This is a genomic window from Streptomyces xingningensis (genome assembly GCF_054957865.1).
The window spans coordinates 1-55,577 of record NZ_JBDJPF010000032.1; the positions used below are offsets into that span (position 1 = coordinate 1).

Below are 55,577 nucleotides of genomic sequence, written 5' to 3' on the forward strand. Positions count from 1 at the left end.
AGCGCCGATGGTACTGCATGGGGGACCGTGTGGGAGAGTAGGACGCCGCCGAGCAATTATTGGGCCGGAGGCCCGAGTTGAAGTGAATTCAGCTCGGGCCTCCGGCTTTTTTGTTTTTGGGCCCTGCTAGGCCAGCCGACGCAGATCCTCCCGGCTCACCAAGCCCAACAGTGGCTCTCCCCGTACCAGCCGCCCGACCTCTCCCACCGCATACGCACCCAGCCGCCGGGCCTCACTGCCCTGCGCACCGGCGATATGCGGGGTGACCAGTACATTGCCCAGTGTCGGCAATCGGTGCCCCGGAGGCAGTGGTTCGGGGTCGGTCACATCGAGAAAGGCGTCCAGCCGGCCCGATGCGCATTCGAGGGTGAGGGCGTCCGTATCGATCAGCGAGCCACGCGCCGTATTGATGACCGTGCCACCGTCCGGGATCAGGGCCAGCCGCTCGGCGTTCAACAGCCACCGGGTCTCGGGGAGTTCCGGAGCATGGAGAGTGACAATCGTGCTTGCTCCGCACAGTGTGTTGAGGCCGACGAGTTCGACGCCCAGCAGCGCCGCTTCGGCAGTTGATACATGGGGGTCGTACAGCAGCACGCGAAAGCGGGCTGCCGAGGCCAGTAGCCGGGCGATGACACGGCGGCCGATCCGGGACGCGCCCACCACTCCCACGATTTGGCCGTCGGCTCCTCGGCGGTCGCCGAAGCCGGGCCAGCAGCCGGGCCGTCCGGTGGCGTACCCGGCGGCCGTGCTCAGTGCCTTCTTCGCGGCGAGCGCGACCGCGGCCACGGTGTAATCGGCGACCGGCCCCGCATTGGCATCGGCGGCCGAGGAGACCACAATTCCCCTGTCCCAGACGGCCGGTGTGACCACCCCCTTCACCGACCCCGCGGCATGTACCACCGCCGATAGCCGGGGAGCCCCGTCCAGAATGCTCTCGTCCAGTACGACCGAGCTTCCCCATCCGGTGATGAGAATGTCGGCGAGGGCCAGGCAACCCGTCGGTTCGGCCAACTCCGCGAGCTGTGCCCGTAGATCCGCGGGTAGCACCGCGGCTGCTGCCTCCGTGCCCATCTCCACCATGACGCGTACGTCTGTCACGCCCACGGGCCTGCCCTCCCTCATCCCGAATGGCACGGGAGCTACCCCCATCGCCGAGAGAGAAAACGCTTGCCGGTACCGGGGGCAACCGCGACGATCGGGAGATGGAGCATCGCATCAGGACCGTTCGGGCCGATGACTGGCCCAGGATCAGGGAATTGCGGCTGGCCGCGCTGCGTGATCCGGTGGCGCCCATTGCCTTTCTCGAGACGTATGCCACGGCGGCCGCCCACCCCGATGGCTTCTGGCAGGACCGGGCCCGGATGAATGCCGAGGGGACCTCGGCCGTCACCTTTGTCGCGGAGGGGCCCGACGGCGAGTGGGCCGGCTCGGTGACCGTACTGGTCGAACTCCCAGGTGCCGAAGCGGCCGTCGGGGAAATCGTGTCCGTGCCACAGGCGCATATCGTGGGGGTCTTCGTCCGGCCCGAACATCGGGGCACCGGTCTGGCCGGGGCGCTGTTCTGCTCCGCCATCGACTGGGCCTGGGCGTTGAGCGCCCCCCGGGTGGAGCGGGTGTGTCTCTATGTCCATGAGCGGAATGAACGCGCCGAGGCCTTCTACCGGAAGCTGGGGTTCACCCGTACCGGTGCGACCACGCCCGCACAGAACGATCCCACGGCGCTGGAGTACGAGCTCGCACTGATCGCCCGGGCGGCGTACGCCAACCGGCCCTGACCGGGCCTAACCGGCCAGCGTCCGCCGTGGCCAGCGCGTTTTCGCCTGTTCCGCCGAGCGCATCAGGGCGAGCGTGGGCAGCCCCTGCTCCGCGCCGCCCGCCAGCAGATCCGGCAGGGCGGGCAGCGGGGCGACGGCCGCGACATCCTCCAGCACCAGGGTCAGTGGTGGGTCGAGCCGACCGGAGGATGACCGTTCGGCCATGCCCCGGCCGCGCTCGACCACGCTTGCGGTGAGTGCGGTCAGCAACGGCATTGCACCCGGGCGGGTGCGAGGATCCTCAATCGCCTCACCCACCACGTAGAGCGTTCCCATCTCCGCGACAAAAGATTCCAGTGCCGGCGCATCTCCTCTATGCGGATTGCAGGCATCGCGGATGTGCACCGAGGTGAGGGCGCCCAGCGCACGGGCCGTCAACTCCTGGGCCATGTCCCGGCGTTCGGGGTGTGCGGTGAGTGCCGACTCCAGCTCGCCCGCCATGCCGCCGACCGCCTTGGGGTTGGTCCGCAGGATCCGTACCGGCTCGTGCGCCGAGGTGCCCTGTGCCCAGCGGTGCACCTGCCGGAACGGGCGGCCGTCCACGGCGGCGGCGTGCAGCCAGCAGCGCAGCAGCAGTTCCGCGGTTTCTGCGGTGAGGGAGTCGAGGGTGCTGAGCGGGCGTACGGGGGCGAGGAGCGCGCTCGCCCGGGCGGTGGCCGTATCGCGGACCTCGCAGCCGGTGGTGGGGTTCCAGCGCAGGCGGTCCGGGGTGTCCAGGAGGTGACCGGGGTCGAAGACCCGTACCGGGCCGAGCTTGGCGCGGGAGTCCTTGGTGTCCGCCCAGAGTTGGGGATCGCTGGTGGTGACCAGCACCGGCCCGGCGGCCTCCAGGATCGCGCGGGCCGCGGCATCGCGGCGGTCGGTGCCGTAGACGATGCGCGGCGTCGCGGCGGCCGATGTGCGGGAGACGGGTACGGACGGCGGGGGTTCGGGCCGTTGTGCCTCAACGGGCGGACCGGGCAGGGGAGTTGGCTCCGCTGCTGTTGGCGTGGCGGGGGCCTGCTCCGGGGCCACGGCGGGTGCGGGCGTGGGGGCCGCTGGCGTCTCCCTCGCCGCTGCTCGGCGGGCCAGCGGTCCGCGTCGCCACCGGATGAGCGAGCCGACCGCGAAGACGATGAGCACCACCAGGACCAGCGCCTCGCTGATGGCGATGCCCCAGAACAGCCCGTATCCCGACAGCGAGTCCGGCGGGGTCGCGGGCCAGGCGGCCGCCAGGTCGCGCGGATCCGACACCAGTTCCCGCAGCGCCTGGGGGGCCCGCAGCAGGGACACCCGGTCCGGCCAACTCCCGTGTGCAAAGAAGCCGGAGAGGCCGGTCGCCGACCACACCACAAAGGTGATCCCCAGCAGGAAGCCCAGGGCGCTCACCAGCAGACCGTCGGGAATGCCCCCCGTACCCTGCGTTCTCGCAGGTCCCGAACCGGACGCCACGTCAGGCAACCGTCGATTCGGAGGAACCGTAGGCCTCGTTGGGATAGCCCGCCTCCAGCGCAGCGTGGGCGCGTTCCGCCGCCTCTGCCTCCGCCGCCAGGTCGCTGTCCAGGGCGCCCTCCTCCGTCATGGCGCGGTCGGTGAAGACCAGGGGCCGCTCGGCGTCGGTGATGAGGTGCTTGACGACCTGCACATTGCCGTTGACATCCCAGACGGCGATGCCCGGTGCGAGGGTGGGGATGATCTCGACTGCCCAGCGGGGCAGTCCCAGCACCCGTCCGGTGGCCCTTGCCTCATCGGCCTTCTGGGCGTAAATGGTGCGGGTCGAGGCCATCTTGAGGATCGCCGCGGCCTCCTTCGCCGCCGCGCCGTCGACGACGTCCGACAGGTGGTGCACCACCGCCACAAAGGACAGGCCCAGCCGTCGCCCGAACTTCAGCAGCCGCTGGAAGAGCTGGGCCACAAACGGGGAGTTGATGATGTGCCAGGCCTCTTCGACCAGGAAGATGCGCTTCTTGCGGTCCGGGCGGATCCAGGTGTGCTCGAGCCAGACACCGACGATCGCCATCAGGATGGGCATGGCGATGGAGTTGCGGTCGATGTGCGAGAGGTCGAAGACGATCAGTGGGGCGTCGAGGTCGATGCCCGCCGTCGTCGGTCCGTCGAACATGCCCCGTAGGTCACCGTCCACCAGCCGGTCCAGCACCAGGGCGACATCCAGGCCCCAGGCCCTTACATCGTCTATGTCGACGTTCATGGACTCCGCCGACTCGGCCTCGGGGTGGCGCAGTTGCTCGACGATGTCGGTGAGCACGGGCTGGCGGTCGACGACGGTCTCGTTCACATAGGCGTGCGCCACCTTGAGCGCGAAACCGGAGCGCTCGTCCAGCCCGCGCCCCATCGCCACCTCGATGATGGTCCGGAGCAGGGCGAGCTGTCCGGTGGTGGTGATCGAGGGGTCGAGCGGGTTGAGGCGGATGCCGCCGTCCAGGGCGGCCATCGGATCCAGCCGGATCGGTGTTATGCCGAGCTGCTGGGCGATGAGGTTCCACTCGCCGACGCCGTCCTCGCCCTGGGCGTCCAGGACCACGATCTGCCGGTCGCGGAACCGCAGTTGGCGCAGCACATAGGTTTTCTCCAGCGCCGACTTGCCGTTGCCGGACTCGCCGAGCACCAGCCAGTGCGGGGCGGGCAGCTGCTGGCCGTAGAGCTGGAAGGGGTCGTAGATATAGCCCTTTCCGGAGTAGACCTCGCGCCCGATGATCACGCCCGAGTCACCGAGGCCGGGGGCCGCGGTGGGGAGGTAGACGGCCTGTGCCTGCCCGGTGGAGGTGCGTACGGGCAGCCGGGTGGTCTCCACCTTGCCGAAGAGGAAGCTGGTGAACGCGTTGGTGAGGGCGGTGAGCGGTTCGAGCACGGCGGTTGCCCCTAGCGTCGGATGCCGGTCGCGAACGGCAGCGTGTTGACGAAGGCCCGGTGGTGTTCGCGGTCACACCACTCCAGCTTGAGGTAGCTCTTGCCGGCCGAGGCTCTTATCGTCCGCTTGTCGCGCGCGAGTTCCTCCGGGGAGCGCGAGGACACGGTGATGTACCCGACGAGGTTGACGCCCGCCGCACCGCTGGCGAGGTCCTCGCCGCGCTGGTCGACGCGGGAGTGGGCGGCGGCATCGCGCGGGTCGACGACCCGGTTCATCTTGGCGGCGCGGGAGGCGTCCGCGTCGTCGTTGGTCTTCTCCGTCAGCATCCGCTCGATGGCCACGTCCGTCGGCTCCAGGTCCATGCAGACGGCGACGGTACGGATCACATCGGGGGTGTGGACCAGCAGCGGCGCCAGGAAGTTGACGCCCACCGGTGTCATCGGCCACTCCTTGACCCAGGCGGTGGCGTGGCACCAGGGCTCGCGGGTGGTCGACTCACGCGTCTTGGCCTGGAGGAATGTCGGCTGCAGCGCGTCCAGTTCGGCCGGCCAGGCATTGCGCTTGGTCATCGCCTGGATGTGGTCGATGGGGTGGTCCGGGTCGTACATGGAGTGCACCAGCGAGGACAGCCGGCTCTGGCCCAGCGGCTGCCGCACCCGGATGTCCGCCTCCGCCAGCCGGGCGCAGATGTCCGTCAGCTCCCGCGCCATCACGACGGCCAGCCCGGCGTCCCGGTCCAACCTGCGCTTGCCCGCCGTGTGCCGGGAGGCACGGGCGATGGCCTGGGCCTCGGCGGCCAGTTCGCGGGTGTAGTGCATGCAGGCGACGAGATAGGCGCGGTGCTGCTCGGACGAAGTCGATACCATCGACTGCAACTGGTCATAGGAGTCCTTGAGCCACTCCGGCGACCTCTCGTCGCCCCGCCGTTCGACGTCCTTGGCATGAGCGTCGGGGTCGGCGGGCAGCGTACGGGCCAGTATCTGCAGCCGGGTCACATAACCGTCGCCATTGGCCACATGCTTGAGCAAGGTGCCGAACCGCTCGACCAGGGCTTCCTGGTCCTCCGAGTCGCGCAGCCCGACACCCGGCCCCTCGATCTCGATCGCGGCCGTGACCGTACGCCGGTCGGCGTGCAACAGCACCGCGATCTCGTCCGGACCGAAGGGCGCGGCCAGCCAGTTGATGCGGCCGATGCCGGGCGGGGGACCCACCTCGATCTCGCGCCCGTCCAGCCGGGTGCCCGCCTCGGTCACGCCGGAACGGTAGGTCGTGCCGCGGCGCACGGTGCGCTTGTAGGTGCGGTTGATTTCAAACCATTTATAGAACGTGCGCTGTTTGTAAGGGATATACACGGCCGCCAGCGCCAGCGCCGGGAATCCGGTGAGGGTGAGGATCCGCAGCGGCAGGATCGGCACCAGCAGCCCGCACATCATGCCGAGGAAAGCGCCCGCGATGATCAGCCCGATCTCGCCGGTCTCGCGGTTTTTGCCCACCACCGCGTTGGGGCGTGCACGGCCGATCAGATACGTACGGCGGGCCGCGATCGGCTGGGACTGGGCCTGTATCGTCAACTCCGCTCACCTCCAGAGGTATTGCCATTGTTCTGTGCGCGGGGCGCGGGACCGGAGGGGGCGCTTCCATTGCCGCCGAGCCCGCCGCCCTGGGCGGCGGGGGACTGGCGAGCGCCATGGGCGGCGACACCGCCGGCGACGGGGTTCGCGGGGCGGGCGGGCTGGGGCGCGCCACCGCCGTCGCTGCGGGTGCTGTGGGTGTTGATGCCCTGTTTGACGAGTGTGGCGGGAGAGGAGATCACTGCGGCCGCCTGGCGGGATGCCACGTCCTTGCTGGCATTGCGGCTGCTGATGATTTCGTCACCAAAGCCAGGAACGAACCGATAGACCATCGCACTTGCGAAGATCGCGAGAATGATGATCGCCAGTCCGGAGATGACCGCGGAGAGCGAACTGGTCCCCTGGCCGGAGGAGAGCGCACCGGCCAGGGTCAGCACGATCACAATGATCGGCTTGAGCAGGATCACGGCGATCATGATGCCCGCCCAGCGGCGGACATGGCCCCACATGTTCTTGTCGACCAGACCCGCATAGACCGCGGTACCCAGGAGCGCGCCGACGTAGAGCAGCGCGGCCCGGATGACCAGCTCCAGCCAGAGCACACCCGCGGCAAGGACGGAGACCAGGGACAGCACGATCAGCATGACCGGCCCGCCGCCGATCCCGTCACCCTTCTTGAGGGCGTCGGCGAAGCCGCCGAAAAACCGGTCGTTGTTGGCGGACTGACCGGAGGCGATCACATCCGTGACGGCGTCGGTGGCCTGGACGACGGTGTAGAGGATGAGCGGGGTGAAGGCGGAGGCGAGCACGGTGAGCCAGAGGAACCCGACGGCCTCGGTGATCGCTTCCGTGAGCGGCACTCCGCGCACTGCGCGCTTGGCCACGGCCAGCAGCCAGAGGACGAGGGTGAGGATGGTGGAGGCGGCGAAGACCACGGCGTATTGGCGGAGGAAGTTCGCGTTGGTGAAGTCGACGTTGCTGGTGCCGTGGACGGCTTCGGAGAGCTTTTTGACGATCCAGGAGGCGGCTTCGGCGCAGCCTTTGGCCAGGGAGGCGGCGGGGTCCAGGCCGGATTGGGGGTCGGTGGGGGTGGTGTTGCTCTTGTTGCCGTCGTCTTTGCAGTACTCCCTCGCCACTCCCCTAATCAGGTCGCACCGATTCTTGGATGGCGAAGGAGACGGTGTGGCTTGTGGTGTAAGCGTTGACAGTGGGGTTGGGGGCGGCGTGGGAGCCGCAGTTGCACGGGCGGCCAAGCCCATCACCGCCACTTGGGCGGTCACCACAACTGCGGTTACCGAGATCGTGCGCGGACGGTTGCTACCTGGCATATGTGAACCCTCCGTACGCACCGACCGCGTTGGCGATCTCATCGGCTCCTGACGCACGATCGTCACCAGCGACCGGTGCCGGCCCTCGCTTCTGGTCGGTGGACACGATCTTCCAGTCGTTGTCCGCCCAGTGCAGCTTCGCGGTGATCGTGAACCATGTCTGGCTCACGGGTTTGGTCGAGCCCTGGCCCGCGAGTCCTCCCAGGCCTGCACACCAGACCTCGACGGTGGCATCGTCGTCGCGGTACCCCGTGACCTTGGACCCGATGGGCATGGTGCGCGAGACAAAGGTCATCCCCTTGGGGGCCGAACCATCCGGCTGGAGCCCGGCGTTCTTGAGGAAATCCGCCGAATACACCTGGTCCAGCTGCTTCTGAATGCCAGGCGCGGCATCCGGTGCGTACGTGGCATCCACGATCGCGTGACGGGTGTCCGCCTTGAACATCCCATCGCCCCCCAGCGCCACCGCGAAGTTCGCCGCTGCCGACTGTGCCCCCTGTTCCGTGTGCGCAAAGCCGGAGGGGATGCCTCCGTTCTTGCCTCCGTTCTTGCCTTCGACCGGTTTCACCCCCGTGGGGGCCGTAGCGGAACTGCTGTCACTCTGACCCGACTTCTTCCCGGCACTGTCGGACGAGGATGACGATGAGTCACCGCCCCCTCTGTTCGCGAAGGCGATCGCCGCGATGAGGAGCACGACCACGCCGACGACCATGACCAGGTTCCGGCTGGGCCGGACCGACCGGCGGGGCTGCGGGGCGTAGGGGTCGACCTCGCCCTCCGGCAGCCGGGTACGGGTGAGGTGGGCATCGCCGTGGCTCCCATAGCCACTCGGACCGCTGCCGTAGCCGTCGTCGCCGAGACTCATCGCGTGCCTGCTTCCTCATGCGTCGTCGCGGGACCGCGACTGGGCTTCCCGCCATGAGATGACGGTAGCGGTGTGCGCGGTTTCCGGGGGGAGGACGTGAGGGAGTGAGAGGGCATCAGGAAGCAGCCTCGGGTGGGGGGACTCGGGGACGAGCGGGTCTGCGCGGGGCGGATACGCCGTGAGCCGGGTGCGGGGGCGGGGTTGCGGCCGGGCCGGGCCTGCTCCGGGCCTGGGCGCGCCCGGAGGGCCCGCCCGCTCAGACGGCCATGCCGTAGACGATCGTGAAGAGCGTCCCCAGCGAGCCGATGATGAAGACGCCGGTCAGGCCGGCGACGATCAGTCCCTTGCCCTGCTCGGCGCTGAAGGTGTCACGCAATGCCGTGGTGCCGATCCGCTGTTTCGCCGCTCCCCAGATAGCGATGGCCAGACACAGCAGAATCGATGCAGCCATGATGACTTCGATCAGCACGCGGGCCTCATTGCCCAGGGTGCCGAACGGACCCCATTTCGGGGCGATTCCACCAATAATGGTGTTGATGTCGCCCTTTCGGTCGGCCAAAAACATATGTAACTCACCGCCCCCTTAAGGGTAGTTGTGCGTCCCCTGCCGCTCGGCAAAGGTCAGGACCTATCTTCTCCGAAGAAGCCGCTGTTGCATGTCGACTTGGCGGCATTTTTTGGCGGGCCCCGCATATGCCAGGGGCCATGCCACCCGGAGTCGAGGCACCCCGTTGTCAGTGGGTGGTCCTATGGTGACTGTGCGTGGCCGGGTTGGGTGCGCGGGGCCGGAAGGGTCGACATGGGGGAGTGTGCAGATGTTCAAGCGACAGCGTGTTCGATCGGTAGGCTGTGGGGACCGCCCTCGTATGTGCCGCGCCCTGCGGCCGCCGGGCTGGTTCATCGGGTTCATCGCACTCATCGTCCGGGTCGTCGGGTGCGTCGAGATCAAGGGTGGTACGGGTGCTGGTTGCCGAACGCTACCGGTTGGCGGAGCTGCTCGGTCGCGGCGGCATGGGCGAAGTCTGGCGCGGGCAGGACGAGGTGCTGGGCCGTCAGGTGGCCGTGAAGCTGCTGCTGGGCGACGACGGCGACGAATCGGCCGCACAGCGATTCCGCCTGGAGGCCCAGACGGCGGCGCGGCTGAATCACCCTCAAGTGGTCTCGGTCTACGACTTCGGCTCCTGGGACGGGCGCTTCTATCTGGTCATGGAGCTGGTGAACGGCCCCAGCCTGGCCCAGCAGCTCTCCGCGCGGGGCCCACTCTCCCCGGCCGGTGTCGCCGGCATCGCCACCCAGGCCGCCTCCGGCCTGGCGGCGGCCCATGCGCAGGGAGTGGTCCACCGGGACGTCAAGCCCGGAAACCTCATGCTCGACGCCAATGGCACGCTCAAGATCGGCGACTTTGGCATCGCCCGCTTTGTCGACGAGACCTCGGCCGGGCTCACCAGGGCCGGCCAGATCGTCGGCACCAGCACCTACCTCGCGCCGGAGCGTGCGCTGGGCCGGATCGCAGGCCCCGCCTCGGATGTCTACGCGCTGGGCTGCGTGCTCTACCACCTGCTCGTCGGCCAGCCGCCGTTCTGGGCGGACAGCCCCACCTCATTGCTCTACCTGCATGTGGACACCCCACCGGTGCCACCGCGCCAACACCGGGCCGATGTCCCCCACGCCCTCGACGCATATCTGCTGCGGATGCTCGCCAAGGAGCCGGAGGCGCGGCCCGCGGCCCAGGAGGTGGCCGACTGGTTCGCGGGCTCGTCCTGGCGCGACACCCCGCAACCACTGCCGCCCGCCATGTCTCCGGCGGCACCACCCATGGCCCCGGCCCCGGTTGCGGTCCCGGTCCCGACGGCCGTTCCGGCGGTCGCCCCGCCCATGCCGGGCACCTCCCCCGTGCCCGTGGTCCACCGGGAGAACGTGGCCACCTATGCGCTGCCGGGTTCGCCCGCGACGCGCAGCACACCCACGGTCGGCGGGCACCGGCGAAGCGGCAGTGCCCGGGGAACGGGCGGCATGCGGGCCGTACGCGCCATACGCCCGCCCAGGACGCTGGCCGGGGTCATCGCCGGAGCGGTGGCCTTCGGGGTGGCCGCCGTCATCGGAGCCGTGCTCTTCACCTCCGACGACGACCAGGGCGACCACGGAAGACCCGACGCGCAGCAGTCCGGGACGGCGCACAGTGGAGCGGTGGACCCGGGTTCCACCCAGCCGACCGGCAAGCATCCCAAGGGCGGCCGCACCCAGGGCGATCAGGACCGGCCCAAGCCGAAGAAGTCCGGGAAACCACCAGAGCACGGCAAGCACGGCCGGCCCGACGGCAATTCCGGAGCCGACGACAACGGAGGCAGTGGCGACAACGGAGACAACGGCGACAGCGGGGGCGACGAGGGCGACGACTGAGGGGAGGAGGAGAGGAGGAGGAGAGGAGGAGGGTCAGCCGTCGATGCCCTCGACGAAGTGGTCAAACTCTCCCGCCTTCACCCCCAGGACAAAGGCGTCCCACTTCCGCTGGGTCGTCACCACCACCTTGCTGGGGTTGATGTTCTCCCGGATGTAGACGTTGTCGTCGCCCTCGTTGCCGAAGGCGACCTCGAGGTACTCGGGCATGGTCAGATCGTCGGTCGCCGGAATCCAGTTCAGGCCCTCTGGCACGCGCGGTGGCACGGTGTCCCCCTCTTGGGATCTCGCTCGGCTGGCGTCGGCGCCCACGATAGAGGAACGGGCGCCGAGCGGCCCCCTGCACGATGGGGCGAACCGGATGGGGCGGGCGCGTATGCGTCACACCACGCGGGGAGAGATGCGGCCGTGATCGTCCCCAACAACAACCGTGCCGCCATGGGTTCCGGGCGCGTGGGCCGGCCGAGCCGGGCGGTGGTGCTCGGCGCGGGCATGACCGGAATGCTGGCCGCGTCCGCGCTCGCCGGTCATGCCGACGAGGTCATCGTCATCGACCGGGACCGGCTGCCCGCCGACGCCCGGCCCCGCAAGGGGCTGCCCCAGGCACGCCATGCCCATCTGCTGATGTCCGGCGGGGCGCGCGCCATCGAGTCCCTGCTGCCCGGTGCCACCGAGCGATGGCTCCGCGCGGGCGCCCGGCGCATCGCCATGCCGTCGAACCTGGTGTCCCTTTCGGCGCAGGGCTGGGTGCCCCGATGGCCCGAGATGCAGTTCATGGTCGCCTGCAGCCGCGATCTGCTGGACCTGGCGATCCGCGAACAGGCCTTGGCCGGCCCCGGGGTGAGCCTTCGCGAAGGCTGCGAAGTCCAGTCCCTGCTGGGCGATGCCACCCGCGTCACCGGCGTACGCCTCCGCGACCCGAGCTCCGGCACCGTCAAGGACCTCGCCGCCAATCTGGTCATCGACGCCACCGGCCGCGGCTCCCGGGCGCCGCGGTGGCTGGCCGACTTGGGCCTGCCCGCCGTCCGCGAGGAGACCGTCGACTCCGGACTGGCCTATGCCACCCGGATCTTCCAGGCCCCCGCCGGCGCCGAGGACATCCCCGTCATCACCATCCAGCTCCAGCCCGCGTCGGGCACCCGGCGGCCCGGGCAGGGGGCGACGCTGCTCCCCATCGAGGGCGACCGCTGGCTGGTCACCCTCTGCGGCACCCGGGGCGGTGAACCCTCGTGCAACGCCGGGGAGTTCGTGCCCTATGCACGCAGGCTGCGCCACCCGCTGATCGGCGACCTCATCGCCGCTGCCCGGCCGCTCACCGAGGTGCACCACACCCGCTCCACCCTCAACCGGCGGCGTTTTCACGAGCGGCTGTCCGCCTGGCCCGAGGGCTACCTGGTGATGGGGGACGCGGTCGCCTCGTTCAACCCGGTCTATGGCCAGGGCATGACCGTAGCGGCGCGCAGCGCCCTGGAGTTGCGGGCCGTACTGAGGGAGGAGAGCCTCGGCAGCCCGGGCCTGGCCCGGCGCGCGCAGCGGGCGATTGCCCGCCCGGTCGCAGGGGCCTGGGCGCTGGCGACGGGTGAAGACATGCGGTTCCCGGACGCCATCGGTGACCGTTCCATGGCGGTGTCCCAGCTGACTCAGGGCTATGTCCATCGGATGATCCGCACCGCCGTCACCAGGCCCACGGTCGCCCAGGCCATGTTCGACGTGATGACCCTGTCCGCCCCCTGGTCGGCGCTGGTGGCGCCCAGCATGCTGCTGAATGTGCTGCGCGGCCCCGACCGCACCCGGCGACCGTCACCCGAGCCACCGGTCACCGAGGCCGAACGAGTGCGGTGGGGGCTGTAGTCGGCCCCGTCCGGCCACCGTCGGCCAGGGCTGGGCGCCCGCGGAGGCGGCGCAGCATCCGCGCGTCCTGGAAGCCGACGCGGTGCGCCGCCGCCTCGACCGTCCAGCCCTGGCCGATGAGGTGTTCGGCGTGCTCGATGCGCAGCTCCTGCTGGTAGCGCAGCGGTGTGAGCCCGGTGGCTGCCGTGAAGCGGCGGGTGAGGGTGCGTTCGCTGAGGCCGACGGCGCAGGCGAGGTCGGTGAGGCGGAGGGTGGAGGCATAGCGGGCGTCGATCAGATCCTGGGCACGGTGCACGGCATCGCTGAGGTGGGCGCGGTGCCTGAGCATGGCGCTGTGCTGCCGCTGGTCACCATTGCGACGGGTGTACACCACCATCTCGCGGGCCACCCGTGCGGCGGCCGCCGGGCCGTGGCGCAGTGCCACCAGATGCAGGGCCAGGTCGATCCCGCTGGCGATCCCGGCCGAGGTGACGACGCGGTCGTCGGTCACATACAGGACGTCCCGCTGGACCTGCGCCCGGGGATAGCGGCGGGCGAGCTCGTCCTGCACATCGTGGTGGGTGGTGCAGCGGCGGCCGTCGAGCAGCCCGGCCCGGCCCAGCGCGTCCGCACCCGCGCAGACGCTGGCGACCGTGCCGCCCGCGGCATGGTGGGCGGCCAGCCGGTCCAGCGTCGCCGGGCTCAACTCCCCGTTCTCGCCCAGGGCCCGGGAGCGCCAGCCGGGGACGACGACCAGGTCCTCCGGCGTCAGCGACGGCCATGCGGTGGCCGCCCGGAGCGGGATGCCCTGGGCGGTCGGGATGTCCTCCCGTTCGGCCACACAGGCGATGTCGTAGTCGTGGCCATGGCCGGCCGCCGTCGAGAACACCTGGGCGGGACCGGCGAGGTCCAGCACATGCAGCTGTGGGACGAGCAGGAAGACCACCCGGGTCACGATCCGGTCAGCTCCTCCACAGTGGCGATCCGGGCAAAGCGCCCCGCCAGCGCGTACTCGGTGCGGGCGATGATGGCGTCGGTGGTCAGGGTACGCGGGTCGGCCAGGATCTCCGCCAGACTGCGGCCGGTGGGGGCGTCCCGGTGCTCGATGGGGTGGGTGGCGGTCGCATCGGTCACAAAGACGACGTCATAGCCGAGATCCGAGGCCACCCGCGCGGTGGTCTCGCAGCACTGTTCGGTGCGTATGCCGCTGATCAGCAGGGTGCGGACGCCGAGTTGGGTGAGGAGTTGCTGAAGGCCGGTGGTGGTGAACGCATTGTGCGAGGTCTTGGTCAGGACCGGTTCCCCGGGCAGGGGTTGCAGGCCCTCGATCGGGCGGTTGAAGCCGTGCTCCGGGTCGAAGACACCGCCGCTGCCCGGATCGGAGTGCAGGATCCAGACGACCGGTTCGCCCTTGGCCCGCTGGGCCGCTATCAGGCGGTTCACCCGCTCGACGATGTCGGGCCGGGAAGTGGCCGCCCAGTTGGGCCGCTGACGGAAGGACTCCTGGACATCGATCACGATGAGTGCACTGTTCATGGGCCCAGCCTGCGGTGTGCCGGGGGCCGGGGCGAAGGCCCGATCGCGTCCTGATGCGGAACGATCCGGTCAGGCCCGCCGAAGGCGGCCGGGAAAGCGCAGTAATTCCCGGCGAGGGCGAGCACGCCCCCGTACCGTCGGCACAATGAACGTGATCTCCCTCGGCTTCCGCACCGACCTGATGCTGCGCGCGATGGCGGGCTCCGTCATCGACGACCGTGGCACACACATCGTGGTCCGCACACCGGCCAACCCCGGCTACTGGTGGGGCAACTTCGTGCTGACCGGCTCGCCGCCGGAGCAGGGGGACGCGGCTCGCTGGTCGGCCGTGTTCGCCGAGGAGTTCCCGGACGCCCGGCACTTGGCGCTCGGCGTGGATGCCACCGGGGAAGGCCCCGGGGACAGCGCCGAGTTGGCCCGGCTCGGCGTCACCGCCTCGGTGGACACGGTGCTCACCGCCACCCGGCTGCGCCCGCCCGTCCGGTCCTTGGGCGCGGAAACGGCCGAGATCCGCCCGTTGCGCGACGAGGAGGACTGGGCGCAGGCCGCCGAGTTGCGGTTCGCCACCGAGGAGGCACCGATGACGGACGAACATCGGGCCTTTCTCGATGGCCAGTTGGCCGAGATCCGCGGGCTCTGTGCGGCCGGTCACGGCAGCTGGTTCGGGGCGTTCGTGGACGGCCGGATGTGCGCCGGTGCCGGGCTGTTCGCCGACGGCAGCGGCATCGCGCGCTTCCAGAACGTCGAGACCCACCCCGGCTTCCGCCGCCGGGGGTTCGCCTCGGCGCTGGTCCACCACATCGGCGAGTGGGGAGTGCGGGAACTCGGCGCCCGTACGCTGGTGATCATCGCCGATCCCGGCTACCACGCGATCGGGATCTACCGGTCGCTCGGTTTCGAGGACACCGAGTGCCGGCTCCAGCTGCTGCGCGCGCCCGACGTCGCGGCCTGAGCTACCGGCCGCGCCTCGGCACCGCGTCGGGGTTGCCGAGACGGGTGTAGGTGATGGCCGCATGCACGGCGAGCGCGATCCCCAGGGAGAGGGCAACTCCCCAGGCGGCCGCGCCGGTTGTGGCCAGGAGGAGGATGGCGGGGACCGTCAGCAGGGTGGGGAACACGGAGGCCAGGGCGATGTGGCGGCGGGCGTTCGGGGTCATCGGGGAGCTCCTTCGGTGTTACTGACGTTTCCCTTGCGATGCCGGTCTGGGGTTGCCCCCCGGGGAGGCGCAGTACGGGCAAGGTCCAGGTAGTCGGCCAGGTCGGGCCAGGTGTTCGCCGCTCCGGCCGCGCCGCCGGACATGGCCGCCGGGTCCTCGCGCCAGGCGGCCCGTACGCCCGCCGAGATGCCCGGGTCGCCGCCGGTGAACAGGGCGCTCAGCTCGTCCATGCGCGCCACCAGCCGGCGTACCCGCCGGTCGCCGGGTGCGACCCCGGCCGTACGGAGCCGGTCGGCCCGGCGGTAGAGCTCGGGCCATTCGACCTCCAGCAGATAGTGCACGGCCGGGCCCAGCGCCCCGGCACGCGTCCGCAGCACCTGGAGCTGGTCGGTGTCGAGATGCCGGCGCAGCGTACGGTCGCCCTCCGGCCCGGTGTCGCCGATCGCCCGCAGGGCGTCGAGCAGTGTGGTGGTGGTCGGGGCCTTGCCCTGCGCCAGCTCCTCGGCAAGGGCGGTGAGCCGGCGGTGCAGGGCGTCGAGCCCGGCCAGGGCCGCCGTCACGCTCGCGAGGTGGTCGCGGACCAGCCGTACCGGGTCGACCCCGGTGTCCAGGCAGACGGCGATGGTCTCCAGGGCCAGCCCCAGGTCGCGCAGCGCCAGCACCTGGTACAGCCGGGCGACATCCTGCTCGGTGTACTCCCGGTGCCCGCCCGCGGTGCGTTGGGACGGGCTGAGGAGGCCGATGGCGTCCCAGTGGTGGAGGGTCCGTACGGTCAGGCCGCTGGCCTCGGCCAGCGGGCCCACCTTCCAGGTCGCGGGTGGGGGTGCGGATGTGCTCATGGGACAAGCCTGCATCCTTACGCGGCGTGAGGATCAAGCGGCGTGAAGATCAAGCGGCGTGAAGATCAAGCGGCGTGAGGATCGAGCCCCGCCAGCTGCGCATGGATCACCCGGGCGATGGCCTGGATGGCGTCGATGCCGCCGCGCCGGGTGCGGTAGCCATGGGTGAGCACCGACATGGTGTAGGTGCGGCCGCCGCCGGTGAAGGCGCCGATGCTGTGGACGCGCCAGAGCCCGTCCTGCTCGCGCCGCAGCCAGCCGTTCTTCACCTGGATCGCGGTGCCCTCGGGGGCGCCGGCCGGGGTGCCCCAGCGCTGGGCGGGGATCACCCTGCCCAGCAGGCCGAGTGCGTAGCCGCGGGACCCGTCGGTCAGCAGCCGGTTCCGGGCGGTCAGCAGCCGGAGCAGCCGCTGCTGGTCGTTCGCGGTGGTCCGGGTGGTCCCCCAGGCAGTGGCGGGAACGGTCCGGGTCATCCCGGCGGCCCGGGCGAACGCCCGGATCCTGGCGGTGCCGAGCCGGTCCCGCAGGGCGGTGGTGGCGTCATTGTCCGACTCGGTGATCATCTCGGTGGCGCGCTCGTCCTCCCACGCGGTCAGCTCGCGCCGGCACCCGTCCGCGTCCCACAGCAGCGTGCCGAGGATGGTCACCTTGACCAGGCTTGCCGAGTCGAACTGCCGGTCCCCGTCGTGGTCGTAGGCGGTCCTGGTCGCGGGGTCGTGCAGGGCGACCGCGATCGTCCCGGTCCTGCCGCGCAGTGCCCGGGCGAGGCCTTCGGCGAGGCCGGCGGCGAGGCCCGCCCGGGCCGAGGCGCAGGTTGCGGTGGGCGCTGCCGGCATGTCGGGCTCCCTTGCGAGGCGTATGGGATGGCGGCGTATGGGAGATCCGCGCGGTGTCCCGCCGGGCATCGCCCGGCACGGCATTTGCGGCCGGGGGTCCGGGGGGCCGCGCGGCGGAGCCGCCGGTGTCACGGCCCCGGGAAAGCGCAGTACCGCAAAGTAGATTGGCACGGCGTTGTCGAAAACGGGAGTGAACGCGCCCTGTGTGGGGGAGGGTTGACCAGTGCGGAAAATCTGGGTGGCTGGTGGGATCGGGGTCGGGTTCATACTGACCTTCCTGGCGCTGCTGGTGTTCGGTACGTACCTGGTGGCCGCGAATCTGACCGGTTCCGGAGGGGCCAGAGGGCTGGCGAAGGGGGCGGCGCCGGCCGAATACCAGCCGCTCATAGAGAAGTGGGGAAGTCTCTGCCCGGCCGTCAGTCCCGCACTGCTGGCGGCCCAGTTGTATACGGAGAGCAACTGGAATCCCAAGGCCCAGAGCCCCGCCGGTGCGCTGGGCCTGGCCCAGTTCATCCCCGAGACCTGGGCGCAGTACGGCGTCTCCGCCAGCGGAAGCGGCAGGCCGGACATCTGGAACCCGGCCGATGCCATCGCCTCCGCCGCCACCTACGACTGTGCACTCGCAAAGGATGTCAAGGGTGTTCCCGGCGACTCCACCAACAACATGCTCGCCGCCTACAACGCCGGTGCCTACCGCGTCATCAACTCCGGCGGGGTGCCCTCGATCAGTGAGACCCAGGGCTATGTGAAGTCCATCCGCAGCCTGGAGAAGTCCTTCGCCCGGCCCGCCGGGCCGGTCGCGCCTTCCCAGCAGGCCGCCGCGGCCATCTACTACGCGCAGAACCAGCTGGGCAAGCCCTACTTGTGGGGCGGCAACGGAGGGAAGGAGGACGACGGGCGGTTCGACTGTTCGGGGCTGACCAAGGCGGCGTACGCATCGGTGGGGATCGAGCTGCCGCGGGTGGCCAATGACCAGTGGAACGCGGGAGCGCATCCCAAGCGGGACGAGCTGATGCCGGGGGATCTCGTGTTCTTCGCGCACGACCTGAGCGATCCCCGCAGCATCCATCACGTGGGGTTGTACGTCGGGGGCGGACACATGATCAATGCGCCCCATCCGGGCGCCGTGATCCGGTTCGACAGCATCGATACCGCGGATTACATCGGGGCGACACGCGTGACGGATTCGGGTGCCAAGGCGTTGCCCAAGCCGAACACCGTGTGAACCCCGGGCTTCCTGGAACCACCCCCGGTCACCCTTGGATAACGTCCTGGTGATCATTGGGTGGAGAGCGGAACGCCTGGTAGGAGTGACGCGTTCCATGGGGGTGGGTGAGCAGCGCCCGCCGCATGGGCGCACGGACCACGGGGGTTTGGCAGCTGCACTTGAGCAACAGGCGACAGATAAGGGGCCACGCACATGCCCGGACTTGTGATGGGCTATCCGCTGGCGGATGCCAAGGGCGGCGCGAGTGGTTCGAACCCCGACGTCAGCCTGCTCTATGACGTCAATGGGCTGGCCAAGGGAGCTCCGGGCTGGTTCGACCGGACCATGGAGTTCATCGGCGAGTACGGAATCGTCGTGGGGCTGGCGGTGCTGATGCTCTGCGCGTGGTGGAGCGTGCGCCGCAGTGCGGATGCGCCGACGGGTGTGGCCGCGCTGCTGTGGGCGCCGGTCGCGGCCGGGATCGCGCTGCTCGTCAACATCCCGATCCGGGGATTTGTGCGGCGCCCGCGTCCCTTTCTGGAGCATCAGGGGCTGGACGTCCTGGTCAAGGGCAAGACGGACTTCTCGTTTGTGAGCGACCACGCGACGCTGACGATGGCGCTGGGCGTGGGCCTGTTTGTCGCGCACCGGAAGTACGGGCTGATCGGGATCGGGCTGGCGTTCCTCGAGGCGTTCTGCCGGGTGTTCATGGGCGTGCACTATCCGACGGACGTCGTCGGCGGGCTGGCCCTCGGCACGGCCGTGGTGCTGTTGCTGGCCCCGCTGGCCATGCTGCTGCTCACGCCGCTGACGGTGCGGCTGGCGGGTTCGCGGGCGGCCCGTCTGGTGTGCTCACGGAGCGCGCCCGCCTCCCCGGCGGAGCCGGGGGAGGGCGCGGACGCGGCCGGGCCGCGCCCGCGGCACCAGAACAACGGGCTTGCGGCGTAGGGGGATTGCGGCCCCAAGGGCGTGTCCTACCGGACACCTCCTACAGCGCTTGCGGGAAGCTGAAGAGGCGGTCGGGGTCGTACTGCCGCTTGAGCCTGGCGAGCCGGTCGGCCGCGTCGCCGTAGTAGGCCTTGCGCCAGTTCTTCAGCGCCGGGTCGGCGCAGTTCTGGTAGGCGGCGCCGGAGGCGTGGCACAGCATGGCGGAGTGGATGCCGTCCAGCCAGGAGGCCTGGCTGCTGCCCGAGGCGGCGGCCGGCCAGGAGGCCAGGTACTGGGCGAGGAAGCGCGCGCGGCGGTGGACGAAGGCGGTGGCCAGCGGCGGTACGCGGTTGATCGCCCCACCGAGGGCGGTGAGCTGGACGGAGCCGCCGCCGCCCTTGGCCCGGCGGCCGAATCGTTCCATCTGGTCCAGCAGGGTGCGGATGCCCGCGGCGTTGAGCGAGCGGTCGTAGAAGTCGGAACGGGCCGCATAGGTCTCGCGCTCCAGGCGTCCGGCGCGGTCGCGGCCGGGGGTCCGGCCCGGGAGGTGGCTCTGGGCGAGGGGCTTGTCGTCGCACCCGGCGTAGGCGCGCATGCCGTCCAGGTAGGAGCGGCGGTGCAGCCGGACGTCGGCCTTGCCTCCGCCGACCTTGCTCACCAGCTTGTCCAGGGAGTTGGCGAGGTCGCCCTGGGCGCCGAGGGTGAACGCCGCCACGGCTATGCGCGGGGTGCCGCCCGCGGCCACCGACAGGTCGCAGGCGGACCATATTTCGTCCGGCTGCCCGGGCCCCCACTCCTGCCAGGCGCGGATCACCTCGGCGGCCTTGGACCAGGGCCAGCTGATGTGGCCGGACACGCTGTCGGCGACCCTGCGGGTGCGGAAGCGCAGTTCGGTGACCACGCCGAAGTTGCCGTTGCCCGCGCCGCGCAGGGCCCAGAAGAGGTCGGCGTGGTGCTGGGTGTCGCAGTCCAGGGTCCGGCCGTCGGCGGTGACCAGGGTGGCGCCGGTGAGGCTGTCGCAGGTCATGCCGTAGGCGCGGGAGAGCACCCCGTGCCCGCCGCCGAGGGTGAGACCGGAGACGCCGACGGTGGGGCAGGAGCCGGCCGGGACGGTGACGCCATGGGCGGCCAGCCCGGTGTAGACCTCGATGAGCTTGGCGCCCGCACCGATGACGGCGGTGGCGGAGGTCGGGGTGCGGATGGTCTTCAGCCGGGAGACGTCGACGACGAGCCGGCCGGTGCCGCCGGACCAACCGGCGTAGTCATGGCCGCCGTTGCGGATGGAGACGGGTATCGAGTGACGGCGGGCGAAGGCGAGGCAGGCGGCTATGTCGGGGGTGCCCTTGACATAGGCGATCCCGGCCGGGCGCAGGCTGTCGAAGCGGGTGTTGTAGAGCCGGCGGGCGGTGGCGTAGTCGGCGTCGCCGGGGCGGACGAGCCCGCCCGCCAGGCCCTTGCCGAGGGCGGTCCAGTCGGCGGTGCGCGGCTTGCGGGTCGCCGCCGGTGTGCGGGGACCCTTGGCGGCGGGGGCGGTGCCGGCCGGCCGGGCGGCACCGATGGCTCCGGCCGCGGCGAGGCCCGGCGCCGCGGTCGGCAGTGTGCGCCTGTGCACGGTCATAGGTGGTGCCCCCGCCTGTGTCGATCCCCGAGTGACCGATCATTCAGATGCCGGGGAGGCAGGGATGGTTCCCACCGCTGTTCGCGCTGTCCGCGGTTATCGCCGTGCTGGGCCCGTTATCCGCCGGGGTGCCCCAAACCGCCCCCGGCGAGGTGGGTTTCGGCGTCCGCGCGGGCCAGCGAGCGGGCCCGGCGGGCGGGGCCGTACCAGCCGCAGGTGCAGCGGGCCGTGCAGAACGAACCCCGCTCGCTGATGCTGGTGGTGTGCCCCGCGCAGTGACGGGTGGAGGTCGGCTCGGACACCTGCACCACGGTACCCGGCCGTGACGGCGGCGCCCACGCGGTCGTTGGACCCATCGGGTTCCACCAGCTTGCGGCAGGGGGCTGACGTTCATGGCGGTGCAGGGTCATAGACGCGGCGGTGCTCTCGTGGCCACGGCGGTGGCGGGCATGGCTTTCGGGGTGCTGGTCACCGGCTGCACGGACGGTGCGGAGCAGGCGGCCGGTGACGGGCGGCACGACGGGCCGGGCGGGGGCGGCGGTCCGGCCGCGCGGGCCGACGAGGTGGCGGATCCCGGCCGCGCGCTGGAGGCGGTGCGGCAGGCCTCGGCGGTGCTGGCCCGCTCGGGCGGCGCGAAGGTCCGTACGTCCATGGAGACCGTCAGCGGGGGGACCCGGGTGACGATCCAGGGCTCCGGGGTGTATGACTTCGCCCGTCCCGTGGGGCAGTTGACGGTGCGGGTGCCCAAGGACGCGATGGGGGCCGCCGAGCACCGGCCGATCACCGAGGTGTTCAGGCCCGGTGCGCTGTATATGAAGAACCGGGGCGCGGGGGTGCCCGCGGACAAGTGGGTGCGGCTCGACACGGGCCGGCTCGCCGACGGTGATCTGCTGACCAGCGGGGCGACCGATCCGCTCGCCGCCGCCGAACTGCTGGGCGGGGCGCGCGGGGTGACGTATATGCGTGACGAGGGTGTGGACGGGGTGCCGGTGCGGCACTACTGGGGGACGATCGACCTCGCCGAGTCCGCGCGGACCGCGCCCGCCCGGGACCGGGCGGCGCTGGCGGCCGCCGCGAAGGGGCTGTCCGGCGGCACGGTGGCGTTCGACGCCTTTCTGGACGGGCGGGGGCGGCCACGGCTGCTGCGTTATCGGTTCAGTGTGCGGCGGGCGGCTTCATCGCCTTCGCATGCCGGGCGGGCGCCGATGACGGTGGTGTCCACCGTCGAACTCTCCGCCTTTGGTGTCAGGCCGGCCATTGGGCTGCCGGCCGCTGCCGATATCTATGCGGGGACGGTTGCCGCACCGCAGAAATAGCGTGGGGCGGCCTAGTTGGCCATGGAAATGGTCCTTCTGTGCCATGCGCGTGTTGTGTGCCCATCACTAACCTGGAAGCCGAACACGCAAGACGCAAGACCCGAGGAGGTGAATCACGTGGTTTCGCGACGCGCTTCGTCCGGCGGACCGGATCCCGTGGCCCTCATCGAGATCGATCTCTACGGTGAGTTGATGATCGCCGCGTCGAGCGCGGATGAGGAGCGGCTCAGTCCGGACCGTATCGATGAGGTGCTCTTCCGGTGTTCGCCGGAGGCGGATGGCTGAGGCTGTCCGTGGAACGGGGGAGGGGCGGGACACGGCCTTTCGGGGATGGATTTGTTCACCGGTAATTGCCCGAATTGCCATTGACTGCCCTGATATTGGGGCGCGTATTCCTTTATGCCCCGGAAGTTCGCTTCTCGCCCCACCTCCTTCCGCGGACGCCTTAGGAGCGCAGCAGCCGGGCGATGGCCGCACTCGCCTCCGCGACCTTGACGTCGATCTCATCGCCGCCCTTGACCGCCGCATCGGCGACGCAGTGCCGCAGGTGCTCCTGCAGCAGCTGCAGCGCGAACGCCTGAAGGGCCTTGGTGCTCGCCGAGACCTGGGTGAGTATGTCGATGCAGTAGACGTCCTCCTCGACCATCCGCTGGAGGCCACGGACCTGCCCCTCGATCCGGCGCAGCCGCTTGAGGTGCTGGTCCTTCTGCTTGCTGTAGCCATGCGGCCCGTGCGGCGGGCCGCTCTCCTCGTGGCACCCGGCGGTGCCGCCCGAAGCCGCTTCCGTGGTCGTCATGGCGTCCTCCGATGTCCCGGTGCGCGTGCCTCGCGCCTGCGGTCCCCTACCTCACCGATATACCCCCGCCGGGTATATGTTACCGAAATTCGCGACAGTGGGTGGTACCGCCTTCGTGAGCACTCTGCCCGATGGGCGACACTGAGGGAATGCCAGTTAGCTGTGGCCGGATGATGCGCCTAGCATCAACGAGACCGAATCCGCTGCACCCCGAGGATCCCACGTGCGCTTTCGTCTGACCCCCAGGGAGACGAGCTTCTACGACATGTTCGCCGCATCCGCGGACAACATCGTCACGGGCTCCAAGCTCCTGATGGAACTGCTCGGCGCGGACACGTCCGCCCGGGCCGAGATCGCCGAGCGGATGCGTGCAGCGGAGCACGCCGGGGACGACGCGACGCACGCGATCTTCCACCAGCTGAACTCCTCTTTCATCACGCCGTTCGACCGTGAGGACATCTATGCCCTCGCATCCTCGCTCGACGACATCATGGATTTCATGGAAGAGGCCGTCGACCTGGTGGTTCTCTACCAGGTCGAGGAATTGCCGAAGGGCGTCGAGCAGCAGATCGAGGTCCTTGCCCGGGCCGCCGAGCTGACCGCGGAGGCCATGCCGAATCTGCGGACCATGACAAACCTCACGGAGTACTGGATCGAGGTGAACCGGCTGGAGAACCAGGCGGACCAGATTCACCGCAAGCTCCTCGCCCAGCTCTTCAACGGCAAGTACGACGCGATCGAGGTCCTCAAACTCAAGCAGATCGTGGATGTGCTGGAAGAGGCGGCGGACGCGTTCGAGCATGTCGCGAACACGGTCGAAACCATCGCGGTCAAGGAGTCCTGACCACCGGTGGACACGTTTGCGCTTGTCGTGACCATCGGGGTCGCGCTGGGATTCACCTATACCAATGGCTTTCACGACTCCGCGAACGCCATCGCGACTTCGGTCTCCACGCGGGCGCTGACCCCGCGCGCGGCCCTTGCGATGGCGGCCGTGATGAACCTCGCCGGTGCGTTTCTGGGCAGCGGGGTCGCCAAGACCGTCAGCGAAGGGCTGATCGAGACACCGACCGGCAACCACGGGATGCTGATCCTGTTCTCCGCGCTGGTCGGTGCGATCGTCTGGAACCTGGTCACCTGGTACTTCGGGCTGCCGTCCTCCTCCAGCCACGCCCTCTTCGGCGGCATGGTGGGTGCGGCGCTCGCCGGATCCTCGGTCGTCTACTGGACCGGGGTCTGGGAGAAGATCGTCCTGCCCATGTTCCTGTCGCCGCTCGTCGGGCTGCTGCTGGGCTATCTCGTCATGGTGGTCATCCTGTGGATGTTCCGGAAGGCGAACCCGCACAAGGCGAAGCGCGGCTTCCGGATCGCCCAGACCGTCTCGGCGGCGGGCATGGCGCTCGGGCACGGCCTCCAGGACGCCCAGAAGACCATGGGCATCGTGGTGATGGCCCTGGTCATCGGCGGCGTCGAGGACCAGGGTGACCCGATCCCGGTCTGGGTGAAGATCGCCTGTGCGCTGATGCTGTCGCTGGGCACCTACGCCGGCGGCTGGCGCATCATGCGGACGCTCGGCCGGAAGATCATCGAGCTGGACCCGCCGCAGGGCTTCGCGGCCGAGACCACGGGCGCGTCGGTCATGTTCAGCACGGCGTTCCTGTTCCAGGCGCCGATCTCGACGACGCACGTCATCACCTCGGCCATCATGGGCGTCGGCGCCACCAAGCGGGTCAACGCGGTCCGCTGGGGGGTCGCCAAGAACATCATCCTCGGCTGGTTCATCACCATGCCGGCCGCGGCGGGGGTCGCCGCGCTGTGCTACTGGATAGGCAGTCGCATCTTCGGCTGACGGTCCGGCACGAAGGTACGGGCCCGCCCCTGCTGTCCAGGGGCGGGCCCTTCGCCTTGCGACGGCACCGCCAAGCAGCGCCGCAAGGACGCCCATCGGACACCCCTAGCCGAAGCGGCCCGAGATGTAGTCCTCGGTGGCCTGGACCGACGGGTTGGAGAAGATCCGCTCCGTGTCGTCGAGCTCGATCAGCTTGCCCGGCCGGCCCACGTCCGCCAGGTTGAAGAAGGCCGTACGGTCCGAGACGCGCGCCGCCTGCTGCATATTGTGCGTCACGATCACGATCGTGAACCGTTCCTTCAGCTCCCCGATCAGGTCCTCGATGGCGAGCGTGGAGATCGGGTCGAGCGCCGAGCAGGGCTCGTCCATCAGCAGCACCTGCGGTTCGACGGCGATCGCCCGGGCGATGCACAGCCGCTGCTGCTGGCCGCCGGAGAGGCCCGCTCCCGGCTTGTTCAGCCGGTCCTTGACCTCCTTCCAGAGGTTGGCGCCCTGCAGCGACCGCTCGACGATGCCGTCCAGTTCGGACTTGCGGACCCGGCCGCCGTTGAGGCGGATGCCCGCGGCGACGTTGTCGTAGATGGACATGGTCGGGAAGGGGTTCGGCCGCTGGAAGACCATGCCGACCGTGCGGCGCACCGAGACCGGGTCGACGCCCGCGCCGTACAGGTTCTCGTCGTCCAGCAGCACCTTGCCCTCGACCCGGCCGCCGGGGGTGACCTCGTGCATGCGGTTGAGGGTGCGCAGGAAGGTGGACTTGCCGCAGCCGGACGGGCCGATGAAGGCGGTCACCGAGCGGGGCTCGACGGTCATCGAAATGTCGTCTATGGCCTTGTGGGCGCCGTAGTAGGCGGAGAGGCCGCTGACGTCGATTCGCTTGGCCATGGGGATCACTGCTTCTTTCCGGTGAGCCGCGTCAGCGGCCTTGCTTCGGGGCCTTCCAGCGGGCGATGCCGCGGGCCACCAGGTTGAGGATCATGACGAAGGCGATCAGGACGAGCGCCCCGGCCCAGGCGCGGTCGTAGCTGGCGTCGTTGCCGGCCGCCCACTGCTCGTAGATGTAGTACGGCAGCGAGGACTGCGCCCCGTCGAAGGGGTTGGTGTTGATCACCTGGGAGCCGAAGACCAGGAGCACGATCGGGGCGGTCTCACCGGCGACGCGGGCCACCGCGAGCATCACACCGGTGGCGATGCCGCCGATGGCGGTGGGCAGGACGACCTTGAGGATGGTGCGCCACTTGGGGACGCCGAGCGCCAGCGAGGCCTCGCGCAGCTCGTTGGGCACGAGCTTGAGCATCTCCTCGGTGGAGCGGACCACCACCGGCACCATCAGGATCGCCAGGGCCATCGAGCCGGCGAAGCCGGAGTACCCGAAGTCCAGCATGATGATCCAGAAGCTGAGGATGAACAGGCCCGCGACGATCGACGGGATGCCCGTCATGACGTCCACGAAGAAGGTGACGGCCTTGGCGAGCCGCCCGCGCCCGTACTCCACCAGGTAGATCGCGGTCAGCAGGCCGATCGGGGCCGCGAGGGCGGTGGCGATGCCGACCTGCTCCAGGGTGCCGATGATCGCGTGGTAGACGCCGCCGCCGGGCCCGATGGTCAGCACGCCGGACATGGAATGGGTGAGGAAGGAGCCGTTGAACACCTTGGTGCCGCGGGCGACCGTCTCCCAGATCAGGGAGACCAGCGGGACGACGGCGATCAGGAAGCACAGCCACACCAGGGTGGTGGCCAGCCGGTCCTTGGCCTGCCGGCGGCCCTCCACGCGGGCGGTCAGCCCGTACATCAGGACCACGAAGAGCAGTCCCGCGATCAGGCCCCACTGGATCCGGCTGCTCAGCCCGGCGCCGAGGCCGATCCCGCAGCCCGCCGCGGCCGCCAGGACCGCCAGCGCGGCCGGGGCCCAGCGGGGCAGGCGCGGGTGGCGCAGGGTGGACGAACGCGGTGCCTCCCGGTCGGCCACCAGCGGCTGGTCCATGATCACGTCTGCCCTCTCATCGCCCTCCCCCAGTGCCTGAACGGCCTGGGAGGGACCCCCATCGCCGCCCGTGCGGCGCAGAGGTGCGGGAATCGCGCCCGGCTGCCGCCCGGCGTCCGGGCGTGCGTCGCTCGCGGTCATGCCGTGTACTCCTTACGGCGCGCGATGATCATCCGGGCCGCGCCGTTGACCAGCAGCGTCAGGACGAACAGGACCAGGCCGGAGGCGATCAGGGCGTCCTTGCCGATGTCACCCGACTCCTTGAAGCTGCTCGCGATGTTCTGTGCGAAGGTGCCGCCGCCGGGGTCGAGCAGGCTCTTGGAGATCACAAAGCTGGGGGAGAGGACGGTCGCCACGGCCATCGTCTCGCCGAGCGCCCGGCCCAGGCCGAGCATCGAGGCGCTGATGACGCCGGAGCGGCCGAAGGGGAGGACGGACATCCGGATGACTTCCCAGCGGGTCGCGCCGAGTGCCAGCGCGGCCTCCTCGTGCATCTTGGGGACCTGGCGGAAGACTTCGCGGCTGACGCTGGTGACGATCGGCAGGATCATGATGGCGAGCAGGATGCCGATGGTGAACAGCGAGCGCGCGGCGCCGTCGTGGTACTCGAAGATCCCGGTCCAGCCGAGGTAGTCGTTGAGCCAGCTGTAGAGGCCGCCGAGCTCCGGCACCAGGAACAGGGCTCCCCACAGGCCGTACACGATGGACGGCACGGCGGCCAGCAGGTCGATGACGTACGACAGCGGGGCGGCCAGCTTGCGCGGCGCGTAGTGCGAGATGAAGAGCGCGATGCCGATGGCGACCGGCACGGCGATGACCATCGCGATGAGCGAGCTGACGACCGTGCCGAAGGCCAGCACCGCGATGCCGAAGACCGGCGGGGTGCCGTTGGCGTTCCACTCGAAGGTGGTGAAGAAGTTGCCGTGGTCCTTGGAGAGGGCGCTCGCGGCCCGGACCGTGAGGAAGACCGCGATCGCGGCCATGATCACCAGGAGCAGCACACCGGAGCCCCGGGAGAGTCCGAGGAAGATCCGGTCACCGGCACGGGTGGCGCTCTTCGGGGCCTTGGGCGGGGGAGGCGGTGGGCCTGCTGGTGTCTGTGGGGTTATTTCCATGTCATCCACGGGGGTTCTCCGGTCTGCGGAGCCGGCGGGTGTGGCCCGGCTCCTGGCGCGGCGGTGCACCGGATGGTGCGGCCCGTCCCCGGTCGGGGCGGGCCGCACTCGGGTCAGGAGAGGGTCGCGACGTTCTCGCGGACCTTGCTGGCGATCTCGGCCGGCAGCGGGGCGTAGCCCAGGCCCTTCAGCACGGACTGGCCGTCCTCACTGGCGACGTAGGTGAGGAAGGACTTGGTGGCGGCCAGGGTGTCGGCCTTGTTGCCCTTGTCGCCGACGATCTCGTACGTCACCAGGGTGAGCGGGTAGGCGCCCTCGGCCTTGGTGTTGTAGTTGAGCTTGAGGGCGAGGTCCTTGCCGGTACCGACGATCTTCGCCTCGGCGATGGCCTTGGAGGCGTTGTCGGAGGTGGCCTCGACCGGGGCGGCGGCACCGGTGTTGAGCTTCACCGTCTTGATGCTGCTGGCGGTGGCGTAGGACAGCTCGAAGTAGGAGATGGCGCCCGAGGTCTGCTTGACCTGGGAGGACACCCCGGCCGAACCGTCCGCGGCCTGGCCGCCCTTGGGGGCCCAGGCCTTGGCGGGGGCGTACGGCCAGGAGCTGCCCGCGGCGGCCTTGAGGTACTTGGTGAAGTTGTCGGTGGTGCCCGACTCGTCGGAGCGGTGGAACGCCTGGATCTTCAGGTCGGGAAGCTTGGCGTCCTTGTTGAGCTTGGCGATCGCCGGGTCGTTCCACTTCTCGATCTTGCCGTCGAAGATCTTGGCGAGGGTGTCCGCGTCCAGCACCAGGCTGTCCACGCCGGGGACGTTGTAGCCGATGGCGATCGGGCCGCCGACCATGGGGAGGTTGATGCCCTGGCCGCCCTTGACGACGTCCTTGGACTTGGTGACCTCCTCCGGCTTGAGCGGCGAGTCGGACCCCGCGAAGGAGGTCTTGCCCGAGAGGAACTCCTGGATGCCCGCGCCGGAGCCGGTGGGCTTGTAGTTGATCTGGATGTCCTTGCAGGCCGCCATGAAGTTCTTGACCCACAGGTCCATGGCGTTCTTCTGTGCGGAAGAGCCGGAGGCCAGCAGCTGTCCCTTGCCGTCGCACTTGATGTTGCCGGCGGCCTTGGTGGAGCTGCCGCTGCCGCCGCTGCTGGAGCCGCTGCCGCTGTTGTCGTCCGAGCCGCACGCCGTGAGGACCAGGGCGCCGGAGACGGCGATGGCGCCGAGAGCGACGGACCGAAGCCGGTTCTTGCGCTGAAGCTTCACGTTCTGGTGTTCCTTCCGGGAGCCGCCGCTGGGGCGGCGTGCGAGAGGTTGGTGATGCGGTTTACCTGAGGGCGGGCCGTTGGAATCGGTTCGACTGCCGTACGGCCGCTGCTCTTCTGCCCCTTGTCCACGGCCGAAATTAAGCAGAACAGGTGAAGGCGTCGATGGGGTGAGGTGAACGAGGGGTGAACCTCGGCCATCAGTGTGGTGGAGCGGCATGCGGCTGGATTCTCCGGAAGTGTGACGCAGATCTCTGTCGGTTTCACCATGGCCGTGACACCATCCGATCCCTGTGTGGCGCCAGGTAAATACGTGGGGGATAAGTCGCGGAGGTGTCCGGTGGGGCGGAACGGCGGGGCTGTGGGCGACGGGAACGCGTACGGCAAGGGCACGGGCCGCAGAGCCGGCGGTTCCAGGGGCAGCGGTTCCAGGGGCATCGGCGGCGGGCGGCTGATCGCCGCGACCGCCCTGGTCTGTGCCACCGGGATGCTGGTGGCGCCCGGCGTGGCATGGGCCGACCCCACACCGCCGGGGGGCCCGGCCCAGAGCACCGGGCAGCCAAAGCTCGAGGACGTCCACAAGGAGGTGGAGTCCCTCTACCGCAAGGCCGAGTCGGCCACCGACGCCTATAACGCGGCCGACGAGCAGACCCGCCTGCAGGAGAAGAACGTCAAGGAGCTGACCAAGCAGGTCGCCGCCGCGCAGCAGCGGATGGACCAGCTGACGGATCAGATCGGGGCCCTGGCCCGTGCCCAGTACCGCAGTGAGGGACTGCCGCCCGGCGCCCGGCTGTTCCTCTCCGGGGCGCCCGAGGACTTCATCGAAGGGCTGTCCACGACCCACAAGGGCCAGCAGGCGACCCGCCAGCTGCTGGCCGACGCCAAGTCGGCCAAGGCCGATCTGGACCGCTATGCCCAGGCCGCCGGTGAGCGCTGGAAGAAGCTGGACGAGGAGCGGAAGAAGAAGGCCGGCGCCAAGAAGGAGATCGAGGCCAGGCTGGACGCCGCCAAGGCGCTCGAGTCGAAGCTGGCGGCCGAGGAGCGCGAGCGGCTGAAGAAGCTGGAGGAGGAGCAGGCCCGGCAGGCCCAGCGGCAGTGGCTTGCCTCGCAGCCCCTGAAGGGCGTCGACCTCAAGGGCTCCGGCTCGGCGAGTACCGACGGCAAGCGGGCGGTCGAGTTCGCGACGGCGCAGATCGGCAAGGACTACGTCTGGGGCGCCGACGGCCCCAACACCTATGACTGCTCCGGACTTACGCTCAGGGCCTGGGAGGCGGCGGGCCGTTCGATACCGCGCACCTCGCAGGAGCAGTGGCGGCAGCTGCCCAAGGTCGACGTCAAGGACATGCGGCCGGGCGACCTGATCATCTATTTCGCGGACGCCAGCCATGTCGCGATGTACGTCGGTGACGGAACGATTGTGCACGCCCCCCGGCCGGGGCGGCAGGTGACGCTCGCGGGCGCGGGGTCGATGCCGATCCTCGGGGTGGTGCGGCCGGGCTAGGGGTGCCCAGGACGCCCTGAACACCGTCCGCGGTCGTGGACGTGATGTTTCTCATGCCAGCTTTTGTCTTTCATGCGCCAAAAGCGGCATTGGCGACGGCATATGACAGAGGCGGGTGGCTCCGTACCATTCCGTTTGGCCGCGCCTCCCCGCTAGGGTCGCGTCGGTGCCCGTCCCCTGGGCGCTGCCCTCGGGGGGAGGGAAGGAATCGACGTGATGCCCGTAACCGTGCCAAAGCCGGCGGAACCGACCGCCGCGCTGCCCGACGGCGGGCTGTCCCTGCTGGTCATCGAGGACGACCCGGCGGGGTCGCTGGCGATGCCGGACGTCTCGCAGCTGACCTCGGTCGCGGGCAAGCCGATCCGCATCCGCACCGCCCGCAATCTCACCGAGGCCGCCCGGCTGCTCACCCCCGATGTGCAGTGCATCCTCCTGGATCTGGCCCTGCCCGCCGTGGACTGCGGCTCCGGGGCCGTCCCCGATGAGCTCGAGACCCTGCGCCAGGTGCTGCGGCTCGCCCCGCTCCACGCCGTCCTGGTGCTCACCGGCGAGGCGGACGCCGAGCGCGCCGCCGAAGCGGTGCGGGTCGGCGCGCAGGACTACCTCTTCCGCGACGAACTCGACGGCCGGGTACTCAGCCGCGCCATCCGCTATGCCGTCGAGCGCAAGCGCGCCGACCTCGCCCAGCGTCAGCTCACCGAGTCCCGGCTGCGCGCCGAGGAGAACGCCCGCCTCGAGCGCGGGCTGCTGCCCAACCCCCTGCTGGCCGGCTCCAGCCTGCGCTTCGCCGCCCGCTACCGGCCCGGCCGCAGCCGCGCCCTGCTCGGCGGCGACTTCTACGACACGGTCCGCACGCCCGATGGCACCGTGCACGCGATGATCGGCGACGTCTGCGGCCATGGCCCGGACGAGGCCGCCCTCGGGGTCGAACTCCGCATCGCCTGGCGGGCGTTGACGCTGGCCGGGCTGTGCGGCGATGAACTTCTCGGCACCCTCCAGCAGGTTCTGGAAGTGGAGCGCGCCGATGACGAGATCTTCGCCACGCTGTGTACGGTCGACATCGCCCCCGACGGCCGGTCGGCCGGTCTCTGCCTGGCCGGTCACCCGGCCCCGCTGCTCGCCCGCCCCGGACGGCTTCCCCGCCTGCTGCCGCAGGACGGTGGCGGCCCGGCGCTGGGCCTGCTGGAGCGCGCCCGCTGGCCGCGCCGCCAGGTTGAACTCGGCGATTCCTGGAGCCTGTTGATGTATACCGACGGCCTGATAGAGGGCCGGGTCGGGGCCGGCGCGCAACGGCTCGGCCAGGACGGCATGATTGAATTGATTGCCCGTCAGATGCAGGCCGGGCTATGCGGCGAGGAGCTGCTGGAGGCGGCCGTCACCGAGGTACGGGCCCTGAACGGCGGGGAGTTGACCGACGACCTGGCCGTACTGCTCCTGGACCGCTGAGCGCGCGGCGGAGCCGCATGAGCCCGCCCGGGCGTCAGCGGCCGCCGTTGTACGGCCCGTAGGGACCGTCCGAGCTGGAGCCGCGGCGGCGCGGGCCACCGCGCCCGGACACCTGCTTGAGCGCGGGGCGGACGTCCACGAAGTAGACGATCGTGGCGACCAGCCCCAGCAACGGCAGGAAGTTCATGATGCCGAAGAAGAGGTTGAGGGCCACCGCGAGGCCGAGAATGATCAGCCAGAAGCCCTTGTTCTGCTTGTCGGCCGCTCGATAGGCGTCCTCGCGGTGCACGGCCGCGTTGACAAAGGCGGCCATCGTGAAGACGAGCAGGCCGATCGACACCCAGTACAGGATCTCGCCAAAGCCTTCCACCAGCATGCCGCCCACCTCTTGTCCGTCTCCGTGACGCGTACGGTCTGCCCCCTGCTGCCAACCGTACCGGGAGAACGAACCGGGCACGCGGGTGGTGCCCGGATCGCCTCCTCGGCCGGCTACTCGTCGGTGGCCCGGGCGTCCGTCTTCCTGGCGGCGGGCTTACGGGTGGCGGCCCTCCGCGCGGCGGGCTTGGCCGCGGGCTCCTCGGCCTTGTCCTCCGCTGCCCCGGTCCTGGGCGCGGGCTCGTCCGTCCCCGGCTCGGTGGCGACCGGGATCTCCCGCGCCTCGCCGCCCTGCTCCCCGCGCCAGGTCTTCACGGCCTCCCGGCCGCGCTCGGCCAGCCGGTCGCGCGTCTCACCGGCCTTCGCCACGCCCGCGACGGCCAGCCCGACGCCCTGCAGCAGCAGGTCCTGTCCGGTCTGCCCCAGCTTCTTGACGTCCGTGTCAAGGCTGCCGAAGAACGCGGTGGCCTTGGTGGTGATCTGCTCCTGGGCCTCCTTGGCCCCCTTGGTCACCCGCTCGCCCAGGGCCTTCGGGTCGGTCTTGCGCAACTGCTCGAGGCGCCCGGGCGCCTCCGTGACGAACTGCCCGATCTTCTCGGCGCCGAGGTCGAGGGCCCCGGCCGCCGCGTAGCCGTTGTCGATGGCCGCCTTGCGGATGTCTTGGGTGATCGCCATGGCGTCGCTTCTCCAGTCTCCGGAGTCTCCGGGGTAGCCGCCCTGTCCTGGGTCAGCTGGAAGGCATGCTGTCGTCGTCCTTCGCGAGCCTGTTCTCCCTGCGGAAGGACTCGTAGATCTCGAGCAGTACCTGCTTCTGCCGCTCATTGATCGAGGGATCGGCGAGGATCACACTGCGAACCTCTGCCTCGTCCCGGTCCCGTTCGTCCAGAATCCCGGCCTGCACATACAGCGTCTCGGCGGAGATCCGCAGCGCCTTGGCCAGCTGCTGCAGGATCTCGGCGCTGGGCTTGCGAAGGCCGCGCTCGATCTGGCTGAGATACGGGTTGGACACTCCTGCCGCATCAGCGAGTTGACGCAGCGTCAGCTGCGCATTGCGCCGCTGTTCGCGCAGATACTCGCCGAGATTGCCGACATTGAGTGATGCCATGGGGCGATGCTGCCGCAGCTTGCTAACTTTTGCAAGCGGGTGCTTGCAAAAGTGCGGCTCTCCTGTCCGGTAGCGTCCGTGTGACTCGCAGCGATAGTTGGCACTTCTCACTGGTATTTGGCCCCGGTGTCCTATCTCTGACCCACGGTGCAAAGTAGCCGTCGGTCGTCCGCCTTTCCCCGTTGCTTCGCGCCTGGCCCCTACCTGCTGGACGCCTTCGCCCCGCCGGTCGCGGACAGCATCCGTACCGCTCTTCGGGACGCCTGACCGTCTGCCGGGTCGTCAAAAAACCTTCGTTTTCTGAAGATCGCCGGGTCAGGCGCGCACACCCCCGGCAGGGCCTTCAAAAAACCCTTCAAAAACCCGTGCCGTTCAAGAACCTCGGACCACCGTTTTCTGACATGATTCGGGGAAGACACGGACGCAGATACAGCAACTCACTGAAGGGCGGCGATGGTGAACAGCATCGAGAGCGCGTCGAGGGAAGCACGGCAGCTGCTAGAGGCTGAGGCCGAGCGGCGCGGGATCAGCGTCAAAGACCTGGTCGACCAGGTCGCCCGTGAGGGCCGTCGTACCGGCATCGCCGACATCGACCCCCAGGGGGACCTCTCCCGGTGGGCCGTGATCCCCCAGCGGGCCACGGACGTGGAAGCCCAGGGCGCAGTCACCTTCGGAGCGATGGGCAGCGGAAAGACGAACGCCACTGACCTGACCCGGGCTCAGCTGGAAGCACACGGCGTCCCCTTCCAGGAACGCATCGACGAAGCCGGCCACGTCGAGTTCAGCTTCGAGCGGCAGGAGGACAGCAGGGAATGACGTCGCGCTTCCCACCCCGCCCCGGGTGCGTACTGACGCTGACCAAGGCCACGACGTGACTGATCTCGAACCGGCCGAACGCCCGGACCTTCTCGTCGCCGAGCCCCTTGTCCGCACCGAGATCAAAATCGGGTACGCCCGGGTGTCGACCGGCGGGCAGAAGCTGGAGCGGCAGCTCGACGCGCTCACCGCCGCCGGATGCCGGAAGATCTTCGCGGACAAGAAGTCCGGCAAGGACGCACTCCGCCCCGAGCTGAAGGCGTGCCACGCGTTCCTCGACCCGGGCGACACGCTCGTGGTCCCCTCGCTCGACCGCTACGGCCGCAGCCTCCAGGACCTCATCAACATGGTCGCCGAGCTGCGTGGACGTGGCGTCGGCTTCACCTCGCTGCACGAGAATCTGGACACCACCACCCCCGGCGGACGACTCGTCTTCCACGTCTTCGCCGCGCTCGCCGAGTTCATCCGCGAACTCATCGTCATCGGCACCAAGGAGGGCCTGGCCGCCGCACGCGCCCGCGGCCGGGTCGGCGGACGCCCCACTGTCGCCACCGAGGAAGTCATCAAAGCTGCCCGCGACCTCTTGCCCGACCCGGGCCGCTCAATCACCTCGATCGCCAAGCTCCTCGGCGTTTCCCCGGGCACCCTCTACAACCACATCCCCGACCTCCGTGAGCTGCGTGCCCTTCCCCGCCAGCTCGACGCCGCGGAGCGGTGACCCTCGCGTGCCCGCCCTCGAAGCCTCCGGCCAGATGACGTTCGAGCTGTAGCGGCTACTTTGCACCGTGGGCCAGAGATAGGACACCGGGGCCTATTTGGCACCGGTTGGGATCGGTAGCGGAGAGGCTGTCTGTGGCCGGTCAGGCTGACGTGGACACGGAACTGTTGCGTGAGGGGTATCGCCGTCTGCGGGCGGAGCTCACCGAGGCGGACGAGGCGAGCCTCCGGGAGGCTGCCAGGCACTCGATGCGTGTCATTGCTGACGAGGTTGCTCGGTTGGTTGGTGAGCGCGGCCGACGAGATTGCGTGGGCTGAGTGCGGCCGTCAGGGCTGGCGAAGTGCCGTTGAAGTGCCGCAGGTAGGAGAGCTTTGTTCCTCGGTCGATGGTGTGGGTGTTTGTGACGACGGGCTTGAGCAGGTCGCGGGCCGATTGTGAGTTGCCGGCGCTGAGGATGATCTCGGCGATTCCCAGGACGGCTCCGCAGAGGAGAGGGTCCTCGGGGGGTGCGGTGTAGGGGCGGGAGATGTGCTTTTTCCCGCGGCCTGACCGGAGCTGGCGTGAGGCTTCCCGGCGTCGGTCGGCCTCTTGGTCAAGGGCGGCAGCGAGTTCTGAAGTGGCTGCGAACTGCCGGGCGGCCGGCCAGGACAGAAAGATCAGGGCGGTAAGAACCCGCATGTCCATGAAGTACTGGGCCACGGGGATAGGGATGCCGCAGCTCGGCATCGTTTGCGGGCCTCGCGGGTCGAGAAGGCGAAGCAGCCGCTCTTGGAGGCTGATCAATCTGCCCAGTGTGTGACCGCTGGGGCTCGGGGCCGGGAGGCTGGGCTCGGCGAGGACAGTTCCGCAAGACGTTGAGGGCCCATTCCTGGAGAGTGCCCGGTATGAGCGGCACTGGGTGGGGTGCAGACCGTCGTCCAATGCGTGGGGGATCAGGCTCATTGCGCCGGTTCCGTGAAGGGGCTGCGCCTCACAGACCGGACAACTCCGTCGGAGCAGGCATCGGTGCTTGGGGCAGGCGAACACAGGGGGCAAGCGCCATTTCCGCTGCCAGGCGCCGCCGAGGAGCTCTTGGAGTGGGCTTCTGTCACCGGCCAAACATTCCGGGCAGTAGCGGGTGCCGCGCGTGAAGACCCAGCTGTTGTTGTAAGTGACCCGTGCGGGCCCGTGGCGGCCCATGAGGCGGGAGTCCAGGGGGCCGTAACGGGTGGCCAAGGGCAGCAGGAGCATGCCGGACAGTTCCTGGTGGGACAGCCGGCAGGCGAGAGCGAAGGCGGCGAAGGTGGGTTTGTCCAGCCGGTATTGGTATGTCACAGGCAGTCCTGCGGCTGGCTTGCCGCGTGTCAGCCCAGTCCAGGCGGCGAGGCGGCCTGGGGCGATGCCCAGCCGGTGAGCGAGGCGGAGGAGGAAGCCGGGGAGCGACTCGTCGTGAAGCGGTTGCAGGCTGCGGGGCAGGGGCCGGGTTTCGACGTTGTGCTGGATCACGCCTGGGCCGCTGGGGGTGTGCCCCGGTCGTCGAAGACGGTGTTGCGTCCTCGCTTTCCAGGCTTCTTGGCTGTCCGGTTGGCGGTGGTGGCCTCGTCCGGGACATCGGGGATTTCGCCGGCGTCCGGGTCGCGGTCGCCGAGGTCGCCCAGCCGGATGGGGACCGCGGGGAACAGTTCGGGAGTCAGTGCTTCGGCGCCGCTGTCGATCGCTTCGGTGCAGGCGTCTTCGATCAGCCGTTTGAGGAGGCCGACGATGCCGCGGGTGCGGCGGTAGAGATATTCCGGCATGTCACCTTCGGTGAGCATCCCGGGCCAGGCCCGGAACAGCCGCAGCCGGTCCTCGATCCCGGTGAGGTGGCTGATGAAGGCGGCGATGCCCTCGGGAGTGCTGTAGTCGAACGGATCGAGGTCGATCATGTCGAAGCGGCGTTCGGTCTGGGTGACGGCGGCCGGGTTGAAACTCTTGCCGGTCCTGACCGGCGGGAAGACCCACTGCCCGGTGCGGGGATCTGGGTAACCTCCCCGCAGCAGCCCGGAGTTCGGGATGTCGACGCCGATCAGTACCAGGGTGACGTTGAGGTCCATCAGCTCACGGACCAAGTCGAGGGTGTCCTGGTCGTCTTCACGGTGGAGGCGGAGCCGGGTGATGTCGTCCAGGAGCAAGGCCGTGGTGTGGTGGTCCCGCAGTGAGTCCTTGACCGACCGGATCATGCCATTGAGCGTCTTGGGGTGCGGGGCGCCGAAGAAGTCCAGAATGGCGGCGCAAAGTCCCTTCGGAGTCGCCCGGACCGGGGTCCGGCAGTATGCGACCGGCACGAACAGATCACGGGTGCCCGGAGTGGGGCCGGGCAGAAGCTGTCGGTGCAACTCCCGCCAGACGGCCTCGAAGGTGGCGGCCGCAGCACAGACCGTTTCGGTTTTCCCGAGGTAACCGCCGCCGCTGATCATCAGACCGTCACGGGTGCCTGGCTCGAAGTTCAGTGCGTTGTTCCGCAGCCGCACATGCATCAGCTTGGTGACCTTCGCGCTCATCGGGGTCTCCAGCAGGCCCATGTTCACGTGGGTCGCCGTGCGGTGCAGGTCATGCAGAGCCTGACGCCTCGGGCTCATTGCCGCGTACTCCCCAAGCGACAGACGAGGAGCCGGGACAAACAGCCCGCGTCGCTCCTGCCACTGCTGCCACCCTTCGTTGGTAGTGCGGTCCGGCGGCGGCCCGGCCCGCAGAAAGGGGACGATGCCGGACTCATCCTGCGGGTCCGCCATGCGGTTCCCCCTCTCCGTCCTCCTCTGGCAGGAGGAACAGATCGCGCTTGCGCAGACTCTCACCCAACGGCGGCGGTGGCTCAGGTCGGGCTTGGACTGCTTGTTCGCGCCGGTGGCGCCGCTGGCTGTCGATGCTCTGCTCGGCCTGCCTGGCCCGTTCCGGCCAGCGCAATGGAGTCACCACCGTCTCGCCGGCTGCTGCGGCTGCCTGCGGGCGGGACTTGCGGTTGTTCCCGCTCTGGGGCCGGTCGGCCTGCGCGGCTGCTGCTTGGGTGACCTCACGGGCATGCTCGGTCCGCTCCGACTTCGGCATGCGGGTCGGCCACTGGCTGACCGGGACTCGTGCGCCGATCAACTCCAGCAGGACCGGCAGCAGTTCGTCGTCGGTTTTAGGTCGCAGTCCGCAGGCATCGGCTTTCTTCAGCAGTTCGCGTACGCGTGCATCGCCGAAAGCCGGAGCCTGCCCACTGGGCGGCAGCCCGGTCCAGGGCAGCGGATACCACTGGTGTGAGATGGGATCCTGGAAGAACACTTGGCGCCGGTCCCGGGGATCGCGCCGGATGACCCACTTGCCCTTGTGTTTGCCGCCGCGCGTCGACTTCCGCCCCAGGTAGGGCTCAAGCAACTCCCGGTCGTGATACCACAGTCCGCGGATCTTCACCCCGCGCCGGGGGTCGATCTTCTGGACGTAGTGGGTCGGCAGGAACTCGTAGAACAGCTCCGGTGAGGGGATGTCCATCGCGAGCCCGGCCTGGGCGAACGACGCCGCGAACAGCGAATTCGGACTATGGTCCCCGCCCGGATCCCAACTCGGCGCGTATTCGCCCAGCCTCCGCCTCTGCCAGACGGACACGATCCAAGTGGCGACCAGGTGTTCCATCTCATCGATGGTCAGCACCGCGTCGCCCTCCGGGTCGGCCCCGCGGTCGGCTGTGTCGATGCCGGTGTAACCCGGCAGCTGCTCGAACAGCAGTGACCGGATTGCCCCAAACGCTCTTTCGATCGCTTGTTTGTCGGTGGGCCGCAAGGTGCGAGCAGGAAGGATGTTGCAGCCGATCACCCGCTGGACTTCCACCAGGTGGTGGTTGCGATAGACCGACCCGTGGTCAGTGGTGACCGTCTCCGGAGTGAAGAACGGCAGCCCGGCGACCTTGTGCCCGGCGAACTCGGCGACCACTGCCGCGGGCAGCCCGGGGTAGGGCCACTCCAGGTCCTCGCCCCAGTCCGCGCGCATCGGCAGCGGCAGCATCACGTCTCGCAGCAGCATGGCGACATCCGCCGAGGTGTCGGAGACCAGCGTGAGCCGGAACGCGCAGAGCGAATGCGTGTGGACGTCTATGGCGAGGGTGAGATGGACGGTCACCGGGTCGCCGAACACGCTCTCGCGGACCATCACCGGCAGCACGGTGGTGTCCAGCGCGACCACCTGGCCAGGACGGTGCACGAGCACGTGTCCGTTCTTCATCGGCAGTTCGGCCGAGCGCGCATAGCGCTGACGTGAGCCGCCCGACCCGAACCACTCATGCCAGACAGCCCGCAGGGTGTTGTAACAGGGGACCTCGACCTTCCGGTCGGGGAAGGTCTCGCGCACATACTGGTGGATCATGCGCTCGCGCGTGCGCATGGTGACCCTAGACCGGTGCAGGGCCTCCTCCCGAACCGCGAAGATCGCCTCTCGGATCTCTTCCGTGACCGCGGGATGGCCCCCGCTCTCCCGAAGCCAACGCTCGTCGGCGCAGCCGACCAGACCGGACTGCCGGCGCTTGACATCCCACCGGATCAGCGTGCGATAGCTCACGCGATCCACCCCCAGGAGCTTCGCCTGCTGCCGGTCCATCGCCTGCAACTCGGCCACCTTCGCTCTGCGGCGGCCTGTCAGCGTCGTGGCGTCCGGGTCGTACTCCGGTTTCGGCTCTCCCGGCCCCGGCCGCAGCGGATCACCGCTGCGGAACCCCGTCTCCACCTCCAGCAGGTGCGCAAGCCGCAGTGCGGCCAGCTCCCGCTTCCCCGGCTTCAGGTCCTGCAAGGTCTTCGGCTGACGGTCCCGGTCGGCTCCCGAGGCCGCCGTCCGGGACGATGGCCGACAACCCGGGTGGTTCACCAGGAAACGGAAACTCACCGTCTGCCGGGTGCCGTCGCCCGACACTAGCTGGAGCCGGCCCAGTTCCGGCTCGCGACGTTCCACCGTCCACTCGGTGCCGTCCAGCACCACCGCGGCACCAGGAGACAGGTCCAGCACCCTCGCTGCAGCAGTCACCGCGGAACCCCGCTGCTGACCACACGAGAGACATCCCCGAACGGCTGGGACAAATCGACGCCCAAGCGCCGGTGCCAGAGCAGGTGCAGCAGCTGTGCCCGCGCGAGCGGCGGGAACGCGCTGGCCTCCGCCAGTTCACCGAACGTCGCTCCTTCACCGGCCGACTGGAGCAGCGCAGGCCGCAGTCCCAGCGGGTCGGACAGCGCCCGCCGCTGAGAGGAGAAGGCATCTACGGCCGCCAGGACGTGCTCGCGCCAGCGAGCCGCGACCATATAGCGCCAGCCGCAGACCAGCGCGACCTCGGCCGCCGCCGCGAAGGACTCCCGGTCCTTCTCTTTGATCAAAGGCTCCGGCCGTACGTCGATCAGCCACACCCCGGAACGCGTTATCGCGAGGAAGTCCGGGATATGGCTCCGGCGCTTCTCCGCCGTGCCGAACCACATCTTCAGCGGCTGCGACACCACATCGATCAGGTCAGCCGCGAAGTCCAATACCAGCAACAGGCGGGCTTCCTCCAAGCTCTCCGCTCCATGATGACGGCCCGTACTGACGAGGAACTGCAGGCCCGGGCGGTGTCGCTGAGCCCGCCGCCAAGAGAACCACCGCACAGGACCGCCATCCGTAACCGGTGTCCGGGCCAGGTCCCTGACGACGCAGGACACCTCGTCCCCGCCCGTCCGCCACGTCACTGTCCAGCGGCGGGTCCAGCCCTCGCCCAGATCAAGAGTGCTCCGGCTGGAGTCGACGAGCACCGGAACGAGCAGATCGTCCCAGGCACAGCCGTGCGACCACGGCACATCACCAGCCACGTCCGGCCGAAGGTCTCCGCCCATGCCCTGAGCCAACTGTCATCACGCTCGACCTGGGCACGATCTTCGAAGCTGGTGACAACACGATTGAGATCCGCCCGGAGGTGACAACTACTGCGCGCATTTGGTGCCAACTGCCGCTGAAAACTGCTACAACAGCCCAAGTCAGAGGCTCCTGTCGGTGACAACTATTGCTGCTAGTCACAGTCCGGCTGCATGGGAGATGTGAAGATCGTTGTTGAGCGCCGGTACGCCCCCGGCCCGATCGACTACCAGCGCCTCGTCTCGCTGGTCGAGTCCACCGGCGAACGCGTCGTGCTCACTGAGGCCAACGTGCCGGTGAGTGTCCTGTTCCCGGCGGGGTTGGTGGCCGAGCTGGAGCACTGGGCCCGTGCCGACTACCCCATACCCGCACCGATGTCGCAGGAAGAGGAAGAGCAGGACGCGAACGAGCCGACGTGGGACGTCGGCCGGCTCCAGGCCGAACCGTTGGCGGGCCCGCAGGAGTATGGACCCTACATCCGGTATGTGCGTGCCGATGGCAGGCGGGTGAGCTTCGCCCGGAGCGGGATGGTGGTGGCCGTGCAGCTGACTGCCGACGAGGCGGCGTGGCTCGAGGACAAAGCCCTGCACGCGCGCCAGGGATACATGGACCCCAAGCAGGCAGCGGCATTTGAAGAGTTCCTGGCCCGACAGCCGCCGGTCGGCGAGCAGTGAGCGCGCTTGCCGTCCTGGGCTCGGCCTCCGTTCCACGGCGTTCCGACGCAACCGCGGCGGCCCGGTCCGAATCCGGTGGCGAGCCAGGGCGGCAACTGCTTGGATACCACAGTGTTTTTCGAGGTTTCCGATCAGCTTGCCAGGCTGGAGGCGTACTACGACGCCGTCCCCCGCACCGGTGGGCGGGCCGAGGATTTCGGGCCGCTGACCCTGTTTGTGCAGGAGGGCCGGGGCAGTTGGCCGTACTATGCCCGCCCGGCCCTCGACCGGCCCGGCCCGGTCGGCCCCGGGGACGTGGCCCGGGTCCGCGCGCGCCAGCGTGAACTCGGGGTGCCCGAGAGCTTCGAGTGGGTCGCCGAGACGACTCCTTCCCTCCGGGCCGCAGCCGAGGCGGCGGGACTCACCGTGCACGAGCACCCGTTGATGCTGCTCGGCCCGGGCGCCCCCGCCCCCACCGTGGCCAAGGGCGTGACGGTCCGGACCGTCGGCCCGGACGACCCGATGCTCGCCGACGCACTCGCCGCCGCCCACCTCGCCTTCACCGAACCGGGCACCCGCATCGGCTCGACGGGCCCGGCACAGCTGGCCGAGAAGGCACGTGCCCTGACCGAGGACGGCTCGGTGGCACATCTCGCGGCACGCCTCGGGGACCGTACGTCGGTGCTCGTCGCCGCCCTGCGCGACGGCACGGTGCTGTGCTCCGGACAGCACCAGCCGGTGGGTTCCGTCAGCGAGATCGCCGGCGTCGGCACTCTGCCGGCCGCGCGGCGGCGCGGTCTCGCCCTCGCGGTCACGGCGGCACTGGTCACGGACGCCCTGCAGCGGCGGGGTGTGGAGACCGTCTTTCTCTCGGCAGGCGACGAAGACGTGGCCCGGATCTACGCCCGGGCGGGCTTCCGCCACGTCGCCACCGCGTTGATCGCCGAACCGGCCGACGGCGCCTGACCCGGGGCAGCGGACCTGCACCGGCGGTCCGCACCGAGGCAACGCGTTCTCCCGCCACCGGCGACCCGTACGATCCACCGGCGTGACTGCCGCCTCACGTCGGGATCCCCGCTGACCTGTGGTCGCGCCGGCCCCGCACCGGGGCCACGGGCACCGTGCTCCGGTAGCCGAACCGGGGAAGGAACGCCTGGGTGATCGGGCCGACCGCGGCCGCGTACAGCACCGTGCCGACGCCCACGGTCCCGCCGAGCAGCCAGCCGATCGCCAGCACGGTGATCTCGATCAGGGTGCGGATCAGCCGGATGGAGCGGCCGGTTGCGGTGGCCGCACCGGTCATCAGCCCGTCCCGGGGGCCGGGGCCGAAGCGTGCGCCGACGTAGATCGCGATGGACAGGCCGTTGACCAGGATGCCGCCGAGGAGCAGGCCCGCCCGGAGGGGGAGGTCCGGGTGCCGGGGGAGGAGGGCGAGGCCGAGGTCGGATGAGCACGCCAGGACGACGATATTGGCGATAGTGCCGAGCCGGGGCGTCTGCTTGAGCGGGATCCAGAACAGCAGCACCAGCACGCCGAGGGCGCCGTTGACCAGGCCGAAGCTCAGCGGAGTGTGGCGCTCCACGCCCTCGGCCAGGACGCTCCACGGGTTGACGCCCAGCGCGGCCCGGACCACGGCCGAGAGGCTGAGGCCGTACAGCGCGAGGCCGGCGAACAGCTGGGGAAGGCGGCGGAGCGGGCGTTCGCCGAGGGGGAGATAGGTGAGGGGCGGCGGGGGCGGGGCGTCTCCGCCCGTGATCTTCCGTTGCATGCCGACCGCCTCCTGGGTTCCGATGTGCCTCAAGGTCATTGGCGGCGAGTCTGTAGATTGATTGGCCTGTAAAACATGACCAATTCGGAGGGAGTGGTTGGAATGGCTGCTGCTCCGCATCCGCCGCGGCACGGGGACGGGGCCGGCCGGGCCGGCGGGGCGCTGGGGAGCCGGCAGCTGGCCGCCCTGCTGCCGGACCTGACGGAAGCAAAGCCCGCCTTCCGCCGGCTGGCCCGGGAGATCGGCGCACTGATCCTGGACGGACGGATCGCGCTGCACACCAGGCTCCCGGCCGAGCGGGAACTGGCGGCCGCGCTGAACACCAGCAGGGCCACCGTCACCGCCGGGTACGACCTGCTGCGGGAGAGCGGCTACGCCCACAGCCGCCAGGGCTCCGGCACCTGGACGGCCCTGCCGGAGGACCGTACCCCCCGTGGCATCGCCCGGGCCCTCGAAACCCCGGACGCCGCCATCGACTTGGCCAGGGCCGCCCCCGGACTGCCGGAGCAGGCGCTCGTCGACGCGCTCGCGCAGGTCGCCCCCCGGCTGGCCGAGCACGCCGAAACACCCGGCTACCACCCCTATGGCCTTCCGGAGCTGCGGGCCGCCATCGCCGAGCGGTTCACCCGGCGGGGCCTGGCCACCCTGCCCGAACAGATCCTGGTCACCTCCGGTGCTCAGCACGCACTCACCCTGATCACGGGGTTGCTGTGCGGACCCGGCGACCGGGTCATGATCGAGAACCCGTCCTATCCCAACGCCCTGGAGGCCCTGCGCCGCGCCCGGCTGCGCACCGTGCCGGTCCCGGTGACCGAGGCCGGCTGGGACATCGGGATCACCGAGTCGACGCTGCGCCAGGCGGTGCCCCAACTGGCCTTTCTCATCCCGGACTTCCACAACCCCACCGGCTGCCTGATGCCGGAGCGGGAGCGCGTCCGGGTACTGCGGGCCGCCGAACGCTCCGGCACCTGGCTGGTCATCGACGAGACCCTGGCGGACCTCGCCCTCGACGTCCCCGCCCCGCCGCCCTTCGCCTGCCACGCCAAGCCCGGTGGCACCGGCCAGGTCATCACGATCGGCTCGATGAGCAAGACCCACTGGGGCGGCCTGCGCATCGGCTGGCTGCGCGCCCCTTCGCGGCTGGTGACCGAGCTCGCCGGCCAGCGGATGGCCAACGACATGGGCGGCTCGGTGCTGGACCAGCTGCTGGCCCTCGAGCTGCTGGCCAGGGCCGGGGAGCTGCTGCCAAGCCGCCTGGACCAGCTGCGCAGGCAGCGCGCCGCCCTGGGCGAGGCGCTCGCCGAGCACCTGCCGCGGTGGACCTGGCGGCCGCCGCCCGGCGGGCTGTCCCTCTGGGTCGACCTGGGCGAGCCCATCGCCTCGGCACTGGCCGAGCGGGCGCTCGGCCGCGGGGTGCGCATCGAGGGCGGCGGCTACTTCGCCGCCCACCCGGGCCTCTTCGAACAGCGCCTGCGCATCCCCTACACCGCCCCGCCCGATGCCCTGCGCGAGGCCGTGCACCGCATGGCCACCGCACTCGCCGACGGCCTACCGCCCTCGTCCGCCGTCCGCCGTCCGCACTGGATCGCCTGACGGCCGGGCGGCGTCGTAGGTCAGCCCGCGCAGCACATACGCCGGGGCGAGCGCGGGCAGGTCGAGCGGGAAGGGGCGGGGCGAGACGGTATCCGGGGCGGAGGTGAAGCCGCCGACCGGGTTCTGCTCCCGGTGGAGGTAGCCGCGGGCGGCGGCCCGGGCGGTGGTGCAGCACAGGTGAGCGAGGGCGGCGAGGGAGAAGCCGGTGCTGATCGGGTCGCTGGGGTCGCCGATGCGATGCCCGAAGCCGCCGTCGGGATTTTGCGAGCGGTGCAGGAAGTCGGCCGCGCGGCTGAGCGCCGCACGGGCCGCCGAGGCGGTGGGGGCGGGCAGGCCGATGCGGTCGAGGGCGTTGCGGAGGCCCTGGACGGCGCGGAAGACGGCGTTGGCCTCGGCCAGGCTCCAGCCGCGTTCGAAGGTGCCGTCGGCGTGCTGACGGGCGGTCAGCCAGTCGACGGCGCGCACGACTGCCTGGTGGTGTCGTTCCGGACGGTCGGCCAGGGCGCTGATGGCGCCGCCGGTCATGGCGGGCTCGGAGGGGTTGCCGCGCAGATAGACGGGCCATCCGCCATCCACGTTCTGGGTGGCGAGCAGGTAGTTGTGGCCGCGGTCCAGGGCCCGGGTGTGCCGGGCGGGCCCGGTCAGGTGCAGCAGCTTCAGGCAGGAGTAGGCGGTGTCCACATCGGTCTGGGTGACGCCGGGGCCGAACGACCAGCCGCCGTCGGCCTGTTGCCGGTCGGCCAGCCAGGAGCAGGCGCGGGCGACGGACGCCGGGGCCGTGCCGGATTCGGCCAGGGCGAGGGCGACGACGGAGGTGACCCAGGTGTCCGCGCCGGTGGACAGGCTGAAGCCGCCGTCCGGCGCCTGGACCTCCGTCAGCAGCCCGATGCCCCGCTCCACCGCCGTGCGGTGGCCGGGGTAGGGGGCGAGGGCCGACAGATGGAGCAGATGGGAGAGGTGGTTGCGCTCATGGATCTGCGCCCCGCTCACCAGCCGGTCCAGCCGGGCGAGTTCACTCGCGGGCACCGCCCGGGCCCGGCCCGCGGCCTGGGCGTGCACAATGCGGCAGGCGGCCAGCTCGGGGCGCTTCCAGCTGTGCAGCCCCTGGCCGGCGAAGGCCTCGGCCGGCCGCTCGGGCAGGGTGCGGCGGGCACCGGCCAGATACAGCACGGTGTCGGCCAGGATCCGCTTGCGGGCCGCCGTGTGGTGGGTGAACCCGGCCAGTACGTCCTCCGCGCCGGCGTCCGGCGCTCCCGTTCCGAGCGCGGCGGCCAGCAGGAGGCGGTCGAAGGGCGTCGGCGCGGCCGAGGCCGGGGTGGACGCGAGGTAGCGGGACAACCGCGCACGGGCCTCGGAGTGGCGGGGCGAGCGTTTGAGCAACTGCCAGGCCAGGACCGATTCCAGAGCGCGGCTGCGTGGGGGGCAGCGGACTCGGCCGTCCGGCCCCACCAGGGAGGCCAGGTGCTCGCTCAGGCGGACCGCCGCGTCACTGGGTGCTGACGACGTCATATGGGGCCCTTGTCATGCGCGGACCGCGGTTCCACACGGCCCGTCGATACAGCCTTGCCTGCTCACCAGTCGAACGGCCCGGTCGAGCAGTCCGCAAGAGGGGCACGGAGGCATACGGGTCCACAGGGCGATGCAGAATGCCTGCTCGCGGCGGGTACGGGCGCCCATGCGCCCGCCGGTGCGCCTGCCCGTTTCCACCGATCCGAGGCGCAATGGGAAGTACACACCTTGTGGCGCCGCATCCATATACGGGCGCCGTCGTCGAGGGGGCGTCGATGACCATACCCGGGCGGCGGGGACCTGGGGCCGGGCTGCCGCGCCATGTGGGGATCATCCCGGACGGCAACCGCCGGTGGGCGCGCAGCCATGGCCGTGACATCCACTCGGGCCATCAGCGTGGCGCCGACAAGGTGCCGGAGGTGCTCGGCTGGTGCGACCGGGCGGGCATAGAGATCGTCACCCTCTATCTGCTCTCCACCCGGAACCTCGGCCGCAGTGACACCGAGGCTCTGGTCGCCTTTGTCGAGCAGGTCGTCACCCGGCTCGCCGCCGACACCCGCTACCGGCTCCGCCCGATCGGCTGCCTGGAGCTGCTGCCCGATGCCGCGCGGGACCTGCTGACCGAAGCGACCGAAGCGACCGAAGCGACCGAAGCGACTGAAGCGACCGAAGCTGCCGGAACAGTTGACGCGGCCCGGCGCGTCACCGGACGGGCCGGCATGCGAGTCAACCTCGCCATCGCCTACAGCGGCCGGCAGGACATCCTCACGGCCGTCCGGGCGGCCCTCGCCGAGCCCGGCACCCCGCTCACCGAGGCCCTGGTCGACCGGCACCTGTCCACCGCGGGCCAGCCCGACCCCGACCTGATCATCCGCACCTCGGGGGAGCACCGCCTGTCCGGCTTTCTCACCTGGCAGGCCGAGCAGGCCGAACTCTGTTTCTGCGCCCGTGCCTGGCCCGCGTTCCGCCGGGGCGACCTCCACCGGGCCCTGCGCTGGTACGCCCGGCGACAGCGCCGGTACGGCAGGTGAACCACCCGATGGCATCGAGGAGTTGCCCATGTCTCCCGCAGAGCTCGTCAACCTGCCCTTCCCCCGGGACATCAGCCCCGACGCCGAACGGGCCGGCGCGCACATGGTGGACTGGCTCCGTGGCCACGGCCTCCTTGACGACGAGGGAACCGGCGCCTACCCCACCCACCGGCTGCTGCGCTGCGAGCCCACCAGGATGGCGGCCGAGGGCTGGCCCTATGCGCTGGGGGCCGACCTGGACCTGGCGGCCGACTGGATGGGCCTGCTGATGGTGTTCGACGACCCCTTCGACGGGGCGCTGGGCCGAAACCCCGCCGCCTGCCTGGCACTTGCCGGTGAGCTGATCTCGGCGGTGGGCGGCGGCCCGGCCCCCGGCACGGGGGCGACGGCCGCGTTCGCGCGGGCCTTCGCGGACCTGTGGCACCGCACCTGCGAGGGGATGTCCCCGACCTGGCGGGGCCGGGCCCTCTGCCACTACGAGCGCTGGCTCACCGCCTATGCCCACGAGGCGAGGGGACGCGTCCGCGGGACGCCCTGGCGGATGGACTATATGGTGCTCCGCCGCGGTTCGGGGGCCATGGACCTGGTGATGGACCTGGTGGAGCGCCTGGGCCACTGTGAGCTTCCGCCCGGGGCCCGCTACGGCCCCGAACTCATGGTGATGCGGCGGATCGCCATCGATCTGGCCATCCTGGTCAACGAGATCACCTCGCTGGCCAAGGAGGAGCTGATCGACGGCGTCAACAACGCCGTGCTGCACGGCCAGCACCAGCGGGGCTGCACCCGGGAGGAAGCGGTGGCCGCCGTGCTGGGCGAAATGCGCGAGCAGAGCGAGCAGTTCACCATGCTGGCGGCGGATATACCGGGCATGTGCCGCTCCCTGGGGCTGTCCGGGCGGGAGCGGGCACACGTCCAACGGTATGTCGAGGGAATGCGGTTGTTCCTGGGCGGCTGCCTGCACTGGTCCAGCACCACCTGGCGCTATGGGCAGGAGTGCGCCCGGACCCAGGACCTGGGCTATGCGTCCCAGGCGACGGGGAGCCGGTGCAACCCGTAGATGTTCATGCTGTCGCGCAGCGGGACCTCTTCGGCCGGTATGGCCAGCCGCAGCGTCGGGAACCGGGTGAACAGCGCCGGAAAGGCGACCCGCAGCTCGACGCGGGCCAGTTGCTGGCCCAGGCACTGGTGGATGCCGTGGCCGAAGGCCAGGTGTCCGGTGGCCTTGCGGTGCAGATCGAGGCGGTCGGGGTCGGCGAACCGGTCCGGGTCGCGATTGGCGGCCTGCATCGAGAGGGTCACCGACTCGCCCGCCCTGATCAGTTGGCCGTCCACCTCGACGTCCTCCAGGGCCGCCCGGATCCCGGTGTGGGCGATGGTCAGATAGCGCAGCAGCTCCTCCACCGTCTGGTCGGCGAGGCCGGGGTCGGCGCGCAGGGCGGCGGCCTGTTCGGGGTGGCTCAGCAGGGCGAAGGTGCCGAGGCCGAGCATGCTGGTGATGGTGTCCAGGCCGGCGCCCAGCAAGAAGCTGACGATTCCGGCGAGTTCGTCATCGGTGAGTTCGGTGGTGGTCAGATCGCCGAGCAGATCGTCGGTGGGGGCGGCGCGCTTGGCCGGGACCAGTTCGCGGACGTAGTCCTGGAGTGCGGCCATGGCGGCGTACTGCTCCTCCACGGTCGAGTCCACGGAGGTCGTCGCCGCGATATGGCGCCGGAAGGTCTCCCGGTCGGCGAAGGGTATGCCCAGCAGCTCGCAGATCATCAGCGCCGGTACGGGGTGGGCGAACACCTCCACCAGGTCCACCGGCGGCCCCTGGCGCTCCATGGCGTCGAGGTGCTCGGCGGTGATCTCCTCGACCCGGGAGGTGAGTTCACGCATCCGGCGCACCGTGAACTTGCCGGTGAGCAGCCGCCGGTAGCGGGTGTGCTCGGGCGGGTCGATCCCGGTGAGGTCGCCCACCGGGGCCGGGGGCAGCTCGGTGATTCCGGTGCCCGGGACCGGGAGGTGGATGAGCTCGTACCGTGAGCTGAAGCGGGGGTCGGCGGAGATCGCGCGGACCACCGAGTGGCCGGTGGCCAGCCAGCCGAGGTGTCCGTCGGGGTAGCGCATCCGGCGGAGCGGCTGCTGCTCGCGCAGCCGGGCCAGCTCTTCCGGCGGATCGAAGGGGCAGCCCGTGGGTCGGGCGAGGGGCAGCGTTGCGGGTTCGTTGGGCATGTGTCCTCCGCTGTGAAGTGGCTTGTACGGTTATGAAGTGGCTTGTACGGTTACCGACTTACCGGGTGGCCTCGCGGTTGAAGGCCGACCTCGCCCACAGGTAGCCGGCCAGGGTGAGGCCGGTGCACCAGGCGAGGGCGCTGATTCCGCTGCTGCCGATCTCGGTGCCCATCAGCAGACCGCGCAGCGTCTCGATGACCGGGGTGAAGGGCTGGTACTCGGCGAACCAGCGCAGCCCGGTGGGCATGGACTCCGGGGGCACGATGGCGCTGCCGATGAAGGGCAGGAACTGCAGCGGCATGGGGATGTTGCTGGCGGTTTCGGGGTTCTTGGCCACCAGGCCGATCGCGGCCGACAGCCAGGTGAGTGCCAGGGTGAGCAGGGTGAGGAGCCCGGCCGCCGCGAGCCACTCGACGGGCGTGGCGTTCGGCCGGAAGCCCATCAGGATCGCGGCACCGATCACCACCGCGATGCTGGCCAGCGTCTGGAGCACGCTGCCGATCACATGCCCGGTCAGGAACGATGCCCGGGAGATCGCCATGGTGCGGAACCGGTTGACGATGCCCTCGGTCATGTCGACGCAGACGCCGACCGCGATGGACAGGGCTCCGGAGGTCGCGGCCATCAGGATGATGCCGGGGGCGACATAGTCGATGTACTCGGTGCTGCCGCTGGACTTGGCGCTGATGCCGGTGCCCAGGGCGCCGCCGAAGACGTAGTTGAAGAGCAGAAGTATCACGAGGGGCATCGCGATGACCGAGATCGACATGGAGGGGTAGCGCAGCGCGTGTTTCAGATTGCGCCGCAGCATCGTCATCGAATCACGGGTGGCGTAGGACAAGGAGGTCATTGGATGCTCTCCTGCGGTGCGTCGGTGTGGCCGGTGAGGGCGAGGAAGACGTCGTCGAGGTCGGGGGTGTGCACGGTGAGCGCCTCGGCGTGGATCGAGGCACCGTCCAGGGTGTCGATGACGGCGCGCAGGGTCGGGAGGCTGTCGTCGCCGGGTATCTGCAGGGTGAGGGACTCGCTGTGGTGTGCCACCGAGCCGAAGAGCCCGGCGGCCGAGGCGAGTTGGCCGGTGTCGGCGAACCGGAGGCGGATGTGCCCGCCGGGGATCCGGCGCTTCAGCTCCTCCGCGCTCCCCTCGGCGACCAGCCTGCCATGGTCCAGGACCGCGATCCGGTCGGCGAGTTGGTCCGCCTCCTCCAGGTACTGGGTGGTGAGGAAGACGGTGACGCCGTCGTCGGCGACCAGGCCACGGATGATCTCCCACATGGTGCGGCGGCTGCGCGGGTCGAGTCCGGTGGTCGGCTCGTCCAGGAAGATCACCTGGGGATCGCCGACCAGGGTCATCGCGAGGTCGAGCTTGCGGCGCATGCCGCCGGAGAAGGTGGCGGCCGGCTTCCGGGCCGCCTCGGTCAGTTCGAACCTCGCCAGGAGTTCGGTGGCGCGCCGCCGGCCTTCGCGGCGGTCCAGATGGTGCAGGTCCGCCATCAGGCGCAGGTTCTCCTCGGCGGTCAACAGGCCGTCCACCGCGGCGAACTGGCCGGTGACGCCGATCGCGGAGCGGATGCCGCCGGGGTCGCGGGCCAGGTCGTGGCCCGCGACCTGCGCCTGGCCGGAGTCGGCGCCGATGAGGGTGGACAGGATCTGCACGGTGGTGGTCTTGCCGGCGCCATTGGGGCCGAGCAGCGCGAAGACCGTTCCCTTGGGGATGTGCAGGTCGATGCCGTCGAGCACCTGCTTGTCGCCATATGCCTTGCGCAGGCCGACGGCCGAGATCGCGGGGGGTGCGGGCAGGGTGTTCATGCTGCGGTCGGTCCCTCTCTGCGGGGGTCAGGAACGGCGGATGACGATGTCGCCCACGCTGGTGCGGGCCCGCACCTCGACGGTCTCTTCGGACGACTCGGGGCCCTCGGTCGGGCCCAGGGAGTTGCGCACATCGCCGAAGCGGCTGTTCACATCGAGCCAGGCGGCGGTGGCGTGCCGGATGCCGATCTCGAGATTGCCGACGGAGGTCTGGAGCGTGATCTGGCCGCGTGCCACCTCGTCGATCCGGATGCCGCCGTTGGCGGACTTGGCGTCGACCGAGGCGTGTGCGACGCCCACGGAGATGCGGCCGTTGGCCGAGTTCGCCCGCAGGTTGCCGGTGACCTCGTCGATGGCGGTCTCGCCGTTGCTGTTCTTGACCGTCGCCGCGCCGGCCACCGTCCCGATGTCGATGCGGCCCGCGCCGATGGCCTCGGCGTCGCCCGTCGCCCGGTGCAGGTTGATGTCGCCGAGGGCGGTCCGCAGGGAGACGGTCGCCGCCTCGTCGACCCGGATGTCTCCCATCGACGTCTTGATCCGGCAGTCTCCGAGCGGGCCTTCGCAGTTGAAGTCCGCCATGGGCGTGGTGCCCTGGACCTGCGAGCCGGCCGGCAGCTCGATGTTCACCTCGAGCGACCCGCTCTTGCCGAAGCGCTTCTTGGGGCCCTTGATCAGCAGGGTGCCGTTGGCGTAGGTGACCTGGGTCTGCTGTGCGGCCCGTACGTCACCCTCGTCGGCGCCGTCGCGCGGCAGTACCTCGACGACCGTGGTGGGGCGCTTGCTCGCGGTGATCCGGGCGGTCCCCACTTCGAATTCAACGACGAGGGAAATCGGCTCGGGGGTGTCGAAATCAGGCATGGCTGTTCCGTCCTCATGGCTCTGGTGTGCGTTTCCGCCGGTGGGCGGCGAAGGGGGTGCGGCCGGCTAGCGGACCCAGCCGGTGAAGCTCTGTCCGCCGCCCCGGTGGCGGCTGCGGCCGGCCGGGCTGGCGCGGTCGCCGGGCTCCAGGGCGGTGGCCACGGCCCGTACCAGCCAGGCGTTGACCGAGAGGCCCTCCTGTCCCGCGGCGTCCTCGACCCGGGCCTTGAGGTGGGCGGGGAGACGGAAGTTGATGCGCGCCGGGCCGCCCTCCTCGGCGTCCGTGAGGACCGGCGGCGCGGGCGGCCGCTCGCCGCTCGACGCGCTTTCGCGCTCCTCGTATGGCTCCTGGACCGGCGGTGGTGTCACCACGAACTCGGGGTCCAGGCCCCGCAGCCGTACGTCGACCGAGCCCGGCGCCAGTTCACGGGTGATCTCGTCCATGGCGGTGGACAGCGCGTTGAGCAGGGTGAGCCGGACGGCCGATTCCAGGGGTGCGGTGAGCCGCTCGGCCAGGGCGCGGGCTTCCTCTCCGCCCGCATCCGCGGCGATCGCGAATTCATGACGGAGGTTGTCGACGTATGGCGTGAGGTCCATAGCGCCATAGTGGCACCATAGTGGCGCCAACGCAAGGCGCCAGATGTGGCTACTGCTCGGTGCAATGGATGGGCGGGTTACCGTGGACTGATGCTGGAACGGCTGGAGATGGAGAGCTTTCTGGTGCTCGCCGAGGAGTTGCACTTCGGTCGCACGGCCGAGCGGCTGCGGGTGTCCCGCGCCAGGGTGAGCCAGACCATCCAGCGCCTCGAACGCCGCGTGGGCGCCCCACTGTTCGAGCGCACCAGCCGCCGGGTGCGCCTCACCCCGCTCGGCCGGCGCCTGTACGAGGACCTGGAGCCCGGCCACCGCCGCATCGTGCAGGGCATCGCCAGGGCCCAGGCCGAGGCCAGGGGCATGGAGGGGGAGCTGCCGGTCGGCTATCTGGGCAGTGCGGCCGGGGAGCTGGTGATGGATGTGATCCAGGCGTTCACCCGGCGGTATCCGGGCGTGGATGTGCAGATCCACGAGACCCAGATCAAGGACCTGTTCGGGCCGCTGCGCACGGGCCAGGTGGACGTGCTGGTCACCCAGTTCCCGGTGGCGGAACCGGACCTGGTCCGCGGGCCGGTGGTGCTGCGCGTACCCCGGATGCTGGCGGTGCCCGCCAACCACTCGCTCGCCAAGCAGGACACGGTGTCGCTCGAGGACCTTGCGCGGGACCGGGTCTTCGCCTGCTCCGGCGACGTACCCGAGTACTGGCAGGAGCACCTGGCGCCCTCGCACACGCCGAGCGGACAGCCGGTCCGGCGCGGCCGGCTCGCGGCCACCCTGCCGGAGACGCTCGCCATGGTCGGTGCCGGGCAGGGCATATCTCCCGTGGGTGCCGATGTGGCGCGCTACTTCACGCCCCGGGGGGTCGTCTACCTCCCCTTCCGCGACGCGGACCCGCTGGAGTACGGGCTGGTGTGGCGCCGTAGTGGCGCCACCGCCCGGGGCCGGGCCTTTGTCGCGGTGGCCGAGGAGGTCGCGGAGTCGGCCGGCAAACCGGACCGGTAAGCCGGGCTTACCGGTCGTTGCGCAGACGGGGGCTGATTCCGGCGGTTCCGGGCAGCAGGCTGGTGGGCATGGCCAATGATCTTTCATCCGCTGTGCAGGGGGCCGCACCGGCCAGGACGAAGGGTTCCGCCGCCCTGCTCGCGCTCGCCCTGGGAGCCTTCGCCGTCGGAACGACGGAGGTCGTGATCGCCGGGCTGCTGCCCGAGATCGCCACCGACTTCGACGTCTCGCTGCCCACCGCCGGACTGCTGGTGTCCGGCTATGCGCTGGGCATGGTGGTTGGCGCCCCGCTGCTGACCGTCCTGGGTACCAAGGTGCCCAGGAAACGCATGCTGCTCTGGCTGGTCGGGCTGTTCATCGCGGCCGGCCTGCTGAGTGCGCTGGCCCCCGGGTACGGGCTGCTGCTGGTCGGGCGGGTGCTCTCCGCGCTGGCCGGTGGCGCCTATGTCGGGATCGCCGCGGTGGTCGCCGCCGGCATCGTCGCCCCGGAGCGGAAGGCCAGCGCGATCGCCATGGTCTTCATGGGGCTGAGCCTGGCCAATGTGCTGGGCGTGCCGGGCGGGACCGCGCTGGGGCAGGCGCTGGGCTGGCGGGCCACGTTCTGGGCCGTGACCGCGATCGGGGTGCTGCTGCTGGCGGCCATCGCCCTGCTGGTGCCGTTCGTGCCCGCCGCCGAGGGCGCCGACCTCCGGCGGGAACTGGCGGTCTTCCGGCACGGCCGGGTGTGGCGCGCGCTGGCCACCACGGCCTTCGGCTGGGCGCCGTTCCTGACCGTCCTCACCTATATCGCGCCGCTGCTCACCGAGGTCACCGGGTTCGGTGACCATACGGTCCCCGCCGTGCTGGTGCTGATCGGGGTCGGGATGGTGGTGGGCACCCCGCTGGCCGGGCGGCTCGCCGACCGGGCGCTGCTGCCGACTCTGTACGGGGCCCTGGCCGGGGTCGTGGTGGTGTCGGTGCTGCTGGTCGCCGCGGTGCACAGCAAGCCCGCCGCGGTGGTGGGCTTCCTGCTCTTCGGCCTGGTGGGTGCCGCCGTCATCCCGCCCTTGCAGACCCGGGTGCTGGGCACGGCCGAAGGGGCGGACAATCTGGCCTCGGCGGCCAATATCTCCGCGTTCAACATAGGCAATGCGGCCGGGCCGCTGCTGGGCGGGCTGGCGGTCTCCGCGGGGGGTGGGTATGACGCTCCGCTGTGGATCGCCGCGCTGCTGGGGGCGGTTGGGCTGGGACTGGTCGGCCGCACCACCGGCCCGTCCGGCCGAACCGGTCCGTCCGGAGGCTGAGGCCGAGGCCGGTGTGCGGGGCCCGGGGCAGGCTCCCCACCCCACACCACCTCAGCAACCCTCTTGCCTGGAGCGGGGGTTGGCGGCCGCGCCCTCCGTGTTCAGCAGAACCACCGTCGATCCGGCCCCGACCCCCAGCGCGGCGCGGCGCCCGGCGGCCCCGTCGCCGGTGAGGGCGGCGCGGGCGCCGGCCAGGGAGGCGGCGCCGCAGGGGCCGGAAGAGACACCGAGCGCCGCGAGGCTGCGGGCGGCGGCGGCCGATTCGGGGTCGGTGACGGCGACGGCGGCGTCCAGGCCGTCCCGCAGCCGGGGCCAGGCGAGGGTGGAAAGGGTGCCGCAGTTCAGCCCGGCCATGGCCGTA

Annotated in this window: 56 protein-coding genes and 1 pseudogene (1 of these 57 running past the window's edge); 21 read left to right on the forward strand and 36 right to left on the reverse strand. The window is 70.2% G+C overall.

Features of this window, described 5'->3' with window-relative positions; all coding sequences use genetic code 11:
- Positions 1-126: 126 nt before the first annotated feature.
- The gene (locus ABCR83_RS18085; RefSeq protein WP_462696130.1) at positions 127-1,071 is read right to left on the reverse strand and encodes a hydroxyacid dehydrogenase; all 945 of its coding nucleotides are present in this window, start codon (positions 1,069-1,071) and stop codon (positions 127-129) included.
- A 131-nt stretch (positions 1,072-1,202) separates the two neighbouring features.
- On the opposite strand from ABCR83_RS18085, the gene ABCR83_RS18090 reads away from it, so the two are divergent.
- On the forward strand, positions 1,203-1,775 hold the full coding sequence (locus ABCR83_RS18090; RefSeq protein WP_462696064.1) for a GNAT family N-acetyltransferase: 573 nt from the start codon (positions 1,203-1,205) through the stop codon (positions 1,773-1,775).
- Positions 1,776-1,781: 6 nt separating this feature from the next.
- Here ABCR83_RS18090 and ABCR83_RS18095 read toward each other — a convergent pair whose 3' ends face one another.
- The 6 genes from ABCR83_RS18095 to ABCR83_RS18120 form a co-directional block, all read right to left on the reverse strand.
- Complete coding sequence (locus tag ABCR83_RS18095; RefSeq protein WP_462696065.1) at positions 1,782-3,182, reverse strand: type VI secretion protein; 1,401 nt, start codon at positions 3,180-3,182, stop codon at positions 1,782-1,784.
- A 64-nt stretch (positions 3,183-3,246) separates the two neighbouring features.
- A complete protein-coding gene (locus tag ABCR83_RS18100) occupies positions 3,247-4,662 on the reverse strand; it encodes an ATP-binding protein (protein ID WP_462696066.1) in 1,416 nt (471 codons plus the stop codon).
- Positions 4,663-4,673: 11 nt separating this feature from the next.
- Positions 4,674-6,227, reverse strand: coding sequence for an SCO6880 family protein (locus ABCR83_RS18105; RefSeq protein WP_462696131.1), 1,554 nt, complete (start codon positions 6,225-6,227; stop codon positions 4,674-4,676).
- A 2-nt stretch (positions 6,228-6,229) separates the two neighbouring features.
- Positions 6,230-7,561 (reverse strand): hypothetical protein, encoded by a 1,332-nt coding sequence (locus tag ABCR83_RS18110; RefSeq protein ID WP_462696067.1) that lies wholly within the window; start codon positions 7,559-7,561, stop codon positions 6,230-6,232.
- Entirely contained in the window at positions 7,551-8,426 is an 876-nt protein-coding gene (locus ABCR83_RS18115; protein WP_462696068.1) for a hypothetical protein, read from the reverse strand. Before ABCR83_RS18115 ends, ABCR83_RS18110 begins: the two co-directional genes overlap by 11 nt.
- Positions 8,427-8,682: 256 nt before the next feature.
- Complete coding sequence (locus tag ABCR83_RS18120) at positions 8,683-8,991, reverse strand: hypothetical protein (protein WP_462696069.1); 309 nt, start codon at positions 8,989-8,991, stop codon at positions 8,683-8,685.
- A 395-nt stretch (positions 8,992-9,386) separates the two neighbouring features.
- Between ABCR83_RS18120 and ABCR83_RS18125 the strand changes: the two genes are divergently transcribed.
- Entirely contained in the window at positions 9,387-10,826 is a 1,440-nt protein-coding gene (locus tag ABCR83_RS18125) for a serine/threonine-protein kinase (RefSeq protein WP_462696070.1), read from the forward strand.
- Positions 10,827-10,859: 33 nt separating this feature from the next.
- On the opposite strand, the gene ABCR83_RS18130 is transcribed toward ABCR83_RS18125, so the two are convergent.
- Positions 10,860-11,033 (reverse strand): hypothetical protein, encoded by a 174-nt coding sequence (locus ABCR83_RS18130; protein ID WP_462696071.1) that lies wholly within the window; start codon positions 11,031-11,033, stop codon positions 10,860-10,862.
- Positions 11,034-11,231: 198 nt separating this feature from the next.
- On the opposite strand from ABCR83_RS18130, the gene ABCR83_RS18135 reads away from it, so the two are divergent.
- Positions 11,232-12,674, forward strand: coding sequence for an NAD(P)/FAD-dependent oxidoreductase (locus ABCR83_RS18135; protein WP_462696072.1), 1,443 nt, complete (start codon positions 11,232-11,234; stop codon positions 12,672-12,674).
- On the opposite strand, the gene ABCR83_RS18140 is transcribed toward ABCR83_RS18135, so the two are convergent.
- The gene (locus tag ABCR83_RS18140) at positions 12,640-13,608 is read right to left on the reverse strand and encodes a GlxA family transcriptional regulator (protein ID WP_462696073.1); all 969 of its coding nucleotides are present in this window, start codon (positions 13,606-13,608) and stop codon (positions 12,640-12,642) included. The two genes, ABCR83_RS18135 and ABCR83_RS18140, sit on opposite strands and share 35 nt — an antisense overlap.
- Positions 13,605-14,189, reverse strand: coding sequence for a cysteine hydrolase family protein (locus ABCR83_RS18145; RefSeq protein WP_462696074.1), 585 nt, complete (start codon positions 14,187-14,189; stop codon positions 13,605-13,607). The genes ABCR83_RS18140 and ABCR83_RS18145 overlap by 4 nt, the downstream gene beginning before the upstream one ends.
- Positions 14,190-14,334: 145 nt before the next feature.
- Between ABCR83_RS18145 and ABCR83_RS18150 the strand changes: the two genes are divergently transcribed.
- Complete coding sequence (locus tag ABCR83_RS18150) at positions 14,335-15,141, forward strand: GNAT family N-acetyltransferase (protein ID WP_462696075.1); 807 nt, start codon at positions 14,335-14,337, stop codon at positions 15,139-15,141.
- A gap of 1 nt (position 15,142) precedes the next feature.
- Here the strand turns inward: ABCR83_RS18150 and ABCR83_RS18155 are convergent, their stop codons facing one another.
- The 3 genes from ABCR83_RS18155 to ABCR83_RS18165 form a co-directional block, all read right to left on the reverse strand.
- On the reverse strand, positions 15,143-15,346 hold the full coding sequence (locus ABCR83_RS18155) for a hypothetical protein (RefSeq protein ID WP_462696076.1): 204 nt from the start codon (positions 15,344-15,346) through the stop codon (positions 15,143-15,145).
- A complete protein-coding gene (locus ABCR83_RS18160; protein ID WP_462696077.1) occupies positions 15,343-16,185 on the reverse strand; it encodes a MerR family transcriptional regulator in 843 nt (280 codons plus the stop codon). Before ABCR83_RS18160 ends, ABCR83_RS18155 begins: the two co-directional genes overlap by 4 nt.
- Before the next feature lie 65 nt (positions 16,186-16,250).
- Positions 16,251-17,021: a serine hydrolase gene (locus ABCR83_RS18165; protein WP_462696078.1), complete on the reverse strand. Its 771-nt coding sequence runs from the start codon at positions 17,019-17,021 to the stop codon at positions 16,251-16,253.
- 223 nt (positions 17,022-17,244) lie between these two features.
- Between ABCR83_RS18165 and ABCR83_RS18170 the strand changes: the two genes are divergently transcribed.
- Together ABCR83_RS18170 and ABCR83_RS18175 are read left to right on the forward strand one after the other, a co-directional pair.
- Positions 17,245-18,246: a C40 family peptidase gene (locus ABCR83_RS18170; protein ID WP_462696079.1), complete on the forward strand. Its 1,002-nt coding sequence runs from the start codon at positions 17,245-17,247 to the stop codon at positions 18,244-18,246.
- A 195-nt stretch (positions 18,247-18,441) separates the two neighbouring features.
- Positions 18,442-19,176: a phosphatase PAP2 family protein gene (locus tag ABCR83_RS18175; RefSeq protein ID WP_462696080.1), complete on the forward strand. Its 735-nt coding sequence runs from the start codon at positions 18,442-18,444 to the stop codon at positions 19,174-19,176.
- A gap of 40 nt (positions 19,177-19,216) precedes the next feature.
- Here the strand turns inward: ABCR83_RS18175 and ABCR83_RS18180 are convergent, their stop codons facing one another.
- Positions 19,217-20,767: an FAD-binding oxidoreductase gene (locus tag ABCR83_RS18180; RefSeq protein ID WP_462696132.1), complete on the reverse strand. Its 1,551-nt coding sequence runs from the start codon at positions 20,765-20,767 to the stop codon at positions 19,217-19,219.
- Positions 20,768-20,889: 122 nt separating this feature from the next.
- Complete coding sequence (locus ABCR83_RS18185) at positions 20,890-21,129, reverse strand: hypothetical protein (protein ID WP_462696081.1); 240 nt, start codon at positions 21,127-21,129, stop codon at positions 20,890-20,892.
- Positions 21,130-21,165: 36 nt separating this feature from the next.
- Here ABCR83_RS18185 and ABCR83_RS18190 point away from each other — a divergent pair, with 36 nt between their 5' ends.
- Both ABCR83_RS18190 and ABCR83_RS18195 read left to right on the forward strand, forming a co-directional pair.
- Entirely contained in the window at positions 21,166-22,089 is a 924-nt protein-coding gene (locus ABCR83_RS18190; protein WP_462696082.1) for an SCO4651 family lipoprotein, read from the forward strand.
- A 156-nt stretch (positions 22,090-22,245) separates the two neighbouring features.
- Positions 22,246-22,374, forward strand: a complete 129-nt coding sequence (locus ABCR83_RS18195) for a hypothetical protein (protein WP_462696135.1) — start codon at positions 22,246-22,248, stop codon at positions 22,372-22,374.
- Positions 22,375-22,534: 160 nt separating this feature from the next.
- Here the strand turns inward: ABCR83_RS18195 and ABCR83_RS18200 are convergent, their stop codons facing one another.
- Positions 22,535-22,885, reverse strand: a complete 351-nt coding sequence (locus ABCR83_RS18200; RefSeq protein WP_462696083.1) for a metal-sensitive transcriptional regulator — start codon at positions 22,883-22,885, stop codon at positions 22,535-22,537.
- A gap of 223 nt (positions 22,886-23,108) precedes the next feature.
- On the opposite strand from ABCR83_RS18200, the gene ABCR83_RS18205 reads away from it, so the two are divergent.
- Positions 23,109-23,729, forward strand: a complete 621-nt coding sequence (locus ABCR83_RS18205) for a DUF47 domain-containing protein (protein WP_462696084.1) — start codon at positions 23,109-23,111, stop codon at positions 23,727-23,729.
- Positions 23,730-23,735: 6 nt separating this feature from the next.
- Positions 23,736-24,734, forward strand: coding sequence for an anion permease (locus ABCR83_RS18210; protein WP_462696085.1), 999 nt, complete (start codon positions 23,736-23,738; stop codon positions 24,732-24,734).
- 105 nt (positions 24,735-24,839) lie between these two features.
- On the opposite strand, the gene pstB is transcribed toward ABCR83_RS18210, so the two are convergent.
- From pstB to pstS, 4 genes are all read right to left on the reverse strand, one after another.
- Complete coding sequence (pstB, locus tag ABCR83_RS18215) at positions 24,840-25,619, reverse strand: phosphate ABC transporter ATP-binding protein PstB (protein WP_462696086.1); 780 nt, start codon at positions 25,617-25,619, stop codon at positions 24,840-24,842.
- A 31-nt stretch (positions 25,620-25,650) separates the two neighbouring features.
- The gene (gene pstA / locus ABCR83_RS18220; RefSeq protein WP_462696133.1) at positions 25,651-26,718 is read right to left on the reverse strand and encodes a phosphate ABC transporter permease PstA; all 1,068 of its coding nucleotides are present in this window, start codon (positions 26,716-26,718) and stop codon (positions 25,651-25,653) included.
- A 137-nt stretch (positions 26,719-26,855) separates the two neighbouring features.
- Positions 26,856-27,833 (reverse strand): phosphate ABC transporter permease subunit PstC, encoded by a 978-nt coding sequence (gene pstC, locus ABCR83_RS18225; RefSeq protein ID WP_462696134.1) that lies wholly within the window; start codon positions 27,831-27,833, stop codon positions 26,856-26,858.
- A gap of 113 nt (positions 27,834-27,946) precedes the next feature.
- Complete coding sequence (gene pstS, locus ABCR83_RS18230; protein WP_462696087.1) at positions 27,947-29,086, reverse strand: phosphate ABC transporter substrate-binding protein PstS; 1,140 nt, start codon at positions 29,084-29,086, stop codon at positions 27,947-27,949.
- Between the two features lie 360 nt (positions 29,087-29,446).
- On the opposite strand from pstS, the gene ABCR83_RS18235 reads away from it, so the two are divergent.
- Entirely contained in the window at positions 29,447-30,586 is a 1,140-nt protein-coding gene (locus tag ABCR83_RS18235; protein WP_462696088.1) for a C40 family peptidase, read from the forward strand.
- 216 nt (positions 30,587-30,802) lie between these two features.
- A complete protein-coding gene (locus ABCR83_RS18240; RefSeq protein ID WP_462696089.1) occupies positions 30,803-32,032 on the forward strand; it encodes a PP2C family protein-serine/threonine phosphatase in 1,230 nt (409 codons plus the stop codon).
- A gap of 34 nt (positions 32,033-32,066) precedes the next feature.
- Here ABCR83_RS18240 and ABCR83_RS18245 read toward each other — a convergent pair whose 3' ends face one another.
- The 3 genes from ABCR83_RS18245 to ABCR83_RS18255 form a co-directional block, all read right to left on the reverse strand.
- A complete protein-coding gene (locus ABCR83_RS18245; RefSeq protein WP_462696090.1) occupies positions 32,067-32,408 on the reverse strand; it encodes a DUF2516 family protein in 342 nt (113 codons plus the stop codon).
- A gap of 113 nt (positions 32,409-32,521) precedes the next feature.
- Entirely contained in the window at positions 32,522-33,082 is a 561-nt protein-coding gene (locus ABCR83_RS18250; protein WP_462696091.1) for a hypothetical protein, read from the reverse strand.
- Positions 33,083-33,134: 52 nt separating this feature from the next.
- A complete protein-coding gene (locus tag ABCR83_RS18255) occupies positions 33,135-33,512 on the reverse strand; it encodes a helix-turn-helix domain-containing protein (RefSeq protein ID WP_462696092.1) in 378 nt (125 codons plus the stop codon).
- Positions 33,513-33,965: 453 nt separating this feature from the next.
- Between ABCR83_RS18255 and ABCR83_RS18260 the strand changes: the two genes are divergently transcribed.
- Both ABCR83_RS18260 and ABCR83_RS18265 read left to right on the forward strand, forming a co-directional pair.
- Positions 33,966-34,328: a hypothetical protein gene (locus tag ABCR83_RS18260; protein WP_462696093.1), complete on the forward strand. Its 363-nt coding sequence runs from the start codon at positions 33,966-33,968 to the stop codon at positions 34,326-34,328.
- 55 nt (positions 34,329-34,383) lie between these two features.
- The gene (locus tag ABCR83_RS18265; RefSeq protein ID WP_462696094.1) at positions 34,384-35,046 is read left to right on the forward strand and encodes a recombinase family protein; all 663 of its coding nucleotides are present in this window, start codon (positions 34,384-34,386) and stop codon (positions 35,044-35,046) included.
- 255 nt (positions 35,047-35,301) lie between these two features.
- Here ABCR83_RS18265 and ABCR83_RS18270 read toward each other — a convergent pair whose 3' ends face one another.
- The 5 genes and pseudogenes from ABCR83_RS18270 to ABCR83_RS18290 all read right to left on the reverse strand — a co-directional run bounded on the left by ABCR83_RS18270 (position 35,302) and on the right by ABCR83_RS18290 (position 40,886).
- Positions 35,302-35,745: a hypothetical protein gene (locus ABCR83_RS18270; RefSeq protein WP_462696136.1), complete on the reverse strand. Its 444-nt coding sequence runs from the start codon at positions 35,743-35,745 to the stop codon at positions 35,302-35,304.
- 306 nt (positions 35,746-36,051) lie between these two features.
- A pseudogene (locus tag ABCR83_RS18275) lies at positions 36,052-36,531 on the reverse strand (TniQ family protein); the annotation flags it as partial.
- Positions 36,528-37,643, reverse strand: coding sequence for an AAA family ATPase (locus tag ABCR83_RS18280; RefSeq protein ID WP_462696095.1), 1,116 nt, complete (start codon positions 37,641-37,643; stop codon positions 36,528-36,530). The pseudogene ABCR83_RS18275 and the gene ABCR83_RS18280, both read right to left, overlap by 4 nt.
- 133 nt (positions 37,644-37,776) lie before the next feature.
- Positions 37,777-40,053: a transposase gene (locus tag ABCR83_RS18285; RefSeq protein ID WP_462696096.1), complete on the reverse strand. Its 2,277-nt coding sequence runs from the start codon at positions 40,051-40,053 to the stop codon at positions 37,777-37,779.
- A complete protein-coding gene (locus ABCR83_RS18290; protein WP_462696097.1) occupies positions 40,050-40,886 on the reverse strand; it encodes a TnsA-like heteromeric transposase endonuclease subunit in 837 nt (278 codons plus the stop codon). Before ABCR83_RS18290 ends, ABCR83_RS18285 begins: the two co-directional genes overlap by 4 nt.
- 192 nt (positions 40,887-41,078) lie before the next feature.
- On the opposite strand from ABCR83_RS18290, the gene ABCR83_RS18295 reads away from it, so the two are divergent.
- On the forward strand, positions 41,079-41,579 hold the full coding sequence (locus ABCR83_RS18295; protein WP_462696098.1) for a type II toxin-antitoxin system Phd/YefM family antitoxin: 501 nt from the start codon (positions 41,079-41,081) through the stop codon (positions 41,577-41,579).
- Between the two features lie 111 nt (positions 41,580-41,690).
- A complete protein-coding gene (locus ABCR83_RS18300; RefSeq protein ID WP_462696099.1) occupies positions 41,691-42,524 on the forward strand; it encodes a GNAT family N-acetyltransferase in 834 nt (277 codons plus the stop codon).
- Between the two features lie 94 nt (positions 42,525-42,618).
- Here the strand turns inward: ABCR83_RS18300 and yczE are convergent, their stop codons facing one another.
- The gene (gene yczE / locus ABCR83_RS18305; protein WP_462696100.1) at positions 42,619-43,365 is read right to left on the reverse strand and encodes a membrane protein YczE; all 747 of its coding nucleotides are present in this window, start codon (positions 43,363-43,365) and stop codon (positions 42,619-42,621) included.
- A 63-nt stretch (positions 43,366-43,428) separates the two neighbouring features.
- On the opposite strand from yczE, the gene yczR reads away from it, so the two are divergent.
- Positions 43,429-44,919 carry a MocR-like transcription factor YczR gene (gene yczR / locus ABCR83_RS18310; RefSeq protein WP_462696101.1) on the forward strand — a complete coding sequence of 497 codons (1,491 nt, stop codon included), beginning with the start codon at positions 43,429-43,431 and terminating at the stop codon, positions 44,917-44,919.
- Here yczR and ABCR83_RS18315 read toward each other — a convergent pair.
- Entirely contained in the window at positions 44,875-46,428 is a 1,554-nt protein-coding gene (locus tag ABCR83_RS18315; RefSeq protein ID WP_462696102.1) for a prenyltransferase/squalene oxidase repeat-containing protein, read from the reverse strand. The two genes, yczR and ABCR83_RS18315, sit on opposite strands and share 45 nt — an antisense overlap.
- A gap of 275 nt (positions 46,429-46,703) precedes the next feature.
- Between ABCR83_RS18315 and uppS the strand changes: the two genes are divergently transcribed.
- Positions 46,704-47,459, forward strand: a complete 756-nt coding sequence (gene uppS / locus ABCR83_RS18320; RefSeq protein WP_462696103.1) for a polyprenyl diphosphate synthase — start codon at positions 46,704-46,706, stop codon at positions 47,457-47,459.
- Between the two features lie 28 nt (positions 47,460-47,487).
- Positions 47,488-48,516 carry a terpene synthase family protein gene (locus ABCR83_RS18325; RefSeq protein WP_462696104.1) on the forward strand — a complete coding sequence of 343 codons (1,029 nt, stop codon included), beginning with the start codon at positions 47,488-47,490 and terminating at the stop codon, positions 48,514-48,516.
- Here ABCR83_RS18325 and ABCR83_RS18330 read toward each other — a convergent pair.
- The 5 genes from ABCR83_RS18330 to ABCR83_RS18350 form a co-directional block, all read right to left on the reverse strand.
- The gene (locus ABCR83_RS18330) at positions 48,477-49,670 is read right to left on the reverse strand and encodes a cytochrome P450 (RefSeq protein ID WP_462696105.1); all 1,194 of its coding nucleotides are present in this window, start codon (positions 49,668-49,670) and stop codon (positions 48,477-48,479) included. The genes ABCR83_RS18325 and ABCR83_RS18330 overlap by 40 nt on opposite strands.
- 58 nt (positions 49,671-49,728) lie before the next feature.
- On the reverse strand, positions 49,729-50,520 hold the full coding sequence (locus tag ABCR83_RS18335; RefSeq protein ID WP_462696106.1) for an ABC transporter permease: 792 nt from the start codon (positions 50,518-50,520) through the stop codon (positions 49,729-49,731).
- Positions 50,517-51,479, reverse strand: coding sequence for an ATP-binding cassette domain-containing protein (locus tag ABCR83_RS18340; RefSeq protein ID WP_462696107.1), 963 nt, complete (start codon positions 51,477-51,479; stop codon positions 50,517-50,519). Before ABCR83_RS18340 ends, ABCR83_RS18335 begins: the two co-directional genes overlap by 4 nt.
- Before the next feature lie 27 nt (positions 51,480-51,506).
- Positions 51,507-52,337: a DUF4097 family beta strand repeat-containing protein gene (locus tag ABCR83_RS18345; protein ID WP_462696108.1), complete on the reverse strand. Its 831-nt coding sequence runs from the start codon at positions 52,335-52,337 to the stop codon at positions 51,507-51,509.
- A 66-nt stretch (positions 52,338-52,403) separates the two neighbouring features.
- Complete coding sequence (locus ABCR83_RS18350; protein ID WP_462696109.1) at positions 52,404-52,934, reverse strand: hypothetical protein; 531 nt, start codon at positions 52,932-52,934, stop codon at positions 52,404-52,406.
- Between the two features lie 90 nt (positions 52,935-53,024).
- Between ABCR83_RS18350 and ABCR83_RS18355 the strand changes: the two genes are divergently transcribed.
- Entirely contained in the window at positions 53,025-53,933 is a 909-nt protein-coding gene (locus ABCR83_RS18355; RefSeq protein ID WP_462696110.1) for a LysR family transcriptional regulator, read from the forward strand.
- Positions 53,934-54,001: 68 nt separating this feature from the next.
- Positions 54,002-55,216, forward strand: coding sequence for an MFS transporter (locus ABCR83_RS18360; RefSeq protein WP_462696111.1), 1,215 nt, complete (start codon positions 54,002-54,004; stop codon positions 55,214-55,216).
- Between the two features lie 51 nt (positions 55,217-55,267).
- Here ABCR83_RS18360 and ABCR83_RS18365 read toward each other — a convergent pair whose 3' ends face one another.
- A protein-coding gene (locus tag ABCR83_RS18365; RefSeq protein ID WP_462696112.1) for a diaminopropionate ammonia-lyase crosses the window boundary here: on the reverse strand, positions 55,268-55,577 show its end. It continues 839 nt past the right edge of the window; 310 of the gene's 1,149 nt are visible here — the last part of the coding sequence; its start codon lies beyond the right edge, outside the window; its stop codon occupies positions 55,268-55,270.

Coding starts and splice junctions, on each gene's coding strand:
- ABCR83_RS18085 (WP_462696130.1), bottom strand. CDS start 1,071: ATGGGCACGGAGGCAGCAGCCGCGGTGCTACCCGCGGATCTACGGGCA.
- ABCR83_RS18090 (WP_462696064.1), top strand. CDS start 1,203: ATGGAGCATCGCATCAGGACCGTTCGGGCCGATGACTGGCCCAGGATC.
- ABCR83_RS18110 (WP_462696067.1), bottom strand. CDS start 7,561: ATGCCAGGTAGCAACCGTCCGCGCACGATCTCGGTAACCGCAGTTGTG.
- ABCR83_RS18115 (WP_462696068.1), bottom strand. CDS start 8,426: ATGAGTCTCGGCGACGACGGCTACGGCAGCGGTCCGAGTGGCTATGGG.
- ABCR83_RS18120 (WP_462696069.1), bottom strand. CDS start 8,991: ATGTTTTTGGCCGACCGAAAGGGCGACATCAACACCATTATTGGTGGA.
- ABCR83_RS18130 (WP_462696071.1), bottom strand. CDS start 11,033: ATGCCCGAGTACCTCGAGGTCGCCTTCGGCAACGAGGGCGACGACAAC.
- ABCR83_RS18145 (WP_462696074.1), bottom strand. CDS start 14,189: ATGAACAGTGCACTCATCGTGATCGATGTCCAGGAGTCCTTCCGTCAG.
- ABCR83_RS18150 (WP_462696075.1), top strand. CDS start 14,335: ATGAACGTGATCTCCCTCGGCTTCCGCACCGACCTGATGCTGCGCGCG.
- ABCR83_RS18155 (WP_462696076.1), bottom strand. CDS start 15,346: ATGACCCCGAACGCCCGCCGCCACATCGCCCTGGCCTCCGTGTTCCCC.
- ABCR83_RS18160 (WP_462696077.1), bottom strand. CDS start 16,185: ATGAGCACATCCGCACCCCCACCCGCGACCTGGAAGGTGGGCCCGCTG.
- ABCR83_RS18165 (WP_462696078.1), bottom strand. CDS start 17,021: ATGCCGGCAGCGCCCACCGCAACCTGCGCCTCGGCCCGGGCGGGCCTC.
- ABCR83_RS18175 (WP_462696080.1), top strand. CDS start 18,442: ATGCCCGGACTTGTGATGGGCTATCCGCTGGCGGATGCCAAGGGCGGC.
- ABCR83_RS18185 (WP_462696081.1), bottom strand. CDS start 21,129: ATGGGTCCAACGACCGCGTGGGCGCCGCCGTCACGGCCGGGTACCGTG.
- ABCR83_RS18190 (WP_462696082.1), top strand. CDS start 21,166: ATGGCGGTGCAGGGTCATAGACGCGGCGGTGCTCTCGTGGCCACGGCG.
- ABCR83_RS18200 (WP_462696083.1), bottom strand. CDS start 22,885: ATGACGACCACGGAAGCGGCTTCGGGCGGCACCGCCGGGTGCCACGAG.
- pstB (WP_462696086.1), bottom strand. CDS start 25,619: ATGGCCAAGCGAATCGACGTCAGCGGCCTCTCCGCCTACTACGGCGCC.
- pstA (WP_462696133.1), bottom strand. CDS start 26,718: ATGGACCAGCCGCTGGTGGCCGACCGGGAGGCACCGCGTTCGTCCACC.
- pstC (WP_462696134.1), bottom strand. CDS start 27,833: ATGGAAATAACCCCACAGACACCAGCAGGCCCACCGCCTCCCCCGCCC.
- ABCR83_RS18240 (WP_462696089.1), top strand. CDS start 30,803: ATGCCCGTAACCGTGCCAAAGCCGGCGGAACCGACCGCCGCGCTGCCC.
- ABCR83_RS18245 (WP_462696090.1), bottom strand. CDS start 32,408: ATGCTGGTGGAAGGCTTTGGCGAGATCCTGTACTGGGTGTCGATCGGC.
- ABCR83_RS18250 (WP_462696091.1), bottom strand. CDS start 33,082: ATGGCGATCACCCAAGACATCCGCAAGGCGGCCATCGACAACGGCTAC.
- ABCR83_RS18255 (WP_462696092.1), bottom strand. CDS start 33,512: ATGGCATCACTCAATGTCGGCAATCTCGGCGAGTATCTGCGCGAACAG.
- ABCR83_RS18260 (WP_462696093.1), top strand. CDS start 33,966: ATGGTGAACAGCATCGAGAGCGCGTCGAGGGAAGCACGGCAGCTGCTA.
- ABCR83_RS18280 (WP_462696095.1), bottom strand. CDS start 37,643: ATGAGCCCGAGGCGTCAGGCTCTGCATGACCTGCACCGCACGGCGACC.
- ABCR83_RS18290 (WP_462696097.1), bottom strand. CDS start 40,886: ATGGGCGGAGACCTTCGGCCGGACGTGGCTGGTGATGTGCCGTGGTCG.
- ABCR83_RS18295 (WP_462696098.1), top strand. CDS start 41,079: ATGGGAGATGTGAAGATCGTTGTTGAGCGCCGGTACGCCCCCGGCCCG.
- yczE (WP_462696100.1), bottom strand. CDS start 43,365: ATGACCTTGAGGCACATCGGAACCCAGGAGGCGGTCGGCATGCAACGG.
- yczR (WP_462696101.1), top strand. CDS start 43,429: ATGGCTGCTGCTCCGCATCCGCCGCGGCACGGGGACGGGGCCGGCCGG.
- ABCR83_RS18315 (WP_462696102.1), bottom strand. CDS start 46,428: ATGACGTCGTCAGCACCCAGTGACGCGGCGGTCCGCCTGAGCGAGCAC.
- uppS (WP_462696103.1), top strand. CDS start 46,704: ATGACCATACCCGGGCGGCGGGGACCTGGGGCCGGGCTGCCGCGCCAT.
- ABCR83_RS18325 (WP_462696104.1), top strand. CDS start 47,488: ATGTCTCCCGCAGAGCTCGTCAACCTGCCCTTCCCCCGGGACATCAGC.
- ABCR83_RS18330 (WP_462696105.1), bottom strand. CDS start 49,670: ATGCCCAACGAACCCGCAACGCTGCCCCTCGCCCGACCCACGGGCTGC.
- ABCR83_RS18335 (WP_462696106.1), bottom strand. CDS start 50,520: ATGACCTCCTTGTCCTACGCCACCCGTGATTCGATGACGATGCTGCGG.
- ABCR83_RS18340 (WP_462696107.1), bottom strand. CDS start 51,479: ATGAACACCCTGCCCGCACCCCCCGCGATCTCGGCCGTCGGCCTGCGC.
- ABCR83_RS18345 (WP_462696108.1), bottom strand. CDS start 52,337: ATGCCTGATTTCGACACCCCCGAGCCGATTTCCCTCGTCGTTGAATTC.
- ABCR83_RS18350 (WP_462696109.1), bottom strand. CDS start 52,934: ATGGACCTCACGCCATACGTCGACAACCTCCGTCATGAATTCGCGATC.
- ABCR83_RS18355 (WP_462696110.1), top strand. CDS start 53,025: ATGCTGGAACGGCTGGAGATGGAGAGCTTTCTGGTGCTCGCCGAGGAG.
- ABCR83_RS18360 (WP_462696111.1), top strand. CDS start 54,002: ATGGCCAATGATCTTTCATCCGCTGTGCAGGGGGCCGCACCGGCCAGG.